Genomic DNA, 57,671 nt, shown 5'->3' with positions numbered 1-57,671 from the left:
GGTGGTGAACACGTGTGCGGGCCCGGTCGCAGGGTCGAGACGCACGTAGTTGTGCGCTCGCCACGTGTAGGTGCGGCCGGTCAGCTCGTCGGTCACCCTGATGTCCTCCTCCCATGCGCGGCCGATGGACGGCAGATCCAGGTGCACCGTCGCTTCGTGGGCGTGGTGCGGGTCGAGATTGACGACGGCGATGACGGCGTCGTCGGGGGCTCCGGGCCCGTCTCCGGGCCGGTGTTTGGAGAAGCAGATGAGCTCGGGCCGATCCACGTGGTGGAAACGCAGGTTGCGCAGCTCCCGGAGGGCCGGGTGCTCACGACGGAGCCGGTTGAGTGCGGTCAGCAGGGGCGCGATCGTCTCCCCGGAGGCCTCGGCGGCCGCCCAGTCCCGGGGCCGGTACTGGTATTTCTCCGAGTCGAGGTACTCCTCGCTGCCGGGGCGCACCGGGGTGTTCTCGCACAGCTCGAACCCCGAGTAGATGCCCCAGGTGGGGGATGCCAGCGCGGCGACGACGGCCCGGGCCTCGAAGGCGGGACGCCCTCCGTGCTGGAGGTAGGCGTGGAGGATGTCGGGTGTGTTGGTGAACAGGTTGGGGCGCAGGTGGTGGGCGCTCTCCCGGCTGAGCTCGGTGAGGTACTCGGTGAGCTCTTCCTTGCCGTTGCGCCAGGTGAAGTAGGTGTAGGACTGGTGGAAACCGACCTGGCCGAGGGTGCGCATCATCGCGGGCCGGGTGAAGGCCTCGGCCAGGAACAGCACGTCGGGGTCGGTTTCGGCCACGTCGGCGAGCAGGCGCTGCCAGAACACGACCGGTTTGGTGTGCGGGTTGTCGACGCGGAAGATGCGGACCCCGTGGGACATCCAGTGCCGCACCACTCGCAGGATCTCCGCGTACAGGCCCTCGAAGTCGTGGTCGAAGCACAGCGGATAGATGTCCTGGTACTTCTTGGGCGGGTTCTCCGCGTAGGCGATGGAACCGTCGGCGCGCTGGACGAACCATTCGGGGTGCTCTGTCACCCAGGGGTGGTCGGGAGAGCACTGCAACGCCAGGTCCAGGGCGATCTCCATGCCGTGTTCGCCTGCCTCGGCGACGAAGGCGTCGAAGTCGGCGAGGGTTCCCAGGTCGGGGTGGACGGCGTCGTGGCCGCCGGCCTCCGAGCCGATCGCCCACACCGATCCGGGGTCGCCGGGGCCCGCGGCGAGGCCGTTGTTGGGCCCCTTGCGGTTGCTGGTACCGACCGGGTGGACCGGCGGCAGGTAGACCACGTCGAAACCCATGTCAGCGATGGCGGGCAGGCGTTTGGCGGCGGTGGCGAAGGTGCCCGAGAGCTCTTGGCCGGGGACCGTGTCGACCTGGGCGCCCTCGGAGCGGGGGAAGAACTCGTACCAGGAGCCGAAGAGGGCGCGCTCGCGGTGCACGGCGACGTGCACCTTGCGTGAGCGCGTGAGGAGTTCGCGCAGGGGCGCGTGTTCCATCGCTGCGACGGCGTCCTCGTGGAGACCGGCGGCGAGGCGTTCCAGGGGCGGTCGGCCGGTGTCGCGCAGCTCCCGTGCCGCGCGCTGCAGAGCCGGGTCGCGTGGCACACGGCGTCCGGCGCGGGCGAGCAGACGGGCGCCCTCCTCCAGGACGAGCTCGGTGTCCTGGCCGAGAGGGACCTTGATCCCGGCGGTGTGCCGCCAGGTGAGGAAGGGGTCGTGCCAGGCCTCGACCGCGAAGGACCACCGGCCTTCACCGGGGAGGCTGATCTCGGCCTCGAACCGGTCGCTGCCGGGGTGGTGTTCGTGCATGCGGACGAGGGAGGTGCGCCGGCCTTCGGGAGAGTACAGTGCCACGCCTGCGGAGAGGGTGTCGTGGCCCTCGCGGATGATGGTGGCGCTCACGGTGAAGCGTTCTCCGGGAACTGCTTTCACCGCCCCCAGGTCATTGGAAGGGAACAGGTCGAGGATGGGCAGGCGTCCGATCACTGGCTACACCGCAATTGTCATGGTTCGGGCGATTTCTGGAAGCGCGATGGTTTCCGGGGAGCAGAAAATGTTCGACGGGATGTGAAGCGGGGTGGATTGGCGGGACGGGCCACATCTGTGCTGTCCGGATCACGGAGCTGCTGCCCACCGCTGCCCATCGTCGGCCCTTACCTGCTGTTCGTACTGTCATCGAGGCCGGGGTGCGTCCGTGACCTTGGTCACACTTTGTCTGTGCCCATGAACTTGGTATTTGTGAGGTTTCACCTGGGTAAACTTCACAAACAGGCCATGTGTGTCCGGTATTTTTGCGCGCTCGCCCGGTGATTTTCAGGTCGTGTGTAGGGGGAATTCGGAAAAATCATGCTCGTGTTGATGGTGATCCCCTCATGGGTAGGGATGAACGAATGCTGCGTTGGCGGTCGGGGGGTATTCCGGGCGCCCCATTATGTCGCTGTTCTTTCTTCTGGGGGTAACGCTCGGGATGAAGGTGATCTGGTCGTGGCTTTTGCGGGGTATTGGCAAAGATTTTCACTAACGCGCCCGAAATGACCGTTCTGTTCGCGCGGTGCTCCTGGAACTCTTGTGTTGGAGTGCCTGCTCCGCCCGGCATGCGGGGTGGGCCGCACACCTCGTAGGGGGCGACGTGGAGGAGTCGGGGGACAAGCGCACACTGCGCGAGAGAGTCGACACCGAGACGAACAGGAAGATCCTGCGGCTGGCCGGTCTCGGGGCCCTGGCCGGTGTGCTGAGCGCCGCGCTGCTCATGCCGTGGGTGGGCGGTCTCGGGCTGGCCGGACGCGACACCGCGGCGTCCTTCATGGACATACCGCACGACCTGAAGGTGCCCCGTCTCGCCGAGCACGTCGTACTCACCGACACCGACGGCGAACCCTTCGCCGAGGTCGCCCAACGCGAACGCGAGGTCGTCGATCTCGACGAGATCAGCCCGTGGGTACCGGCCGCGCTCATGGCCATCGAGGACGACCGCTTCTACGAACACAGCGGCCTCGACCTGCGCGGTCTCCTGCGGGCCGCACTGCGCACGGCCCAGGGCAACACCCAGGGCGGCTCGACCATCACGCAGCAGTACGTCAAGAACCTGCTGATGGAACAGGCCGAAACCGAGGAGGAACTGGAGCGCGCCAGCGGCCGCAACATCACCCGCAAGATCGTCGAGCTGCGCCAGGCCATCGAACTCGAGGAGCGCCTCACCAAGGACGAGATCATGCAGGGCTACCTCAACCTCGCCTACTTCGGCGCGGGTGCCCACGGCATCGAAGTGGCGGCCCAGCGCTACTTCTCCGTCCCCGCATCCGAACTCGACCCGGGCCAGGCCGCCACCATCGTCGGGATCGTGCGCAGCCCCTCCTACTACGATCCGCTGCAGAATCCCGAGCACTCCCAGGACCGCCGCGACGTCGTCCTCGACCGCATGGTCGACACCGGCTACATCGAAGCGGAAGAGGCCGACCAGTACCGCGGTGACCTGCGTCTCGACCACACACCCCGCGGGGGGAGCTGCGCGGAGAGCGAGTACCCGCACTACTGTCAGTACGTCATGGACTGGCTCCTGACCTCCGACGTACTCGGCGAGACCGAGGAGGAACGCACCGAACTCATCGGCAAGGGCGGCATGACCGTGGAGACCGGGCTCAACCGCCGTGCTCAGGAGGCCGCCCAGGAGGCCGTGGACCGCCACGTGCCGCCGGAGGACTCCACGAAGTTCGCCGCTCAGGCCGTCGTCCACCCCGGCACCGGCCAGATCCGGGCCCTGGCGCAGAACCTGCGCTACGGCTTCGAGGACGAGTCCGCCGGAACGACCTCCATCAACCTCGCCGTGGACCAGGACGAGGGCGGGTCCACCGGTTTCCAGGCCGGGTCGACGTTCAAGCCCTACACCCTCGCCGCGGCACTGGACCAGGGGCTGGGGTACGGGACCAGCTTCGACTCACCGAAGTCGGTCTCCGTGAGCGGACTCGTCAACTGCGACGGCGAGAAGATGTCCTCCTGGAGTGTCTCCAACGCCGGCGAGAGCGACGGGGGAGAGCACAACATGCTCAGTGGGACCAAGGGATCGGTGAACACCTACTTCGCACAACTGCAGCGCCGGGTCGGTCTGTGCGAGACCTCGCAGATGGCGAAGAGGCTCGGGGTGCACCGCGCCGACGGCCAGGACCTGGGGGTGTGGAGCTCCTTCACCCTCGGCGACCAGGAGGTCTCGCCGATGAGCGTGGCCAACTCCTACGCCGTCTTCGCCTCAGGAGGCAGTCTGTGCGAGCCCGTCCCGGCCCGGGAGATCACCATCGGCGAACCCGACAACGGCGGGGAGAGGATCCAGGTCGACAGCGAGTGCGAGCAGGTCATCGAGCCCGACGTCGCCGACGGCGTCAACCACCTGCTCCAGAAACCCTTCGAGGGAGGTACCGCCGACGGGCTGGACATCGGGGCTCCGGTGGCCGGCAAGACCGGGACCACCGACAACTCCGCCTACGCCTGGTTCGCCGGCTACACCCCGCACCTGTCCTCGGCCGTGGTCGTGGGCGACGTACGCGGCGGTGAGCAGTACCCGCTCCGGAACGTGACCATCGGCGGCCGCAGCTTCGGTGTGGTCTACGGCAGCACACTGCCCGGACCGATCTGGCAGGAGACCATGCGCGAGGCGGTGGAGGACACACCGCAGGACGGCTTCGGGAGCCCACCCAGCAAGTTCGGCGACCCTTCCTCGGAACCCTCAGGTTCGGACGAGGACGATGACGACGACGGAGGCAGCCCCGAAGGCGGCTGACCCACACCGGAACCGCAGGTGGAGGGGGTGCCCGGGCCCGGCCCGGACGCCCACTCCACCGCGTGCGGCCCGGACATGGGGGCGGGCACTCGCCGGATCCCGCCCTCATGGCCCATAATGGGAAGAACCGACAGGGGAGCGCGAGAGCGCTGAGAGTGCGGTCGAGGCGGCCGCAGACCCTTAGGGCCTGTCCGGCCGAGCCGAACAGGCCCTGCACTTGATCCGGATCATGCCGGCGAAGGAAGTCGTGGGAACCGTTCCCGAAGCACCGGGAACGCTCTCGGCCGTGGTAGCTGCGGCCACCCCTCGTCGCCATAGACGAGAGGAGACCGATCCGTATGGACACCGAAAGCCGTTCGCGGACACATCCGAGTGTGCTCACCGCGGCCCGGTCCTGGCGCACCGTGGACATCGTGGTGGGTGCCGTCATCGGCGCCGCCATGGGCGTGGTTTTCTGGCTCTGGGGCCTGGTCTGGTCGGCCACCGACCCGCTCTTCGCCCTCTTCCCGCCGGCCCAGGCCGTCTTCTACGGCGTCTGGCTGCTCGCGGGTGTGCTGGGCGGTTTTGTCATCCGTAAGCCCGGCGCCGCCGTACTGACCTCCCTGGCGGCCGCCGCCGTCTCGATGGTCCTGGGCACACAATGGGGCGTCATGGTGCTGCTCCAGGGCCTGGCGCAGGGCCTGCTGCCCGAATTGGTCTTCCTGGCCACGCGTTACCGCCGTTGGACCATGGGGGTCGCCGTCCTCGCCGGCGCTGTCGCAGGGCTCTCGCCCGCGGTACAGGACGCGGTGATGTACTACGTTGCCTGGCCGCTGTCCCACAACCTGATCTACGGCGCTCTCGTGGTGCTCAGCTCCGCGCTCATCGCCGGCACGGGCGCGCGCCTGCTGACCACGTCCCTGGCCCGGGCCGGGGCGCTGACCCCGTTCGCGTCGGCGAAGGACTGACCTTGGCCGACGTCCGCCTGTCCGGTTGGGGGTGGCGCCACGCGGGCCGGTCCGAGTACGCACTGAGAGGTGTGGACCTGCGTATCGACGCGGGTGAGCGGGTCCTGCTGCTGGGCGCGTCCGGCGCCGGAAAATCGACCCTGCTGCACGCCCTGGCCGGGCTCACCGGGCCCGACGGGGCCATCAGCGGTGAACAGGAAGGCACCCTGCTGGTCGAGGGCCGTCCGGCCGACCGCCGGCGTGGCACGGTGGGGCTGGTCAGCCAGGACCCGGACTCGCAGCTGGTCATGGCCCGGGCCGGGGACGACGTGGCCTTCGGCCCGGAGAACCTCGGCGTGGACCCCGACCGGATCTGGCCCCGGGTCGCCCGTGCCCTGAACGCGGTCGGATTCCCTTACGACCACCGGCGCTCCACCGGCGCGCTCTCCGGCGGGGAGAAACAACGCCTGGTCGTGGCCGGGGCGATGGCAATGCGGCCCCGGCTCCTGCTCCTGGACGAACCCACCGCCAACCTCGACCCCGAGGGCGCCGCCCTCGTCCGCGGTGTCCTGCAACGGTTGTCGGCCGAGACGGAGGCGACCCTGGTGCTGGTCGAGCACCGGGTCGCCGAGGTCGTCGACCTGGTCGACCGCGTCGTCGTGCTCGAACCCGGCGGAGGCGTCGTCGCGGATGGCCCGCCCGCGCGGATCTTCGACCGGCACGGCGCCGAACTGGCCGAGCGCGGAGTGTGGGTCCCGGGACGCGAACCGGAACCGTCCGTCGCTCCTGCCCCGGGCGGTGCCCCCGTTCTGGCGGCCGAGGGGGTGAGCGCGCGGACCCCCGGCGGTCTGGGTATGCGCGGCGACGGTCGCAGGACCGTCCTGGAGGACGTGCACCTGGAGGCCCGCTCCGGCACGGCCACCGCCCTGGTCGGAGCCAACGGTTCGGGCAAGTCCACCCTGCTGACCCTGCTGGCCGGGCTCGACCGTCCCCACCGCGGAGCCGTCGTGCCGCGCGGGCCCCTGGCAGAGGCCGACCGGCGTCCTCTGTACCGCTGGCCCGCACGCAGGCTGGCCCGGAACGTGGGTACTGTCTTCCAACACGCCGAGGACCAGTTCGTCACCGCCAGCGTGCGTGAGGAGCTCGCGCTCGGGCCGCGTGTCTCCGGGCTGCCGCCGGCACGGGTCGGGGCCGGCGTCGACGAGCTCCTGCAGCGCCTGCGCCTGGAGCACCTGGCCGACGTGCACCCCTACACACTCTCCGGAGGGGAGAAACGGCGGCTGTCGGTGGCCACCGCGCTCGGTTCCGGGCCCGCGAACGCCCCGTGCGTTCTGGCCCTGGACGAACCCACCTTCGGCCAGGACACCCGAACCTGGCGCGAACTGGTGGACCTGCTCGCTGCTCTGCGGGCCGGCGGCAGCGCGGTGCTCATGGCCACCCACGACCCCCTCCTGCAACACCGGTTCACCGACGTCCGGGTCCGGGTCGGCGGGGCAGGCGTGCACGTCGACGAGGGGCGGACCACATGAGTGCCGGTAGCGGCGACACCCTGACCATGGACGTGCCCGAGGACGCAGGCCTCCGCCACTGGCTGTCCCGGTTCAACCCCGCCGCCAAACTCCTGGCGGCGCTGATCCTCGCCCTCGGTCTGGTCCCCTCGGCCGACCCCGTCACCGGCGGGGTCGTGCTCGCGGGCACCGCTGCTCTGGTGCCCTTCAGCGGCACGGACCGGCGCACCCTGCTCGTACTCGGCCTGCCCTTCCTGCTCATGGGCGGTTCGACCCTGCTGGTCAACCTCCTCTACGGCGATCAGGGGGCCGAGGGCGCCCTCGGCGCGGCCGTGCGGGTCCTCGCCATCGCCCTGCCCGGACTGCTCGCCGCGGTCAGCAGTGACCCCACCGACCTCTCCGACGGGCTCGTGCAGCGTCTGAAGGTGCCCGAACGCCCCGCCATGGGGGTGCTGGCCGCCCTGCGCCTGGTGCCGCTGCTCGCTCACCAGTGGCGCACCATCACCCTCGCCCGGAGGGCCCGTGGCCTGGCGGCCAGGGGCAACCCCGTCCGGGCGGTCAGGTTGTTCTTCGGACGGCTGTTCTCCCTGCTCGTGCGTTCCGTCCGCACCGGGACCCTGCTCGCCACCGCCATGGACGCGCGCGCCTTCGGTACCGGACCGCGCTCCCGTGCGCGCCGCAGCCGGTGGGGGCGGAGGGACACCCTTCTCCTGGCCGCCGCGCCCGTACTGCTCCTGTGCGCCTACGGGGTCTCCTGCAGCACAGGCACCCTGGTACTGCTCTGGACCGGAACGGCTTGATATGCAGTTCCGACAAGGGACATCGACGTGGAGAAGGTGAAGAGCGTGGCCGAGTTCGTACGCGTGGAGACCGACCCCGACAACCCGGGGGTGGCCGTCATCCGGTTGGACCGCCCCAAGGTCAACGCCCTCAACGCCGCCCTGACGGCGGAGATCGCCGAGGCGGCCGCGCAGGTCTCCGGCGACGACGCGGTCCGGGCCGTGGTCGTCTACGGGGGTGAACGCGTCTTCGTCGCCGGTGCCGACATCAAGGAGATGGGCGACCGTACGGCGGTGCAGATGCGCGAATACTCCCGGGACCTGCAGGAGGCGCTCAACGCCGTGGAACGCATCCCCAAGCCGGTCGTGGCCGCCGTGACCGGGTACGCGCTCGGCGGCGGGCTGGAGCTGGCCCTGTCCGCCGACTTCCGGGTCGCCGGTACCAAGGCCAAGCTGGGTGTGCCCGAGATCCAACTCGGTGTCATCCCCGGTGCCGGGGGCACCCAGCGCTTGCCGCGCCTGATCGGTCCGGCCCGCGCCAAGGACCTGCTCTTCACCGGCCGGCACGTGCGTGCGGACGAGGCCCGTGAGATCGGTCTGGTCGACGAGGTCGTGGCCGACGAGGAGGTCTACGCCGCCGCCGTCGCCAAGGTCGCCCCGCTCGCCCAGGGGCCGGCCGTCGCACTGGCGGCCGCGAAGGAGTCCGTCGACCGCGGACTGGAGACCGAGCTGTCCACGGGTCTGGAGATCGAGAGGATGCAATTCGCCTCTCTCTTCGCCACCGAGGATCAGAAGACCGGGATGCGTAGTTTTGTCGAGGAGGGACCCGGAAAGGCGCGGTTCGAGGGCCGCTGACCGGGAACGGAACCCGTCCGGCCCCGATGCGGGGGCCGGCGCCGGTGGCCGCAAACGGTCATCGGCGCCGGTTCCCCCTTCCTCCGGTCCCGCAACCCCGCGCCCGCGCGGTACCGTCGGTGGGAACCGCCACACCGATTTTTCCGTCATACTCGTGGTGGTCGGCCCACGCGGACAGGCTGCCCGGACCCCCGAACCCCGGCGGCACACACACAACGAGTCATGCGGGCACACGACGGGCCACACGAAGCCAATGTTGACCCATCCCCCGGCCGATAAGCTGGACGCGGTGGTATGCGGTCTTTTGAGGGGATGAATTCTCGATGTCAATATCGGCAGGTTTCCCCACGGGCGAGGAGCTGCCGGAGCGCATCGGCCACTACACCATCCGCCGCCGTATCGGGCAGGGCGGTATGGGAGTGGTGTACCAGGCCGAGGATCCCCGGACCAACCAGTTCGTGGCGGTGAAGGTCCTCAAGCCCGAGGTGGCGGGGGACGAGATCGCGCGTGCCCGGCTGGCGCGCGAGGTCGAGACGATGCGGCGCGTGCAGAGCCCGAACGTGGCCGAGGTGATCGAGGCCGACACCCAGGCCGAGCTGCCGTGGGTGATCACCGAGTACATCCCCGGGCCGACCCTGGACTCGACCGTGACGGACCACGGTCCGCTGCGCGGGCGTGCGCTGACCCGTTTCGTGACCGGTATGGCCCGGGCGATCAAGGACATCCACGCCGTGGACGTGATCCACCGGGACCTCAAGCCCGGCAACGTCATCATCTCCAACGGCGAACCGATCGTCATCGACTTCGGTATCGCCCACGCGGTCGACGGCGCCAAGCTCACCCAGACCGGCACCTTCGTCGGTACGCCCAGTTACCTCTCGCCGGAGGTCATCGAGGGCACCGACCTCGGCCCGGCCACCGACGTGCACGCCTGGGGCGGCACTGTGGCCTTCGCATCGACGGGGCGTCCGCCCTACGGAGCCGGATCCTTCGAGGTCATCTTCTTCCGCATCCTCAACGGCGAGATCGACATGGACGGTATGCACGATGCGCTGCGTCCGATCGTCAACCGCGCCGTGGCACGGGAGATGGGGAACCGGCCCAGCGCTGCCGAGCTCGTCCTGGAGACCAGCCGGCTCAACCTCGACCTCCCCTGGACCGAGGACCCGGGCACCCCCACGGGGCTCACCGGTAACCACACCGTGCAGGGGCAGCAGCAGGAGCCGCCGGCCTCCGGTGGCGGGGGCGGTTCCGCCGCTGCCGCGGCAGGGGGCGCGGTGGCCGGGGGTGCGGCCGGCGCCTACCTGGCCAACCAGGCCGGTGGGAGCCAGGGCTGGGGGCCGCCGCACACCAGCAGCGGCGCCAACCCGACCCAGAGCGCCTGGGCCTCACCGTCGGCCCCGCAGACCTCGCACGCCGCCTCGGCGGGGTGGGGCAGCGGTGCCCAGCAGTCGCACCGTCCGACCACCGGACGGGGTGCAGAGCAGCCCACGGGTGAGCTGCACCAGGCTGCCTCGGGTGGACTGGACCCCGACGACGAGTCCACCGACGACCTCAACCAGGCCGCGTCCGGCGGGTGGGACCCCGACGACGAGTCCACCGACGACCTGCGCGGGGCCCAGGGCACCGAGCGCATCGCGCCGCAGGACCCCCGGGCGGACCCGCAGGGCACCATGCGTATCGATCCCTCACAGGCCGCGGAGCAGAGCGGTCCGCAGGGCACCATGCGTGTGGACCCGGGTCAGGTCCCGGGCGCGGAGGACCAGCAGGGCACGATGATGATGCCCGCGGACCGTTCGGAACAGGGGCCGCCTCCGGCGCCGCCGCAGGAACCCTCGAACGATGCGCCCCAGACCCAGTTCTTCAACTCGACGCTGCGTCCGGAGGACTTCCGCGACATCCTCACCCCGGTGGGGAACGGGCGTTCGCACCAGACGCAGGAGTTCGGCGAGGAGGACTACCAGGAGGGCAACAGCGGTCTGCTGGGCCGGTTCCGCAGGGGCAGCAACGACCGTCTCGGCGACTACTTCCGGGGTGGCGCCGACGAGGACGGGTCCGAGGAGTACTACGACGACGAGTACGAGGAGTACGAGGCCCGGCGGATGCACCCGTTGGTGCTCGTGCCGGTCATGTTCATGCTCGCGGGCGTGTCCCTGTGGTTCCCGTGGTTCGGTCTGCTGCTGGGCGTGCTGATCCTCGCCGGCCTGTCCGCCCTGGACGTGGTCAAGGCCGAGCACGCACGGCGCCTGCAGCGGCGCGGCCCCAGCAACTCCGACACGATGATGGTCGTGCTGAGTTTCCCGTGGGCGCTGGGCAGGATGATCGTGCGCACGGCCGGGTTCGGTGTGATCTATCTGCTCGGCGGCGTCCTCGTCGGCATGGTCTACTCGGCCTTCGTCGAGACCGGGGGCGAGGGCGCGAACTACACCGGCGGGTTCGCGATCTTCGTCATGGTGCTGCTCGGTTACATCATGCCCAGCGGCCGCGAGGCCCGGCACCAGGCGGTGTGGCTGGTGGAGCGGGTGCGCTTCCAGAACATCTACCTCTACATCGGGGTGATCGTGGGCATCTGCCTGCTCACGATGTTGATCCTGTCGGTGGGTCTGGGTTCGGCGCCCGACTGGGTGCCCTTCGGCGGTCCTTCGGACTGGTTCTCCTGATCCGCGCGCACGTAGGAGGCCCGGCCGGACGCACGGCGTCCGGCCGGGCCCTCGTGTGTGCTGTGCCACTTGCGGAGGGTTCGGCAGGTGGATGTACCGATGCGCCCGGGACAGCCCGGGCTAGGCTGATTCGTGGTGCCGTAAGGAGTGGTGTCCGGTTCGCGAGGGCCGTGCGGCCGAGCCGTCGCGGTCCTCTGGCATCCTGTGGACCCGCTCTGGTTAGGGTTTCCTAAGTATTACTGGGGGCCATGGCTTGGTCTCCTGGCTACTAGCCAGTAACATACGGCTGGAGCACACCGCGGGACCGGCATTGACGTGAATACCGGCCCCGCCGTCGGATGACCGAACGGCATTCGGCATTGTTGGCAGTACGGGGCGCGCCAGCGTCCGTCCGCCGGACGGCGGATCATGGGAGTGCAGGGAGGTCGGCCACCGGCCATGAATATTGTCGTATTGGTCAAGCAGGTCCCGGACACGGCGACCGAGCGGAAGCTGAACGAAGAGGACAACACGCTCGACCGCGCAGCGTCCGACGGTGTCATCAACGAGCTGGACGAGTACGCCGTCGAAGAGGCGCTCCAGCTCAAGGAGAAGCACGGCGGCGAGGTCACCGTCCTGACGATGGGTCCGGACAAGGCCAAGGACACCATCCGCAAGGCCCTGTCCATGGGCGCGGACAAGGCCGTCTGGGTCAAGGACGAAGCGCTGCACGGCTCCGACGCCCTGCAGACCGCCTACGCCCTCTCCAAGGCCCTGGGCAGCATCGAGTACGACGTCGTCGTCCTCGGCTCGGAGTCCACCGACGCCCGTACCGGTGTGCTCGGTGCCGCACTCGCCGAGTACCTCGGCGTCCCGCAGCTCACCCTCGCGGGCAAGGTCGACGTCGACGGCAGCGCCATCAAGGTGCAGCGCCAGACCGACTACGGCCACGACGTCGTCGAGGCGCAGCTGCCGGCCGTCGTCTCCGTCGTGGAGAAGATCAACGAGCCGCGCTACCCCTCCTTCAAGCTCATCATGCAGGCGAAGAAGAAGCCGATGGAGGAGAAGACCGCCGCGGACCTCGGCATCGAGGCCGAGAAGATCGGCCTGGCCAACGCCACCACCGAGACCGTGGACTTCGCCGCTGCGCCGCCGCGCGCCGCGGGCACGATCGTCAAGGACGAGGGCGACGGCGGCAGCAAGGCCGCCGACTTCCTCGCCGAGAAGAAGTTCGTGTAGGTCCGGCGAGAGACGCAAGGAAGGGTTCAAGGATTATGGCTGAGGTCCTCGTCCTCGTCGACCACGTCGACGGAGAGGTCAAGAAGGTCACGACCGAGCTGCTCACCGCTGCCCGCCGCATCGGCGAGCCCGCTGCGGTGTGGGTCGGTGACGGCGCGGAGAAGGGCAAGGCCGATCTGGCCGAGTTCGGTGCCGAAAAGGTCTACGTGGCTCCGGCGGAGCTGAACGACTACGTCGTCGCTCCCACCGCCGAGCTGCTCGCGAAGCTCGCCCAGGACAAGGGTGCCGCCGCGATCCTGGTCTCCGCCACCAACGGCAACAAGGAGATCGCCGGCCGCACCGCTGTGAAGCTGGGCTCCGGCGTGCTGACCGACGTCGTCGACGTCAGCGCCGAGCTCGTCGCCGAGCACAGCATCTTCGGTGGTGCCACCGTCACGCACGCCCGCGTCAAGTCCGGTGTCCCGGTCGTCGCGGTCCGCCCGAACTCGGTGGTCCCGGAGCCCGTCTCCGGCGCCGCGGCCGAGGAGTCCGTCTCCGTCGACATCTCCGACGCCGCCAAGGGCGCCAAGGTCGTCGAGCGTGTCGTCGTCGAGCAGGGCGAGCGCCCCGAGCTCACCGAGGCCGCGGTGGTCGTCTCCGGCGGCCGTGGTGTCGGTGAGGGCAAGTTCGGCGTCGTGGAGGGGCTGGCGGACAGCCTCGGTGCCGCCGTCGGTGCTTCCCGCGCCGTCGTCGACTCGGGCTGGTACCCGAACCAGTTCCAGGTCGGCCAGACCGGTAAGACGGTCAGCCCGAACCTGTACATCGCGCTCGGCATCTCCGGTGCGATCCAGCACCGCGCCGGCATGCAGACCGCGAAGAACATCATCGCGGTCAACAAGGACCCCGAGGCGCCGATCTTCGAGCTGGCCGACTTCGGTGTCGTGGGTGACCTGCACACGGTCGCCCCGCAGCTGACCGAGGAGATCAACAAGCGCAAGTGAGGCGCATCGCCCGCTTCCCGCAGTGACGCCCGGCCGGGTACGCCCCGGCCGGGCGTCGGTGTGTCGGGGCAGGTGTCCCGTTGTGGGAAAAAGAGGTAGGGGAAACGCGTTGCTCGCCCGGTGACGGGGAGAGCTGCCGGGTGCAGGGCGGGCTGAATACCGTTTTGCGGCGATTAAGGGCTGTTTGTCGTTTTCCTGGCGCCGAGGTCGGGCACGGTGCCCTTCGCGGACCCTCGTCCTCGGGAGGAACGTTGAGCGATGCACAGACACCGGAGCCCTACAGCGGTTTCGACACGATGGCCATCGGAGGGCGGTCCTGGACCGGTTCCTCCGACACCGAGCACCAGAACGTCAACCCCTACGACGACACCCCGCTCGGCCGGATCCGTTTCGCCGACGCCGAAGACGTCGAGAGCGCCTACCGGGCCGCGGCCGCTGCACAACCGGAGTGGGCCGCGACCCCGGCCACCGAACGCTCCGCCCTGTTCCTGCGGGCCCTGGACATCATGGACCGGCGCCGGGACGAGATCGTCGAATGGCTCGTCAGCGAGGTCGGGGCGATCCGCCAGCGTGCCGAATTCGAGTGGTCGCTGGTGCGAGCCGGCATGGTCGAGGTGATCAACTACCCCACACGGGTCTGCGGACGGATCCTGCCCGGCATCACCCCGGGCAAGGAGAACCGGGTCTACCGCGAACCCCTCGGGGTGGTCGGGACCATCACCCCGTGGAACTTCCCCATGCAGCTGTCCCACCGCTCCATCGCGCCCGCGATCGCCCTCGGCAACACGGTCGTGCTCAAGCCGGCCGAGGACTCACCGGTCACCGGAGGGCTGCTGCTCTCCCGTGTCTACGAGGAGGCCGGGCTCCCTCCCGGGGTGCTCAACGTCGTCATCGGCAAGGGCAGCCGGATCGGCGACGCGCTGGTCACCAGCCGCGTGCCCTCGCTGATCTCCTTCACCGGATCGACCTCCGTGGGCAGCCGCATCGCCGCGCAGTCGCCACTGAAGAACCACGCCCTGGAACTGGGCGGGAACGGTCCCCTGGTGGTCCTCGACGACGCCGACCTGGACCGCGCGGCCGACGCCGCCGTCTTCGGTTCCTTCTACCACCAGGGCCAGATCTGCATGGCAACGAACCGGATCGTGGCCCATACACGGGTGTACGACGAGATCGTCGACCGGGTACGCGAACGCGCCCGGGGGCTGCGGACCGGCGACCCCGCCGACAGCGGCACCCAGATCGGTCCGATCATCAACGACAGCCAGCTGCGCCACGTCCGGGACCTCATCGACCGCTCGGTGGGGGACGGGGCCGAGCTCCTGGTCTCCGGTGACCCCGCGGGGCCCGCGGGGCGGGCCCTGCCTCCGCACGTGCTGGTGGGCGACAACAGCGTCGCCACCGCGGCCGAGGAGGTCTTCGGCCCGGTCGCCACCGTCGTGCGGGCCGACAGCGGGGAGGAGGCCCTGCGCATCGCCAACGACACCGACTACGGGCTCTCCAGCGCGGTGTTCACCGAGGACGTGGAACGGGGCGTGCGTTTCGCCCGACGGGTGCGGGCCGGCATGACCCACGTCAACGACACCACCGTCAACGACGAACCCAACACGGCCTTCGGCGGTGAGAAGGACTCCGGGGTGGGCCGGTTCGGCGGTGTGTGGGCCATCGAGGAGTTCACCACCGACCACTGGGTCAGCGTCCAACACACCGCACGCACACTCCCCTTCGGGGAGGACGCATGACTGCCGCGGCGCAGGTGCGCGCGGGACGCCGCGTGGTGCGGGTGAAGCGCCCGGACAAACCGCTCTTCGGCGAGGGAGGGGCGACCAAGCTCGAGCTGGCCCGGTACTACACACGTGTGGCACCGATCATGCTCCCGCAGGTGCGCGGGCGTCCCGTGGCCCTGGAACGCCTGCCCGACGGCATCGACGGCGAACGGTTCTACGTCAAACACCCCTCCGCTCCGGACTGGGTGCGGCACGTGCGGACCAGCGGCGGAACCATGATCATGTGCCAGGACACCGCAGCGCTGGTCTGGTGCGCCGACCAGGCCGCCCTCACCCAGCACGTGTGGCTCTCACGCGAACCGAACCTGGGCCGGCCCGACCGGATGGTCCTGGACCTGGATCCGCCCGGCGGCGGTGCGGAGGCCTTCGAGGCCTGCCGCACCGCCGCGCACGAGGCCCGGGAAGTGCTGGAGGGCCTGGGGCTGGCCGCCTACGTCATGACCACGGGCTCGCGCGGGTTGCACGTCCACTCGCCGCTGCGTCCGGAGCTGGATGACCAGGAGGTGCGCGACATGGCGCGGGCCATCGCCGAGCGCATCGCCGCGCAGCGGCCCGACGGCCTCACCACCGAGGTGCGCAAGGACGCCCGGCACGGGCGGCTGTTCGTGGACTACCTGCGCAACGGACGCGAACAACTGGCCGTGGCGCCCTACGCGGTACGGGCGCGCCCCGGCGCTCCGGTCGCCGCCCCCGTCACGTGGGAGGAGCTGGACCGCCTGGAGTCCGCAGGGGACTTCACGATCGACCACGAACGCACCGACTGTCCCTTCCGGGGCATGGGTACCCACGCACGCTCGCCCCGCAAGGCCCTGCGCCGCCTCGGGTGAACGGCTCCGGCGGCAAGGACCCCCGGAACCGGGAGTGCGTGCTCAGGCGGAGCGTTTGCGCAACACCAGCAACAGGTTCCAGGTGATGACCTCCCGCAGGAACGGCACGTGCACGATCGGCTTCATCCACGCGGGCAGGTACCGCGGGCGGAGGTCGACCGGTTCCACGTCCGGGTGCGAGCGCGCCCACCGCAGCATCTCCCCGGCGGACGCGGCGTACATGGTCCGTCCGAAGTCGTTCTTCGGACGGTGTCCGTGTTTGCGCGTGAACCGTTCGGCCGCGTAGGAACCACCCAGGTAGTGCCAGGGCGAGGTCTCGTGCCCGCCCCACGGCGACAGCCACAGCGTGTACGACAGGTACACCAGGCCGCCGGGCCGGGTCACCCGCACCATCTCGTCGGCCATACGTGTGCGGTCGGGGACGTGCTCCAAGACGTTCGAGGACAGGCACACGTCCACCGACCCGTCGCGCATCGGCAGGTCCAGCGCGCTGCCCTGGACCCCGTGCACGTCGGCGGAACGCCCGTGCAGGCGCATCTCGAGCGCGTCGGCGTCCACGCACACGCAGAGTGCGCCCTCTCCGCGCAAGGCGTCGGCGAAGTACCCGGGACCGCCGCCCACGTCCACGACCGTACGGCCGTCCAACGGGGTGTAGGAACGCAGTTGGTCCACGGTGTCGCGGGCCAGCTTCCCGTAGAAGAACGCCGGGTCGGTCTGTTCCTTGCGGAAGGCCGAGAACAGCCCCACCGAGCGCCCCAGCGTCGCCCGGAACGGTACGAGTTCCCCGGAGCGGGTGCCGGCGGTCATGCCCGGTCCTCCGTTCCCACCACGACGTAGTGGCGCCGGTGCTCCCAGTGGTCGCCGCCCCAGTACCGGTCCGAGGCCGCGGTCCGCGAGAGCGGCAGCAGCTCGGTCAGACGGCTCGCGGGAAGCGTGTGCATGCGCATCGGTGCCGGGTACCGCAGGAGCACCTTCTGGGCCAGCGCCACCAGCGGCCAGGGCAGGAACCGGAAGACCAGACCCTTGAAGGTCGCCCGGACCCTCTCGGGCACACCCAGCACCAGCACGCCGCCGGGACGGGTCACACGCGCGAACTCGCGCACGTACCCCTCGGCAAGGTCCGGCGGCAGGTGCTGCAGGACCAGGTCGGTGTAGACCAGATCGAAACTGTCGTCCTCGAACCGGGACAGGTCCGGGCGCTCGTTCAGTTCGAAGGTGATGCGCCCTCCGGAACGGTCCAGGCGCCGCGCCTCCTCCAGCATCGGCTCCGAGATGTCCACACCCACGACCTCGTCGAAGTGTGCGGCCAGGGCGTTGGAGAGCCGTCCCGCGCCGCACCCGAAGTCCAGGACCCGCCCTCCGCCGGGGTACACACCCAGCTCGCGCATGCGCGAGACGGCGGGATCGATCTCCGCGCGACCGGAGGCGAGGAACTCGTCGTCGTCCCAGCCGCCGTCCCGTTTCCCGGGATCCACACACACCGCCCACAGCGGTTCGGTGGCTCCCAGGCGGGTCCAGTCGCGCCGGACCTGTTCGAGCCCCACGGGCATCACCCCCACGGTTGCACGACCCCAGCCGGACACGCAGAAATAGAGCGTGTTCCTGTTCTGCACGCGCGGTCAGTGTGGACCTGCGATAACGGTCGAGGAAGAAAGTGGAACATGTTGTATTCTGGCAGCCCTTTTCCGGGATGGCCAATGAGTGCTGGGAGAGAACTCCATGGAGCCCGACTCCGAGGGCAGGCAGGTACAGGGCACCCCGACCGGGGAGGGCGCCAACAGGGTACGCCGACCGGTCGAGGAACCCGACGGGGAGGGCCCCTCCTTCGAGGAAGCCCTGCGCGGCGTCGCTGCCGGATTCCGTCGGCTGCTCCGTGACCGTGTGTTCCTGGCGGGACTGGCGATCACGGCGCTAGCAGTGCTCCTACGCGCCTACGTGCTCACCCAGTCGAACTTCATCGAGGACGACTACCTCTTCTTCGCGGCCGCCGACGCCGGAGAGCTCGGCCCCGACTACCTCTTCGACCTGCACAAGGGCCACTTCATGCCGGGGGCGCTCTTCCTGGTCTACTTCCAGACCGCGTTCTGGCCCTACCACTGGTGGGTCAGCGCCGGTGTGATGCTCGCGGTGCAGGCCGCTGCTCACCTCGCCTTCCTGCGGATGCTGTGGGAACTCTTCGGCCGCCGCTGGGCCCTCCTGGTACCCCTGACGGTCTTCGCGTTCGCCCCGCTGACCGTGCCGGTACTGGGCTGGTGGTCCGCCGCGCTCAACGCGGTCCCCCTCCAACTCGCCCTCGCCCTGGCGCTGCTGTGGACCGTGCGCCACCTGCGCACGGGAGAACTCCGTGCCGCCTGGTTCGCCGTCGGCGCGGTCGTGTTCGGGATGCTCTTCACCGTCAAGGCCATGTTCCTGCCGGTGCTCGTCCTGGCCGTCGCGTTGACCTACCTCTACCCGGGCGGGCTGTCGGTGTCGCTGCGCCGGGCCTGGGAACTGCACCGCCCCTACTGGGCGACCATGGCCGGGCTCTTCGCCGCCTACACCGTGTTGTACCTGGGGCGCATGGCCTCCTCCGACAGCTCCGACGGGGCCGGGGTCCCCGAGGGCGAGTCCGCGTGGGGCATCGCACGCGGACTGGTCGCGGAGGTCTTTCCCGTGGGCGCCCTGGGAGGCCCGCTGGAATGGGGACCGATCACCCCCACCGGCGGGCTCATCGACCCGCGAGGTTGGGTGGTCCTGGCAGCATGGGCCGTGTTGGGCGCGATCGTGCTGGTCAGCGTATGGATGCGTCGGCGCGCGTGGCGAGCCTGGGCGCTGCTCCTGGGGTACGTGGTGATCGTGGACGTCCTGCCCACGATCATCGCCCGAGCCCGGTTCCAGGACGTGGTCGGTGCCGATCCGCGCTACGTCGCGGACGCTGCCCCGGTCTTCGCGCTGTGCCTGGCGCTGGCCTTCCTGCCCACCCGTGAGGAACGGGCCCGCGCCCAGGTGGGCTCGGCGGGGGACGGGCGTGTCGACCTGCGGCCCTACCGGACCGGTGTGGGCCGCCCCGCCCGCGTGGCGGCCGTCGCGGCGACCGTGGTGTACGCGGCCGCCGCGGTGGTGTCCACGCACACCTACGCACGCACCCTCCAGGGCGATTACCTCGGTTCCTACCTCGACTCGGTGCGCGCATCGTTGTCGGACGTGCCGGAGGAGGGCGGCCTGTACTCCACCCCGGTGCCCGAGGACATCGTCGTGGAGTGGAACGCCCAGTACCGGCTCAGCTCCTGGGTGCTCTCCCCGTTGGCCGACGCCGGGACCGCCGAACGCATGCGCCTACCGGAGCAGGCGGACACCGCCCACGTCTTCGACGGCGACGGCGATCTCGTGCACGCCGCCCCGGGGGAGGGCTCCGCGGTCTTCGTCCCCGAGGAGGGTGAGAAGTGCCTGGAAACCTGGGACGGCATCATGTCCTGGCCGGTGGAGGCCAACGGCGGATCCTCGCAGGTCGTCACGGTCGGCTACGAGGCCGAGGAGGAGACCGACGCGATCCTGTTCCTGGGCGACGACTTCCTGGAACTGGAACTGCCCGAGGCCGAGGAGGACGGTGTCTGGTTCGTGCCCTCGGGTGCGTCCGCGGAGCAGCTGGCCCTGCACACCGAGGAGGACACGGTGTGCGTGAACTGGGTGTCGGTGGGTGTGATGGGCCCGGCCGAGGAGGACGAGCGGTGGCTGCCGTCCGGTGACGAACGCTCCGACCCGGGCGAGGACGCCGACGACGGGGGCGCATAACCAGACGTGTTGTTCGGTGAAGGGGCCGGGGAACCTGGGATCTGGGGTGCGGGGGTGGTAGGTAGGGGCCGGTGGATCGGTGCAGGTGGGGCAGGGGCCATGGACTGGTGGCAGGTGGGTGGTGTTCGTCGGAGCGTCGAGCGTAGCCCGGCCGGGGCTTCCCGCAACCCGCTTCGGCGCCCCGCCACACCCTTTTCATCGCGATGAATGTGGCGGGTGTGTGGTGGGTTGGTGTCGGCGCCTCGGGGCGTGCGGTCCACCCCTTCCCCGGGCCGGCCCGCTCTCGCCGCCGAACACCCCACGGCCGCAGACCAACCGTCCGCCCGAAGAAATGGGGGCCCAACCGCCGACCCCCTCGGGCGCGGCATTGCGGTCACCGCTTGCGGCGTGGGCACGGTGGCTCGCTCCTGCGACAGCAACGGCCCCTACGGGGGCAACTACGGCCCCGCGCACTCCCGGCGGAGCACTGCAGCCGGGGGTGGCAGGCGTGTGCCCGCACCCGTACTGGAGAAACTCCGACACAGAGAGGCTGGGAACGGCACCCGTGCGGGTGCCGGAGACCGAAAACCACCGTTGTTAGTGCTCGTGTGGGCACCAGCACCCGCCTACGGTGCCCACACGGGCACTATCAACCGCCCGGCCCGGCACCGCCTGGGCCTCGAATCCGACACCGGCAACAAGAACCACAGCCGAAGCCGGTTCCGGCAGCAATACCCACGCGCCGAAACCCGCCCAGCCACCCGCACACCGGCCGCCCCCCGGACTCAATGCTCTGCTGGGGCAGGCGGGGCCTCGGGGGCCGCGCACACACCAGCCACCCCCGGCCTCAATGCGCCACCGGGAGCAGGCGGGGCCAGACCCGAAGGGCCGGTAGTTGCTCCCGCAAGGGCCCGTAGTTGCCTTTCGCATGAGCGAACCACCGCGCGCACGCCGCAAGCGGTGGTCACAATGCAGCCCCACAGGGGGAGGAAAGCGCCCACCGTTCCTTCTGCTGCCAGGGCGCCGGGGGTGGCGGGGTTCGTCGAGGTGGGTCGGGAAAGCCCGGCGCAAAGGGTCGGAGCGCACACCCCGAGGCGCCCCCACACCAACCCACCACACACCCGCCACCAACCCCGCAAAGAAACGTGTGCGGGGGTGGCACCGAGTGGGTTGCGCGCAGACCCGGCCGGGCTAAAATCCCGACCCCGACGAACCACCACCCCCGGCACAACAAGAAACCCCCGCCCCAACTCCGAACCACCCCCGGCACAACAAGAAACCCCCGCCCCAACCAACCCGAGCCCCTACCCATCGATGCTCCAGAAGACCAGTACACGGCGCCGTCGGGCATGTCGACCGCTTTTCCCGGTGGTTCCGTGCCACCATCGGGATGGTCCGATCGCCCCCTCTTACGAAGGAGCACGATGGGCACGGAGCAGATCGTCGAAGGCGAGTACGAGCCGAGTTCGTCCCAGTGGGTCCGTGAGCAGGTGGACCTGTACGAGCGGACCGGCGGACGTGAGGGCAACACCCTCATGGACACCGGGATGCCGGTCGTCATCCTGACCACGCGCGGCCGCAAGAGCGGTAAGGTCCGCAAGTCCGCGGTCATGCGGGTCGAGCACGACGGCGAGTACGCGGTCGTCGGATCCCTGGGCGGAGCGCCCGAGCACCCCTCGTGGGTGCACAACCTGCGCGCCGCCCCGGACGAGGTCGCCCTCCAGGACGGTCCCGAACCCTTCGCGGCCCGGGCCCGTGAGGTGGAGGGGGACGAGCGTGCCCGCTGGTGGGACCGGGCCGTGGAGGCCTACCCGCCCTACGCCGATTACCGTGAGAAGACCGACCGCCACATCCCGGTCTTCGTCCTCACCCCGGCCTGAGCCGGGGCCTCCGCCGGGTACGTCTCAGGGACGGCCGGCGGAGGCCTTCGTGCGCCGGGGGTCGAGGAAGAACTTCCGGGCCCACTTCCGGCTGGGTTCCTCCACCCACCGGAAGGTCGCCATGGCGAGCAGGACGGTCGCAATGGTCACCGGCACCATGTCGAGCCAGAACGACCCGGTGAAGATTTCCTGGTCGGTGAAGTCGCGCCACATGTACAGCACCAGGAACTGCCACAGGAACACCCCGTAGGAGATCTTGGCCAGGAACTGCCACAGAGGATGGCGCAGCAGTGACTCCAACCAGCGTCCCTCCCGCCAGGCCTCGGCGGTTCGCAGGGGGTACGGGCCGCTGGTGGGCCGAGGGGCCAGCGCCGCAGGGGCGATGACGGAGAACGCGAACCCGATCCCGGCCAGGGATCCGACCGTAGAGGTCCAGATGTCGCCGGAACCGATGAACCGGCCGCCCGCCGCGTCGGTCGCGGTGAGCGCGAAGAACCCGCCGGCGAGGATCCAGCACACCCCCGGGGAGGCGGCGACGGTGCGGCAGAAACGGCGCACGGGACCGTCGGGACCCGGTTCCCGCCAGGCCCACTCGGACAGCACCGCCAGTGACATCCCGGCGGCGAACAGGCCCATCGTGCGCGGGAGCCACACGTGCATGTATGCACGCTGTTCCGGATAGAACTGCGGGATCAGCGCGAGCAACGCCAGGACGCCCATGAGTGCCAACCCCGCGAGCAGGCGCCGCCCGCGTGCGTCCACCGAGCGGCCCCGGCGCGCCCACAGGGCCAGGAGCAGGGCGAAGACCGGTAGCAGCAGGTAGAAGCTGACCTCCACCGACAGGCTCCACATCTGCCCCAGGCCGTAGGGGCCGGTCCCCACCCATTCGGGGTCGGTGTTGAAGGTGAAGGTCAGGGTCAGGGCCTCCACCCAGTAGCGCACCGAGTCGAGGTGCTCGCGGGAGTAGAGCAGCAGCGCCGCCAGTGCGACGATCCAGTACGCGGGGAACACCCGGGTGACCCGCCGCCACAGGTAGGTACGGGCGCGGGGCCTCTCGGTCCCGTCCAGTGCGGCGCGGGCCCAGGGGCGGTACAGCAGTACGCCGGAGAGGGCGAAGAAGAGCGGGACCGCCAGGTCGAAGGCGGACAGCAGCCCGCCCAGAGGACCCGGGGCCAGGGAGTCGCCGGTCTCCGTGGCCACGTGGAAGACCAGGACCATGAGTGCGGCCGTGGCACGGATACCGTCGAGGGTTTCGTGCCGACCGCTGACCTGCGGCAGGGCGAGGCCGGGATCGCCGGTACTGTGCGCGCCGCCGTGCGGGGGCGCTGAGGGTGAGGGCGCCATGGGGCCTTCCGGGGACGGGTGGGAGACGGAGCACGGGCGTCACTGCGGCGCGGAAGCGGGGCCGTCGTCACTGAGGATCCACGTGTCAAGTAGAACCTGTTATAAAAATTAGGACACGCCAGGGTGACGCCGTTCACTACTGAGGAGTAGTCTACTGGAACTGAAGCCAGTTTCACGGGGCCGATTCCTCCCCGGGAGTCACCCCGCCCCTCGAAAACCCCAGCGAAGCCGTCCCAGAACCGGACTCTCACCACGCCCAGGAGGGCACATGCGCCGTACCGTCGCGGTCGTTCTCATCGCGTTGGGGGTCTTCTGTCTCGCTATGGCACCTCTCATGCGCACGTGGGTGGCCAGCTCCCTGATGAAGACCCCGCTGGACTACTACTCCGAACTGGTCAACACAGGGCAGGCAGACTACTTCAACATCGAGGACGTCGAACAGGTCGAGGACGCCGAGGTCGAGGCCCACACGACCGTGCGCGCCGACGTAGCTTCCAGCAGCGACGAGACCGTCGTCTGGGACCAGTTCACCTGGATCAAGGACAGCGAGACCGACTTCGGTATCTCCTCCACCAGCCGCCGCGCCGGCCACGACCGCGTAACCGGTGAGGGCGTCGACTGCTGCGATCCGATGGTCGACGACGAGTCCGTCACCCAGAACGGCCAGCTCTGGAAGTTCCCGTTCTTCACCGAGCAGCGGGACTACGAGTTCTACGAGACCACCATCCGGGAGACCCTCCCGATCGAGTTCGACGGCGTCGAGACCATCGACGGGGTGGAGGCCTACCGGTTCGTCCAGACCGTCGAGCCCACCGTCATCGACGAACAGACCGTCCCGCGCGAGGTCGCCGGCCTCGAAGGCGACGGCGACGTCACCGGTGACGTCGAGTACTCGGTCACCCGCACCTACTGGATCGAACCGAACTCCGGGGCCCCCATCAACCTCAGCGAGGACCAGAAGCGCGTCGTAGTGGTCGACGGCGAGGAGGTCCTGACGATGCTCGAGGGCGAGCTCAGCTACAACGACGAGACCATCGACAACGCCATCGCCAACACCGAGCAGGCACGGAAGTTCCTGCCGCTGCTCCACACCACGCTGCCCATCGGCGCCCTCATCGCGGGTGTGGGCCTCATCGGCGTGGCCGTCGTGCTCCTGGTGACCGGCCGCAACGGTGAACGACAGGAGTGACCCCCGCCCGTCGGCACCCGGGACCCCGGTGCCCGGGCGGGTCCCTTCCGCCACGACCGCGCGGGGCACGGTCCCCTCGGCGCTGCTGAGGGCCTGCCGTCCCCGCCAGTGGCCGAAGAACCTCCTGGTCCTGGCCGCGCCCGCCGCGGCGGGGACCCTCTCCGAACCCTCCGCGTGGTCCGTGTGCGGTGCCGTGGTCGCCCTGTTCTGTCTGGCGGCGAGCGGCACCTACTTGCTCAACGACGTACGCGACGTCGAGAGCGACCGCGCGCACGAACGCAAACACCGCCGTCCCATCGCTTCGGGCGCCCTGCCCCTGCCGTTGGCGCTCGTGTCCGGGGCGGCGATGACCGTCACGGCACCGTTGTCGTCCCTGCTCCTGGACGATCCCGTCCTCACCGCGATCGTCACCGGCTACGTGGCGCTCACGGCCGCCTACACGTTCCTGCTCAAGAACATCGTGCTCGTGGACCTGGTCTCCGTGGCCGGGTGCCACGTCCTCCGCGCCGCCGCCGGAGCCGCCGCCGTGGGCGTACCCATGTCCGGATGGTTCGTGCTCGTGGTCGCGATGGGCGCGCTGCTGCTGGTCAGCGGGAAACGCGAAGCCGAGCACCGCGGTTCCACACCGGTGCGGCGCACCCTCGGGGTGTACACCGCCTCGTTCCTGACCGGGCTGCGGATCGCCGTCTCGGCCGTGCTCGTGGTCACCTACTGCCTCTGGGCGCTCTCCCAGAGCCCCTGGCACGCGGCGAGTGCCGTGCCCCTGTTCGCCTGTACGCTTCGCTACAACATGCTCGTGGACCGCGGGGCCGGGGAGGAACCCGAGGAGATCGCTCTGCGCGACCGGCCCCTCCAGACCGCCCTCGTGGTCCTCATCGCCCTGGTGGGAATGGGGATCTACCCGTGACCGTGCTCCTGAGCGGATGGGGCCGCACCGCACCGTCCGCAGCCCGTGTGGTGCGCCCGCGCGACACCGGCCAGGTCGCCCGCGCACTGACCGCGGCCGGCCCCCGGGGCGCGCTGCCGCGCGGACTCGGGCGCTCCTACGGCGACGCCGCGCAGGACGCGGGCGGATCCGTCCTGGACTGCACCGGGCTCACCGGGCCCGTACGTCTGGACCCCGACCGGGGCGAGGCCACCGTGCCCGCGGGGACCCCGCTCGGACGGATCTCCGCAGAGCTGCTCCCGCGCGGACACGCCCTGCCGGTGGTGCCCGGCACCCGCCACGTCACCCTCGGGGGCGCGATCGCCGCCGACGTGCACGGCAAGAACCACCACGCCGACTCCTCCCTGGGCGCACACGTACGGTCGCTGACCCTGGTCACCCCGGACGGGACGGTGCGGCGACTGCGTCCCGACGAGGGCGACACCGAACTGTTCTGGGCCACCGTCGGCGGCATGGGGCTGACCGGGGTCGTCACCGAGGCCGCCTTCGCCACCCTGCCCGTGACCACCGCCCACGCCCGGGTGGACACCGACCGGACCCCGGACCTGGACGCCACCTTGGAGCTGCTGGCGCGCGACAGCGGCCACCGGTACTCCGTGGCCTGGGTGGACCTTCTTGGGTCAGGGCGTTCTATCGTCTCCCGCGCCGACCACGCCGGGGTGCAGGACCTGCCCGTGCGGTTGCGGCGTACACCGTTGTCCGGCGGCGGTCCGGGAAAGGTACTGACCGTTCCGGTGACGGCCCCGCGCGGGCTCTTCAACCGCTGGACCGTCGCCGCCTTCAACCACGCCTACTACCACAAGGCACCGCTGCGGCGGCGCGACCATGTGCAGCCCCTGGCCGGGTTCTTCCATCCCCTGGACGGACTGCGCGCCTGGAACCGCGCCTACGGGCCTGCGGGCGCGGTGCAGTACCAGTGCGTGATCCCGCTGGGGGAGGAGGACACCCTGCGCGCGGTGGCCGCGGACCTGGCGCGTGCACCCACGTTCCTGGGGGTGCTCAAACGGATGGGGCGGGCGACCCCCGCCCCGCTGTCCTTCCCCCGGCCCGGATGGACACTGGCCGTGGATCTGCCCGCCGACCTGCCCGGGCTGCGGAACCTCCTCGACCGGCTCGACGAGCGGGTCCTGGCGGCCGGCGGGCGCCTGTACCTGGCCAAGGACGCCCGGGCCCGCCCGGAGACCGTCCGCGCCATGTATCCCGGCCTGTCCGGCTGGCAGCGTACGTGTGCGCGCGTCGACCCGGACGGGGTCATGGTCTCCGACCTGGCCCGACGCCTCGACCTGAGAGCCCGACCCGAGAAGGATTGACCCATGCGTGATGCCGTCGGATCCGTGCGGTCCGTGCTGTTGTTGGGAGGACGCAGCGAGATCGGCCTGGCCGTCGTCGAACGCCTGGTCCACGAGGGCGCCCGCAAGGTAGTGCTCGCCGCCCGCGGCGGTGCCGAGGCGCCCCACTCCCTTGCCGCACTGGAACCGGAGGTGCACTCGCTGGACTTCGACGCCGCACTGCACGAGACCCACTGCGGCATCGTGGCGGCGGCCGCGGAGCTCGTCGGTGACCTGGACGTGGTCGTGGACGCCTTCGGTGTGCTCGGCGACCAGGCGGCCTACGAGGCCGACCCGGTCTCCGCCGCGCGGGACAGCGCCGTCAACTACACCGGGCACGTGTCCGTGGACCTGGCGGTGGCCGCACGCCTGCGCGAGCAGGGGCACGGGACGCTCGTGGTGCTGTCCTCGGTCGCCGGTGTGCGCACACGCCGGTTCAACTACGTCTACGGCTCGGCCAAGGCCGGACTCGACGGTTTTGCGCAGGGGCTGGCGGACGCCCTCCACGGCACCGGAGCCCGGGTCCTGGTGGTGCGCCCCGGTTATGTGCCGACACAGATGTCGCGCCACGTGGACCCCGCGCCTTTCCCAGCGACCCCCGGCCAGGTCGCCGCTGCAGTCGCCCGCGGCCTGCGGACCGGGGCCCACACGGTCTGGGCCCCGCCGGTCCTGTGGCCGTTGTTCACGGTACTCCGGGCGCTCCCGCGCCCCCTGTGGCGCCGGCTCAGCCGCTGACCCCGCTGTCCGCGGGGCGTCCGCGGGGCCGCGTGCCGTGCTCGGTCAGGCGGTAGAACGCCAAGGGCACCAGGCACGCGAGCATGATCGCTGCCGGCAGGAGGGTGCTGCCCAGAAGGATGCCTCGCAGCGCGGTGCCGCTCTGCTGCACCACTTCACCCGCGCCGGACTCCACGTACCCGCTCACCGCCAGGCAGAGGGAGAGCAGGCCCGTGCCCGCGGACTGCGCCATCGCCTCACCGGAGGTCCACAGCCCGGAGAGCACACCGCCCTGACGGCGGTCGTCCGCACCCGTGGCCATGCAGTCGGCCAGCATCGAACCGGGCAGCAGCATCGTCCCGGACAGCCCGACCCCGATGAGTACCGACGACACGACCGCGCCCGGAACACCCCACCAGGGCAGGCACATGAGCCCCAGGCCGCCGAGGACGAACACCAGGGCCGAGAGCGCCGCCGCGCCCCGCTTGTCCAAGCGGAGCGAGACCCGGCGCCAGACCGGGGCCGCGGCCATGAGCGGGACCAGCACACACACCATCAGGATGCTCGTGTACGCGGGTTCGCCCATCACGTTCGCCGTCACGTACGGCACCCCGGCCACCATCGTGCCGCTCGCCGTCGCCATGAGCAGGTTCGCCGGGAACAACACCCGGAAGTGCCGGTGCCCCAACGCCACACGCAACTGCGCGAACAGCCCCTCGCCCCGGTGCGGGTGGGACGGGCTCGGTGCCCGACGGGTCCCGGCGAAGGCGCCCAGCATCGACAACAGCACCACCGCGCCCATGGCCAGGCCCATGGCACGGTATCCCGTGATCTCGTCGGAGGGGACCCCCTGCAGCACCGGCGCCAGCGCGCCACCCAGCATCAGTGCCAGGCCCACGAACGCGGTCCGCCACGTGTTGAACGTGGAGCGCTCGTGGTAATCGGTGGTGATCTCGCCGGGCATCGCCGTATAGGGCACGGAGAACATCGAGGACGCCAACGCCGCCGCCAGGAACACCGCGCCCACGTAGAGGGCCGCCGCGTCCCCCTCCAAGGGCGGTCCCGCGAACATCGCCGCGAACAGCACCGGCATCGTCAGGGCGCCCGAGAGCATCCACGGGCGCCGCGGTCCCCAGCGTGAGCGCGTGCGGTCGGACCACACCCCGATGGAGGGGCTCACCAACAGGTCGACGAGTTTGGGCAGGAGAATCACCGCACCCGCCACTGCCGGCCCCACCGCGAGCGTGTCGGTCAAGTAGATGAGCAGCAGGAGGCCCGGAACTGTGTTGAACACACCGATCGCCACCGCACCGGTGCCGTACCAGGCGTGCACCGCTCGGGGCAGACCCGTCCGGGCAGAAAGAGGCCCCGCCCCACCCGGGACGGGGCCTGGAGCGGTCGCGGTCACGCGCGCACGTCCGGGTCGCTACCGGCCTCGATCGGCTGCTCCTGCTCCGCGGGGCCGGGATCGCCGCCGGCCCCGTACAGGTCCTGGTGGGCCACCGGGTCGACGTTGTGCGCCACGGGGCAGCTCGCCGGGAAGGTCCCGATCCGGGACGGATCGTAGCCGTTCGGGTAGCTGCGGATGTTGGGGTTGTCCGACGCCCAGAACGGCTCCTCGCGCGGCTTCATCCGCCGCACGACCTTCGCGCGCAGCTTCATCGCGATGTCGGCACCCTTGCGCCAGACCTTGGACGGCTTCTCGTAGCGGAAGGCCTCGATGAGCGAGTCGTCCAGGATCGCCATCGAGAACTTGCGTGCGGGGCCCGAGAGGCGCTCGGGGTAGAAGGACACCATCAGGTCGAGGGTGGCGTCGGAGACCGCGCGTCCGCCGTCGGTGTAGGCGAAGTGCTCCACCTCGTAGGTGTCGAGGAGCTCACGGAACCCCTCGTAGGTCTCGGGGATGTCCTTGATCCCCATGTACTTGCCGAGCTTGCGGTAGTAGTGCGTGATACCGGAGATCTCGTGCTCGGACAGGCTGCGCCAGCCGTACCCGTAGTCGTTGAGCCAGCGCACCGGCATGACCACGAAGGTGCTCAGCACGTACCGGTAGTCGTCGTTGCTGATGTCGTAGGACCGGTGCATCTGGTTCATGCGGCGCAGCGCGTCCCGACCTTTACCGGGCTCGAACCCGTGCCGGACCATGTCACCCAGGATCAGTGCGGTGTCGTCGTAGCGCTTCTGGGTGTTGCCGGTGAACTCGTCGGTCCTTCCCAGCAGCTCCCCGATGGACGGTACGGCGTAGGTGCGGTAGAGGGCGATGCCGAGGGCCCTGCCCATGTCCCAGGGGAACTCGTGGGCCTGCAGGATCTGCATGATCCGCACGCAGTCCTTCTCGGGGTCCAGGCGGTGGATCTCGTCGCGGAGGTCGAAGCGCTTCATGCGCGTCATTCAGGGGTTCCTCAGGGGTTCTTGTACGGGGGTCTCGGGGGACGGTCCGTCAGGAGCGCTGTGTGCTGCTCCGACCGGTGGACTCGGACGGGACCTGCGGTGGCAGGGCCTGGCCGGGCGCGGGCACCTGGGCACCGGTGGCGCCGATCTCTTGGGTGCGCATGCCGTGCGGGACCGGGCAACCCTGGGGGAAGGTACCGATCCGGGAGGGGTCGTACCCGTCGGGGTAGGTCCGGACGTTGGGGCTCATCCGGGCCCAGCGCGGCTCCTCGCGCGGCTTCATCCGCCGCACGGCCTTCGCGCGCAACTTCATCGCCCCGTCGGCCGTGGCACGCCAGGCCTTCGAGGGGCGGGGATAGTCGAAGGCCTCGATGAGCCGTTCCTCCAACAGTGCCTTGGTGAAGGGCCGCACCAGGGGACGCTGCCAGGCCGGGTAGAAGTTCACCATCAGGTCGAGGGTGGCGTCGGAGACCGCGCGTCCGCCGTCGGTGTAGGCGAAGTACTCGCGTTCGTAGTCCTCGAGGTACTGGTGGAAGGCCGCGTAGGTCTCGGGGATGTTCTTGATCCCCATGTGCCTGCCGAGCTTGCGGTAGTAGTTGGTGCTCGCCGCGATCTCGTGGTCGCTCAGGCGTCGCCAGCCGTACCCGTAGTCGTTGAGCCAGCGCACCGGCATGACCACGAAGGTGCTCAGCACGTACAGGTAGTCGGCGTTGCTGATGTCGTAGGCACGGTGCATCTGGTTCATGCGGCGCAGCGCGTCACGCCCGCGCCCAGGACCGAAACCGTGCTCCAGGATGTCGTTGAGGATCAGCGCCGTATCGTCGTACCGGTGTTGTGTCCGCTCGGTGAACTCCCGGGTGTCGGCCAGGAGCTGCCCGACGCTCGGCACGGCATAGGTGCGGTACAGAGCGATCCCCAGCGCCTGCTCGATGTCCCACGGGAATTCGTGGGCGCTCAGGATCCGTACGATCTGTTCGCAGTCGGCTTCGGCATCCAACTCGTGGATGCGGTCACGCCATTCGAACCGCTTCATGTGGACGAACTCCACTCGCCTTCGTGCGACCCGCCATGACGGGATCGCGGTCATCGGGTTGCTCGGGGACCCCGTCGTTGCGGGGGTACCTGTGGGCGTACTTTACCCGGAAGGCCCGCGTGTCCAAAGGATGAGGGCATTCCGGGCCCCGCGTACGGGGCCCGGAGGGTGTCGCCTCTCAGGCGGCCATCTGGTCGGCGACCCGGTTGACCAGGGTCAACAGCACCTCTTTGGAGGACTCGCGTCTGCGGGCATCGGCCAGGACCACCGGGATCGACGGATCGAGACTCAGCGCATCGCGCACCTCGTCGGTCTTGTACAGGTGGGCGCCCTCGAAGCAGTTGACCGCGACCACGAACGGCACACCGCGCCGCTCGAAGAAGTCCACCGAGGCGAAGCAGGTCTCCAGCCGCCGGGTGTCGGCGAGCACGACCGCGCCGAGCGCGCCCTCCGACAGTTCCTCCCACATGAACCAGAACCGTTCCTGGCCGGGGGTGCCGAACAGGTACAGCACGAGGGAATCGGTGATGGTGATGCGCCCGAAGTCCAGTGCGACCGTGGTGGTGGACTTGGTCTCCACCCCGGACAGGTCGTCGACCCCGTAGCTGGCCTCGGTCATCACCTCCTCGGTACTCAGCGGGGCGATCTCGCTGACCGATCCGACCAAAGTGGTCTTGCCGGCCCCGAAACCGCCCGCGACGAGGATCTTCAGTGCGGAGGGGACCGGGGCCTGCGTGTCAGAGTCTCTGGATGCCATCGAGAACCGCCTGGAGTACGTCCCGGCTGACCGGGCTCTTCGCTGTGTAAGGAGCGCGGGCCAGGGCCAGCCCGCGGTTGAGGAGATCGCTGAGCAGGACCTTGACGACCGCGACCGGGATCTCCAGGTGGGCGGACACCTCGGCCACCGACTGGGGGCGCCGGCACAGCTCCAGGATGCGCAGCTGTTCCGGTTCCAGCTCCATCTCGTCGACCTCGGCGCGCTTGGCCGCGATGACGACGCTGATCATGTCGAGCTTGACGGTGTCGGCGTGGTCGCGTCCCTGAGCGATCACGTACGGCCGGACCAGAGGACCGGCGTCGGGGCCGGACGGGGGCTCGGGAGGGGCTTGCTCCTCCGGTTGCGGGGCCGGACGGGGCCGACCGCCACCCGCCTCCCGTATGGGGAGGTGGTGCGGCCGGTCCTCATGACCGTAGTCGTCGTGTGCTTGCATGCTGTCCCCTATCGCGTGGCTTCCCCGGACGCGTTCTCGCTGCGGGGAGCGGCGTCGAGGTAGCGGCCGACCTGTTCGACCAGCACATTCATCTCGTAGGCGATCATGCCGACGTCGGAACTCTCCTCCGCGATGACCGCGAGGCAGGCTCCACGTCCGGCGCCGGTGACGAAGAGGTATGCGTTCTCCATCTCCACGACGGTCTGGAGGACCTCGCCCCCGCCGAAGTGGCGGCCTGTGCCCCGGGCCAGGCTCTGGAAGGCCGAGGCCACCGCGGACAGGTGCTCGGCGTCTTCCTTGATCAGCTCATTGGAGCGTCCGATCAGCAGTCCGTCGGCGGACAGGACGATGGCGTGCCGAGAGCCGACCGCACGGTCGAGCAGCTCGTCCAGAAGCCAGTTGATGTCCTTCTTGCCCGCGGCGTTTCCGTTTCCGGGCTCGACGCTCTCGGGGGTACTCGTCACGGTCACTCGTCCTTGTCGGTCTCGTGGGTCTGCTTGCCGTCGCGCCGTCCGCGGTCAGTGCCCTTCTGGAACGCGGACATGTTCTTGCGCAGGCGCGCCAGTCGTTCGGCACTGTTCATCTCACCGCCGGACGGACCTCCGGAGAGAGATTCCTCGGCGCCGGACGGAGCGGGGTCGGCGGCCAGCTGGGGGGCCAGGTTCTCCTGGGGGCGCCGCTTGGGCAGGGAGGGGCGTCCTTGGGCGTCGTCGTCGGGACCGGATCTCTCGTTCGAGTTCTCCCCTTCGACGGGTACAGCGGCGATCTTGGAGGTACGGGTGGGCAGCGGGGGCCGCGACGGGGCGGAGCCGTTCGCGGCGCCCGACTCCTGCGGGCCGGGCTGCTCAGGGGACTCGGCGAGAACGTCGGTGCCGGAGGGGGGAGCGCCGGTGGCGGACCCGCCGTTGCCGCCTTCGTCCTGCGGGGCCGGGGAGCCGGGCTCCTCGTTCTGCTCGTCGGAGTCGCCGGTCCGGGACGGCACCGAGGTCAGTACGGGCCTGGGCTGTTCGGTCTCCTGCTCCGCCGACTCGGCGGAACCGGAGGACTCGGCGGAACCCCTTCTGTCTCCGGTGGCCCGGCGGATCTCCCAGATGTCCTCGCTGGTGTCCGGGGAAGCGGGGAGCGAGGCGCGGTCACCGGAGATGAGCTCCTGGGGCAGCAGCACGATGGCCTGTACACCGCCGTAGGGCGATGCACGCAGATGCACCTTGATGCCGTGGCGGTGGGCCAGGCGCGAGACCACGAACAGGCCCAGGCGCATCTTCTCGTTGAGCCGCATGACGTCGAACTCGGGCGGCTCGGCCAGCAGGCTGTTGGCCGAGGCGAGCTCGCCGTCGGACATGCCCAGACCGCGGTCCTCGATCTCGACGGTGACGCCGTTGGGAACGTCTTCGCTGCTCAACCGCACGCTGGTGTGCGGGGGCGAGAACATGGTCGCGTTGTCGACGAGCTCGGCGACCAGGTGGATGACGTCGGCGACCGCGGGGCCGTTGAGGTTCACGCGGGCGAGGCGCTGGCGCTTGACCCGGGTGTAGTCGCCGGACTCGGAGATGGCACCGCGCAGCACGTCGATGAGCGGCATGGGACGGTGCCAGGTACGGCCGGGGGCCTCCCCGCCCAGGATCAACAGGTTCTCGGCGTTGCGGCGGGAACGGGTCGCCAGGTGGTCGAGCTTGAACAGCTGGGAGAGCTGGTCGGGGTCCTCCTGCTCGCGCTCCATCCTGTCCAGCAGGCGCAGCTGGCGGTGGACCAGGGTCTGGCTGCGGTGGGCGATGTTGAGGAAGACACGGTTGACGCCCTGGCGCAGCTCGGTCTGCTGCACGGCCTCGTCGACGGCGGCGCGCTGGGCGGTGTTGAAGGCCTCGGCGACGTCGCCGATCTCGTCGTCGGAACGTTCCAGCTCGGGCATCGAGGCCTTGGTGTCCACACGCTCGCCCCGGTGGAGCCTGGCCATGAGATCGGGCAGCTGTTCGCGTGCCAGGGTCTCGGAGTCGTCACGCAGCTTGAGGAGCTGGCCGGTGAGCTCTCGGGAGGAGCGGCGGGCCAGGAACGTCGCACCGGTGATGACGGCGGCCACGCCGAGGCTTCCGGCAATGGCGATGATGACCCAGGTGTTGGCGCCCGAGCGGGTCATGGCGGCGGCGTACTCGGCCTCGGCGGCGCCGATGGCGGTGAACTCCTCCAGGACCGGCTGGTAGGCCTCGCGCCACTCGTCGGCCTCCACGGGCATGGTCAGGTCGTCGACGGACTCGGGTTCGAGGGTGATCGGGTCGGTGACGGTGTCGCTCTCGACCCGGCGGTCGATGATCTCCTGCTCGTACTCCTTGAGGCGCTCCCACTCGGGGCTGTCGAGAACGGCCTCGTGCCGCTCGAGCTGCTCGTCGGACAGGTAGCGGGAGTTGGCCTCGATGAAGCCTTCGTAGGAGCCCACGAGACGGGTGAACTCGCGCTGGTCCTCGACGGTGAGTTCGCCGGTGTTGAGAGCGCGGGCGATCTGTGCGTCGGCCTTGGCGAGGGTGTCGACCATACGGAAGGTGTAGATGGCGCTGAAACCGGGGCTGACGGCGTCGCCGCTGTTGCCCTCACGGCCCTGGGAGTCGAAGCTGTCGGCGCCGTGCAGGATGAGCTCGTTGTAGTAGTCCAGGACCTCGGCGCGGCCGGCCTCACCGGAGTCGACAGCGCTCCGGATCTGGTCGATGTCGCTGTACATGTCGTGCAGCATCTCGATGTGCATGCCGCCCTCGCCGGGCGACATGTCGGCGAAGCCGATGAGGTCCTCGACGATGGTGCCCAGGGAGTCGTCGGTGGACGCGCGCGCCTCGGCGAGTTCCTGCGAGAGCTGCGCGTCCTCGGGGTTCTCGATGTAGGCGATGGTGGCCGAGCGTTCCCCCATGGCATCGACGAGGCCGACGGCCGAGGGGGTGACGAGGTCCTCGGTGGCGTTGGCGAGGATGAGCTGGAACCCGGCCCAGGTGCCGAGGACGCCGGTGAGGATCAGCCACAGCGCGAACAGTGCGCTGGTGGGGATCATGACCATCGCGCGGATGCGGGCGGTGATACTGCGCCCACGTCGCTTGGGTACTGCCTGCACGGTTCTCCTGTCGATCCGCGTCGAAGTTCATCGGGTGCGGTGTGTCGCCGGGTGCTGAGGGCACCTGGGGGACCCGCTCGGGGTGCGGGTTCGGGGACGATCCCTGGGGCGCGGCGGCCCGGCCTGGGGTGTGACGCGGGACTACCGTAGGGTAACCACTAACGCGGCTTATGGCGTTGGGAATCGTATCTCGCCCCGGAATCGGCGGGTGATGCGGGGGATGTCGGCAGTCTGCCATGACGGACGCGTATGTCCAGCCGAGGACGCATAACGTCTCGGAATACAACCGACTACACAATGCTACATTGGGGCAAAGGTCACATATGGTCGAGTAATGGTGTCCCAAGGCCTCTCAAGTGCGGGAAGCCCCTGTATCGCAAGGGATCCGACAGCCGATGCAGAACCTCCGAACGCCCCCGGAGGGAGATTTTCCCGATCGACCGCCGGTCCTCCTCCGGGCCCGCTAGCGTGGCCCATCGGAACACGCCCCGTCGGGGCGCCCAACGACGTCGGGTGGAGGCGGGCAAAGCATGGGTCGACCCTTCGACACCGGGGGACCGGCCGCCGTCGAGGCGGCCGTGGCGCTGGTACCGCTGCTGGTGGTGGCCGGGGCCGCGCTCTACTTGCGCGCACAGCACACACGTTACGGGCCGATGACCGGGCTACCGGGACAACTCACCCTCCTGGCGCTCTACTCGGGCACCGCGCTGGTCGCATACGCCGTCTGGCCGCTGCCCACCCACACCGACGGGCTCTGCGTCCGCACCGCCGAACCCGCAGCCCCGCCCGCCTCCGGACACGGCCTGACCGAACTCGCCCTGGTCGCCGCGGTCTTCCTGCCCGTGGGCCTGCTCGCCAGACACCGGTTCCGCCGCGGGCCGTTGACCACCCTGGCCCTGGGAACGGCACTCTCCCTGGCCGTGGGCGCCGTCCGCGGAACCGGACTCCTGGGTGTCTACCCCTGCGCCTACGCCGAGACCTCGTGGCTCCTGGTGGCCATGGGTGTGCTGGGCACACTCCTGGGCTGGCTCACCGCACGCCTGGCCCTGGGGACCGGACCCGGACGCCTGGCCCGGGGCTGGCCCGGCGCCGTGCCCGACAGCGCCGTCCCCGGGCTGGCCCGGCGGCTCCTGTCCGGTCTGGTGGACCTGGGACTGTGGTGGTTCGGTGCCGCCTCCGCCCTCGCCCTGGTCCGTCTGTGGACGGACTGGGAACCCTCGCCCGAGGCCGCCGGTACCGTGCTCCTGGCCGTCGCCGTCGTGGGCGCCGCAGTACTTCCGCAGCTGCGCCGCGACCGCACCACCCCCGGAGGGGCCGCCCTTCACCTGGGGCTGGCCGAAGCGCGTTCCACGCACTCGGCCGCACGGTGGCGGGTCCTGGTGCGCGCGCTCCTGCTGCCGCTGCCGGTCGCCATGGCCCTCGTGCTCGCGCCGCTCTGGCTCGCCCCGGTCCTCGTCGCGGTGCACACCAGTACCGCACTCCTGCGCCCCGACCGGGCCGGCCTCGCCGACCTGGCCACCGGGACCCGGGTCACCACCCGGGCGACCCTCACCGGGACGTTGCCCACCCGGCTCGTACGCCACCGTGAACCCGGGCCCGCACCCGCCGGGGCCGGGACCGGATCCGGGACCGCGCCGGGCCGCTGATCCGTGCCGGTGATCCGTACCGGAAGGCCCGCCCGCACCGGTTCAGGTCCAGGCCAGATACCCCAACAGCAGGCCCGCGGAGGTCAGGCACAGGCCCAGCGCGGCGAAGAGCCCCCGCACGTAGTGCGTCATCCAGGGACCCGACACGATCCGGGCCCGCTCGGGGGCATCGGGGTCGTAGGAGACGGTGACGATCTCGCCCGAACGCGAGGCCGCCCACCCGGTGTTCTCGTGCTCGGCGTGCACCTCCACCCCGTCCTCGGTCCGGAACTGCACGACCATACGCGCCGAGGTCGAGGTCTCGGTGTAGCCGATGACCCGGCCCTTGGCACGCACACCGTGGCGGAGCAACCGCAGCTCCACCCGGGTGTCCCGGGTGACGAACCACAACAGCACGAGACCGGCCAACACGGGGAACAAGGGATACAGCGCGGCCATGGAACGGATCCTCTCGGGGGGACGGCAGTGAGGGGGCGCGTCGGGCACGCACCGGCAGCCCCGGCCGGACCGTTCCCTACGCGGGACCGATCAGGCCGTCGGCCATGTGGGCCAGGGTGGTGTGGATGTCCTCGACGGGCCGCTCAGGTTGGAGATTACGCCAGTTCAACGCCACCGTCACAACCATGCCGAACAGAGCCGAGCCGGCCAGGTCCGTGTCCAGGTCCGGCCGCAGGCGGCCCCGCCCGGCCAATTGTTCCAACTGGCCGGTGATGACACCGATCGCCTCGGTACGCAGCTGGTGCACGGTCGCGTACCAGGAACGGTTGGTGCGCCAGGACTCGGCCATGAGCATCCGCGCCAGTTCCTCGTGCGTGCCGATGAAGACCACCCCCGCGCGCAGGACCCGGATCAACGAATCGCGCTCGTCCACGCCCTCCTCCGGCGGCGGGACCGCTTCGCGCAGGGTCTCGGCCAGACGCGTGACCCCCCACTCCAACAGCGCGGTGTAGAGCTCCTCCTTGCCGCCGAAGTTGTAGTAGACGGTGCCCTTGGCCACACCGGCCCGTTCGGCGATCTCGTCGACGGTGGTGACGTCGTATCCGTGCTCGGCGATCAACGACAACGCGGCGTCGAAGAGGCGCTGCCGGGTGGCCTCACGACGGCCGGAGGCGCGTCCGCGGCGCGGGGTGCTCGTACTCATCCTCGTCCGGGGCACGCCCCGGGAGGGAACGCGCCCGCTCCTTCCTGGTGACGGCACACGGGGTGCGGGACCGGGGACGGCCCGGGAGGGGTCGACCGTCCATTGTGCACCCTGCGGGCGTGGTCACGGGGAACACACCCGCAGGGCCGCCAGGGGCGGGGCTCTCTCAGAGTTCCAGCGCCGGGTGGAGCGACTTCATCGTCCGGGTGCGCTTGCGTTCGACCGTGATCCAGGTGAGCACCAACGGCACGAGCAGCCACAGCGACATCACCCCGACCGCCTGCCCGACCAGGAGCATCTCACCCCCGGCCAGCAGTTGCCGCACGGCCGTCACCGCCCAGTACAGCGGCAGATACGGCCCGACCTCCTGGAAGAACGCCGGGCTCGTCTCGATCGGATAGGTCCCCCCGGCCGAGGTCAGCTGCAGGACCAGCAGCACCAGCGCGACCACACGCCCGGCCGAACCGAACCTCACGTTCAGATACTGCACCGTGACCGTGAACGCCGCAGAGGTCAGCAGCAGGAACCCGAGCAGAGCGGGCCAGTTCGGTGCCGAGAGCCCCAGGCCCCCGCTGAGCACCGCCATCATGACCAGGACCTGGCCGGAGCCCAGCATCAGCGGCACGACCCGGCCTGCAAGCGCCACCCGCCAGGACGGGGCGGCCGACGACAGTGCTCGTGAGGACAGCGCCGGCAGCACCATGAACACCATCATCGCACCCACCCACAGCGACAGGGGCACGAAGAACGGGGCGAAACCGGTCCCGTAGTCGGGGGCCTCGTTGTCGATCTCGCTGTCCAACGAGACCGGTTCGCTCATCATCTCAGCCGCGTCGGCCCTGCCCTGGTCGGAGTAGGTCGGGATCTCCTCGGCCCCCTCGTCGAGTCCCTCGGCGAGTTCGTCCGCCCCTCCGGCCAGCTCTCCCAGGCCCTCGTGCAGGTCGGAGGCGCCGCCGCTGAGCGAGCCCAACCCCTCGTCGAGGTCGCTCGCGCCCGAAGAGGCCTCGACCAGGCCGTCGCGCAGGTCGCCCGCCCCCGTGGAGAGCTCGTCCAGGCCCTCGGCCAGTTCGTCGGCGCGTTCGCGCGCCGTGCCGGCCTTCTCCACCAGATCCGGCAGATCCTCGGCCAGGGCCGATGCGGTGGAGCTGACCGCCGCCGCTGTCTCGGCGGCGTCGTCGATGTCGGAACGGTGGTCCTCCACGAAACCCGCCAGCGACAGGGCGGTGTCGAGGCCGTCCTGCACGTCGAGGAGGATCTCGTGGGCCTCCGGGTACTCGTCGGCCAGTCCCGGGTTCTTCTCCAGGAACTCACCCAGGCGCCGGTCGAGCTCGGCCAGCTCCTCGGTCTCGGTCTCCTCCGGCAGCGCTTCCAGGGCGGTGGACAGCTCTGCGGAGCTCTCCGCCACTGCCTCGGCCCGTTCCTGGAGGGCAGGGAGGTCGTCCTCCGCGCGCGGCTGCCACTCGTCGGCGAACTCGTCGAGGCGCTCGACCTGGCCCCCGACCTCCTCGGAAGCGGCCTCGGTGCCCGTGGCCAGGGTGCGCGAGCCCTTCAGGAGCTCGGTCAGACCCTCGTCCAGCTCCCCGGCCCCCTCGTGGACCCGGCCCGCGCCCTCGGACAGCTCACCGGCGCCCTCCTCGGCGTCGCCGGCGCCGGTGGAGAGCTCTCCGGCCCCCTCGGCCGCCTCCTCGGTCCTGCCCTGGACGTCGTTGAACCCCATGAAGATCTCGTCGAAGTAGTCGCTGGTGGCCTCCTGTGCCGCCGCCCTGCGGACCGCTTCGAACGCACTGCCCGTGATCTGGCGTACGACGTAGCCGTTGGCGTCGTTGTAGTTGGCGACCAGCAGGGAACGGGTGGGGCCCTCGTGGTCGCGGGAGGGCGAGGTGAGGTCCTCGCTGAAGTTCGGGGGGATGGTGAGGGAGACGTAGTACTCGCCCTCCTGCACCCCCGAGGCCGCATCGTCGGCCTCCACCAGGTGCCAGTCGAGGTCGCCGCGGTCCAGGAGCTCGTCGGTCAGCTCGCCGCCGATGTCGACCTGTTCCCCGTCGACCACGACCGGCTCGTCCTCGTTGACCAGCGCCACCGGCATGTGCTCGGCACGGTCGAAGGGGTCCCAGAACGACCACAGGTACATCCCCGAGTAAAGCAGCGGGATGAGCACGAGCGCGACCAGCGCCGCCGCTGTGAGCGGGGACCGCAGGAACGACCACATCGTGAGCAGACCCAGTCGGGAAGCGGCGAACAACCGCACACGGGGTGCCTCACGCCTGCGTCCGGTCGGCACGGTCACCTCCCGGGAGTCCGCCCCGGCGCAGCAGGCTGCGCAGCCGCAGTCGTTCGATCCGGTCCGACCTCTCGGTCGCCCCCGTCCGATCGGGTTTCCCGGACTCCTCCGGCCGGTCCGGGCCGGTCCCGGGTTCCTGGTGGATCGGGACCGGACCCTGCAGGAGTGGTCCTCCCACCGCATCCAGCGCGCGGGTATCGGCGCAGGTGGCCACGACGGTGATCCCTTCCTCCGCGAGGCGGGCCAGGGTGCGCCACAGGTCGGCCTGGTGGCCGGAACCGAGACCGCTGTCGACCTCGTCCACCGCGAGCAGTCGCGGTTCGGCGATCAGTGCCAGTGCCAGCCCCAGCCGACGGCGCTCGAGTGTGGACAGGTTCTTGACCGAACCGGACCGGTCGATGCCGGGAACGTCGGCGGCCTCGACGGCCCGGTCGACCAGGCCGCGGCCTGCCGGACGGTTGCGCAGCATGAGCGCCTCGGTGAGGTGTTCGTGTACACGCAACCGTTCGTCCAGCGCGTTGATGTCGTCCATGAGCCCGAGCGAACTGATGCGTCGCACCTTGCGTGCCTGCTTCGGCAGCGTGAACCCGTCCACGTACAGGCTCCCGGCGCTGGGGCGCATTCGGCCGGTGAGGGACAGCAGCAGAGCGCTGCGTCCGCCGCCGGAGTCGGCCTGGAACACGGTCAGGGTGCCAGGCCGGGCGGTGAGGTCGACGCCGGTGTAGACGGGGCCCTCACGTGTGGTGAGCGTGAGGCCCTCCGCCCGGACGCGGGCCCCGGTGGCCCATCGCATGACTGTCCTCCTCTGTTTTGAACTGACTGGTCAGTGCAAAAACTGGCGGGTTCACGTTACTCCTGTGGTGGCGGTGCGATGCGCATCGGGGGACGTGTGCTCGAGCACAGCGCGAGGCAGGCGAGGGCGGAGGGCAGGGTGGCCGAACAGGTGGCCCTGCACATACCATGGTTCTACGTTTTACGTAAAACCGTGAAAGGCGGGAGTTGGCAGACATGGCGCGGGGACAGGAGGAAGGGCGTGCGGGAAGACGGCTGCGGTGGTGCCTGATCAGGGTCCACGGGTGGACCGTCCCCGTGCTGTTCGCGGTGATCGCCGTCGACATCGCTCTCGGCGGGCCCATGGGGGCCTGGTTCCTGCTCCTGTTCGCCGTCGCCGGTTCCTTCTACGCCGGCGTGCTGCTCTGGCTGCGCTCCGGGCGTGAGCACGCCGCACCCGAGCCGGTCGAGGTCGGTGCTCCGGTCACGGGGGAGTGGTTCGCGCTCAACGGCCCCGCCGACAAGGTCCCGAGCCACGGCGTGCGTTTCCTGGGCCAGGAGTACGCCATCGACCTGATCGCCGTATCCGGAGAACGCCCCGTGTCGGTGTGGTGGCCGCCCATGAGCCCCAACGCGGCCTTCCCCGCCTTCGGACGGCCCCTGCCCGCCGTCGCCGAGGCGGAGGTGGTGCACGTGGAGGACGGCGCACGCGACCACCTGAGCCGCGACACCTACCCGGCGCTGCTCCACCTCTTCGCCGAGGGACTGGTCCGCCAGGCCGCCGGAGCCCATCGGATCCTGGGCAACCACGTGGTCCTGGACCTCGGCGGTGGTGTGTACGCCCTCTACGCCCACCTGCGGCGGGGGTCCGCGCGGGTGCGCCCCGGCGACAGGGTCGCTCCCGGCCAGGTGCTGGGCGAGTGCGGCAACAGCGGCAACTCCAGCGAACCCCACCTGCACTTCCAGCTCATGGACGCCGCCGACCCCCGCCTGGCCGTCGGTGTGCCCTTCACCTGGCGCGGTGTCGGTGTCCCGGCCAACGGAACCGCCTTCTCCGTGCCCGGACACCAGTAGCTCCCCCGGTGCGGTTGGATGGGAGGAGACGGCCCCACACGCATTCGGAAGGCACAAGGTGACACAGCTCGCGGAGCTCGCTGCACGGGTCCTGGACGACCCCGAAGGCTGGCCCCAGGACCCCAAGGAGGCCATAGCGCTCCAGCGCCGCATGGCCGACCGGGTGCACGAGGAACCCCTGGACGTGGACGGCGTGCGCCTGGTCGCCGGGCTCGACGTCAGTTACGCCAAGGACGATCCCGCCCTCGCGGCCGCCGCCGTGGTCATGGACGCCCGGACCCTGGAGGTCGTCGAACGGGTCACCGTCACCGCCGAAGTGACCTTCCCCTACATCTCCGGGCTCTTCTCCTTCCGCGAGCTGCCCCCGGTGCTGAGCGCCCTGACCGAGCTCACCACCACCCCCGACGTGCTCGTCTGCGACGGGTTCGGCCTGGCCCACCCGCGCCGGTTCGGTGTCGCCAGCCACCTGGGCGTGCTCCTGGACCACCCCGTCGTCGGCTCCGCCAAGTCGGTGCTCCACGGTCGGCACAGCGTCCCCGGGGACGAACGGGGCTCCTGGACGCCCATGGTTTCGGGCCGGTCCGAGGTCGTCGAGGACTCCGCCCGCCTGGCCGACGAGGGCGCCGAGGTCATCGGCCGGGTCCTGCGCACCCGTGAGCGCGTCAAACCGGTCTACGTCTCCGTCGGGCACCGCGTCGACCTGGCCGGCGCGGCCGACCTCGTCCTGCGGCTCTCCCCGAAATACCGGGTGCCCGAACCGATCCGCCGGGCCGACCGGCTCTGCGGCGAGCGCCGCAAGGAGTACGAGCAGGAGCGGGCCCGGGACCGGTCGGCCGAATGACCCGGCCCCTCGAGCCTCGCCCGACCGGGCGCGGGAACCTTCGCCCGGGAACGACCGAGGGGGCCGACCCGGTGGATCGGCCCCCTCGGGAGAACACAGCGCACGCGTGTCACCAGCTGGTGTGCACCGGGCGTCCCTCGTTGTACCCGGCCGAGCTCTGCACGCCCACCACGGCCCGCTCGGTGAACTCCGCCAGCGTCGTGGCGCCCGCGTAGGTCATGGAGCTGCGTACCCCCGCCACGATCTGGTCGACCAGGTCCTCCACACTCGGGCGTTCCGGGTCCAGGTACATCCGGCCCGTGGAGATGCCCTCCTCGAACAGGGCCTTGCGCGCCCGGTCGAACGGGGAGTCGTCGGAGGTGCGCAGCCGTACCGCACGCGCCGAGGCCATCCCGAAGCTCTCCTTGTACTGGCGGCCCTCGGCGTCGCGCATGACATCACCCGGCGACTCGTAGGTGCCGGCGAACCACGAACCCACCATGACGTTGGAAGCGCCCGCGGCCAGAGCCAGGGCGACGTCACGCGGGTGGCGGACACCGCCGTCGGCCCACACGTGCCCGCCCAGTTCGCGGGCGGTCTCTGCGCACTCCAGGACAGCGGAGAACTGCGGGCGCCCCACAGCCGTCATCATGCGCGTGGTGCACATCGCGCCCGGGCCCACCCCGACCTTGACGATGTCGGCGCCGGCCTCGATGAGGTCCCGGGTGCCCTGCGGGGTGACGATGTTGCCCGCCACGATCGGTACACCCGGCGAGAGCGCCCGTACCTTGGCCACAGCGGCCGTCATCTTCTCCTGGTGCCCGTGCGCGGTGTCGATGACCAGGGTGTCCACGCCGGCCGCGAGCAGCTCGGCGGCCCTGCCCGCGACGTCGCCGTTGACCCCCACGGCCGCTGCCACACGCAGGTTGCCCCCGGCGTCCACCGCCGGGGTGTACAGGGTCGAACGCAGCGCGCCGGTGCGGGTGAGAACACCCTGCAGGGCGCCGTCGCCGTTGACCACGGGGGCGAGCCGGTGCCGGAAGTCGTGCAGGATCCCGAAGGCCTCGCGGGGCTCGGTGCCGGCCGGGACGGTGAGCAGCTCGGTGGACATCACGTCCCGGAGCTGGGAGAAGCGGTCCACACCCGCGCAGTCGGCCTCGGTGACCACACCGACGGGACGGCTGTCCTCGTCGATGACGATCACGGCGTTGTGCGCCCGCTTGGGCAACAGGTTGAGCGCCTCACCGACCGTGCTCGTCGGGTTCAGCGTGATGGCGGTGTCGTGGACCAGGTCGCGCTGTTTGGTCCACGCGATGACCTCGGAGACCACGTCGATCGGGATGTCCTGCGGGATGACGGTGATACCGCCGCGCCTGGCGACCGTCTCGGCCATCCTGCGGCCCGCGACCGCGGTCATGTTGGCGACCACCAGCGGGATCGTGGTGCCCGTTCCGTCGGTTGACGACAGGTCCACGCTCAGCCGGGAACCGACAGTGCTGCGGCCCGGGACCATGAACACGTCGCTGTAGGTCAGGTCGTGCTGCGGGACCTGGTCGTTGAGAAAACGCAATGCCTCATACCTTGGTCGAGACCGAAGGGGGTGGACCATCCGTCGTCTGGCACGAGCGGCCGCCTGTTGATCCCCCGCTTACCTGTCGATTATGCCGTGCGTGGATTAGGTCGGTCGATACCCCGTCTGCAATGATGACTCGCGTTCCCGCTCGTTGATGCCCCTCAGCCGCCCTGGAACCGGTGCCATGCCCCTTCGTGCCGCGGCGGTGGGGCGCTCTGGAGATCCCATCTATGACGCGTTTCACTCTGACGCAGGTCAAGGACGAGACCTACAAGGTGAAGGACGCCTGGTGGACGGTCTACCTCGTGGACCCGCTCGCCGGACGTCTGGTGGTGTGGACCGCCAACCGGACCGCCATCACCCCGAACCAGCTGACGGCCGGAGCGGGTGTGTTCGGCCTGTTGTCCGCACTCGCCTTTCTCGTGCCCGCGTTCGCGGCCGGCAGCGACTTGCCGTGGCTCCTCGCGGGTGCCCTGCTGTTCCACCTGAGTTTCGTCCTGGACTGCATGGACGGCAAGATCGCCAGGCTCAAGGGCACCGGTTCGCTGTTCGGCAGTTGGGTCGATTTCGTCTTCGACCGGATCCGTTTCTTCGGCTGCGTCATGGCCCTGCTGATCGGCCAGTGGCTGACCACAGGTGAGATCGCTTACCTGATCGTGGCGCCCGTGGTGGTCTTCTTCGATCTGCTGCGCTACCTCAACGGCCCGCAGGTCGCCAAGACCCGCCGCACCATGAACCAGAAGCTGGCCGAGGCCGAGGGCCGCCCCGACCCCGCTTGGCAGGACTCCGACGGGGACCCCGAGAACGCGGACACCGGGAACTCCGGGCCCGCCGGGAACGGCGACAGCGCACCGCCGGCCGGCCTCTACCCGCGCGTGCGCAATGCTCTTGCGCGGCACCGGGTGCGCCCGCACCTGTTCAGCGGGATCGAGTTCGAGATGTTCCTGTGCGTGGTCGCTCCGGCCACGGTCCTGGTGTCCTTGTTCACCCCGCTCAACAGCCTCGTCATCCCTGTAGCGGTGCTGTCGGTCCTGGCGCTGTCCTTCTTCGAGATCGTGCTCGTCCTGCGTTTGTGGAAGGACACCCGCCGCTTCGAGTCGCGTATGCGCTCCTTGGCCGTGTCCGACGACACGGCCTCCCGCGGCGGCAGTTGAGTCCGTGCCGGGCCCGGGGGCGGACCCCTGACAGACGAGTGCCGTGCCGGTTCCCCGAGGGGTCCCGGCACGGCACTTCCCGTGTCAGGGGGACGCCGCGGGGCGCCCCGGGCGGGTCAGGAGGAACCGGGGCGCTGTTCCGGCCCCTTGCCCTCGCCGGAGTCCGGCCCTGATCCCCGGTTCTCCCCGGACGCGGTGCCGGGAGCGGCCGGGACCTCCGAGGCGGGCGAGTCGTCCGATGGGCTCGATCCGGACATCGCGGCCGCGGGGGCGGGCTGCTGGTCGTTCCGCCGCAGGAACCACGTGGGCTGGGGCTCCACGGCCCACTTCATGGCCTTGCGCACCCAGGGGGAGCACAGCAGCAGCACCAGGGACACGGCGAGCGTGGTGGTCACTGCCAGGCCGATCGGTCCGGTGCCCTCGAAGAAGTCGTAGTACGGCGAGGTCTTGAGGACGAGCAGCACCACGGAGTGGCCCAGGTACACGAACAGCGTGTAGGCGCCGAGCTTGGTGAACCAGGTGCGCTTCTTGGGCGTGAGCGTCAGTACCGCGAAGGACATCGCCAGAGCGATCCCCATGAAGATCAGGCGGATCGCCATGCTCGGCAGCAGGGGGTCGATGTCGCGGTCGGTGAGGCTCTCACGCCAGAACAGCCACTCGCGGCTGACCTCTTCGTTGGCGATGAACAGGGCGAAGGCGAAGGTGGTGGCGAAGACGGCCACCGCGCCGACGCGCGCCCAGACGCGGTCGAGGAGGGCGAGGTGCTCCTTGCGCAGGGCCAGGCCCAACACGAAGAACGGCAGGAAGCTGAGCACACGGCCCAGGGAGAGCGTGGTGCCCAGGTCGGCGGTGGCGGCGAAGGCCGAGATGATCACCGCGATCGTCACGGGCCAGCGCAGCCGCTTCCAGACGGGCACGCTCAGGCGCCACAGGAAGAGGGCGACCAGGAACCACAGGGACCAGGTCGGCGTGAGCACCGACAAGGAGTCCGGCAGCCCTTCGTCGACCGCGTAGATGGTCTGGTGGATGGCCCAGAAGATGAGATAGGGGACGGCCAGGGTCAGGACCGCCTTCTCGACACGGTTGGGAGAGGCGTCGAAGTTCCTCGACAGGTACCCGCTGATCAGGATGAACGCGGGCATGTGGAAGAGGTAGATCCAGTAGTAGAGGACCTGGGTGGGCGGGTAGTCCCGAAGCGGTTCGATCGCGTGGCCGAACACGACCAGGGCGATGAGAACGAATTTGGCGTTGTCCAGGCGGGAATCGCGGTTCGGGACCTGGGCGGACTGCTCGGGTCGGTCAGCGGAGTCCGGGACGCGGCTCACGCCGTGCCCTGGATCAGGCTGCGGGGACACCGGGCTGGTCATGGATGAGGCCACAGAAGGACTCCGAGGTTCGGGATGTCTTGGGCAGGGACGTTCGCGGTGCGTCGGCTGCGTTACGGGGCCGGGTTCGTCGAGGGGCGAACGCTGTCGGTGCCGCGTGGTGCGCGAGGGGGACACCGGCCGATTCACGGGATCTGTCCACATCGTGTCCCGTTACCATACGGTGATGTGGCGAAGGCTTCCAGTGGGTAACCCGAATCGCTGGAAAGTTCCAGAAAAGTCACATGTCGATCAACCGCAGTGGTGTGGGGCGAGCGTGACCGGGCCGACGCGCGGCAATGGGTCGCTTTCCGTGTGCAGACCCTAACCCATCGGGGCGAGGGCTTGTACATTCCCGTGGTGGCCATGCCGATGTGGGCCGGAGCCCCGGCCCGGCTAAGCTGCGGAGGAGTACAGGAGCCCCCCGAACAGGCGACTGCCTCAGTCGAGAACGAAGAAGGCGGTGGAAACCGTGCCGCACGCGGTGGACCCCAACCGTGCAGCTCAGCACGGGAGTGTGGTCATGCGACTCCTCGACGAGATCTTCCCGCTCGTCGAGGGGTTCTACGTCGACCTCCACAAGAACCCTGAGCTCTCCCACGCCGAACACCGCACCGCCAGCGGGGTCGCCGAGTGGCTCGCCCGCACCGGGTACGAGGTGCACAAGGGCATCGGAGGGACCGGTGTCGTGGGCATCCTGCGCAACGGTCCCGGACCCACGGTCATGCTGCGTGCCGACATGGACGCACTCCCGCTGGAGGAGAAGACCGGACTGCCCTACGCCAGCACGGCTCGCACCGACGACACCGAGGGCACCGAGGTCCCCGTCATGCACGCCTGCGGACACGACGCCCACACCGCCTGCCTGGTGGGCGCCGCCGACCTGCTGTCGGAGACCCGCGACCAGTGGGCCGGCACCGTCATGGTCGTCGCCCAGCCGGGCGAGGAGACCCTCGACGGCGCCCAGGGCATGATCGACGACGGGCTCTACGACCGTTTCGGCCGTCCCGACGTGGTCCTGGGGCAGCACCTGGGACCCCAGCCCGCAGGGCTCATCTCGCACCGGGCCGGGATCATCCTCGGGGCCGCCAACTCCTACCGGGTCCGGATCTTCGGCGAGGGCGGACACGCCTCTCAGCCGCACACCACCGTCGATCCCGTGCTCATCGCCGCCAACGTGGTCTCCCGCTTGCAGGGCGTGGTCTCACGAGAGATCAGCCCCAGCGAGATGGCGGTACTCACCGTCGGCCGTGTCCAGGCCGGTACCAAGGCCAACATCGTCCCCGACGAGGCCTACCTGGAGATCAGCACACGGGCGCTCAACGACAACGTCGCCCTCCAGCTGGAGACGGCCGTCGAGCGCATCGTACGCGCCGAGGCCGCCGCCTCCGGCGCCGGACGCGAACCCGAGGTGGAGCGCTTCCAGAGCAGCGGGACCACCTTCAACGACCCCGCCAGCACCAACGAGGTCGCTTCCGCCCACCACGCCTACTTCGGCGACGAGTACGTCATCCACTTGCCCGATCCCTCGCCCGCCACCGAGGACTTCTGCGCCTTCGGGCTCCCGGGCGACATGCAGCCCATCCCGTACGTGTTCTGGTTCGTGGGCGCCACCCCGCACGACGTGTGGGAGTCCGCCCCCGGCAGCACGCCGTACGAGAAGATGGGCAACGTCCCGAGCAACCACTCGCCCTACTTCGCCCCCGCCCGCGAACCCACGCTGCGTGCCGGGCTCGCCGCGATCACCGTCGCTGCCCTGGCCTACCTCGGCCAGGAGAACCCCGACGCCGCTCCCGTGTCAGTGGAGGCCGAGGAGCCCTCGGGTGCCGCAGTGCCCGGGCCCGCGCCGGTCGACGCCCCGGCCCGGCCCGTCCCGCAGGACGCCCTGCCACCCGAACCCGAGCTCTCGCCCGACCTTCCGCCGATGCCCGAACCCGTCCAGGCCGAGCCCTTCCAGGCCGAGTCCGTGCCGGACGGGCCGCCGTTGGGCGAACCCGTACCCGAGGACGGATCCGCTCCGGAAGGCCCGCCCCCGGGCGGGCCCCCGACGGGTGAACCCGTTCCGGGCGGCCCGCCTTCCGGGGAACCGGTACTGGACGAGCCCGTGCCGCACGCGCCCGAGGAGTCCTACGAGAACCCGTTCCTGGCCGCGTCCTCCTCCTGGACCGATGTCCCCGACGAGCCCCCGGCCCCGGGGAGGACCACCGCCGATCCGCAGCACGCCGACTCCACGTACCCGGCCGACATGGACCGGTACCTGCAGGAGGGGGACGAGCTCGGTCAGGCCCCACCGCCGCAGGCCCCGCCGTCGGGCCCGGCCTACTCGGGTCCGTCGCCCGAGGGCAGCGCCCAGCAGGGCCCGCCGCCTCCGCCGGAGGGTGAAGGGGAGCGGCCCGACCACGACCGCCGGTTCTGAACGCACACGGGGGGCGCCCCGCCCGCTGGGGCTGGGGCGACCCCCACCTGCGCCGACGGCTGCGCCATCCGCGGGAGAACACTGCGCTCGCGGTGTGCGTGGCCGTCACCGGGCTGGCCGTTCTCGGTGCGGTCAGCCGTTTTCTGTCCGGTGCCCCCGACCAGCCGCTGCTGCTGCTCAGCATCCCGCTGCTGGTCTACTTCGTGCGCGGATACCTGCACGCCCTCCAGCGGGTCAACGGAGTGCGTATCACCGGAGAACAGTTCCCCGAGGCCCACCGGATGGTCCGGGAGGCAGCCGAGCACTTCGGCATGCCCCACGTCCCGGAGGCCTACGTCGTGCTCGGCAACGGTGTCGTCAACGCGTTCGCGTCCGGACACGGGCAGCGCCGCTACGTCGCGATCAACAGTGACCTGTTCGAGGTCGGCGGCCGACTGCGGGACCCCGACGCCCTGCGGTTCGTCATCGGCCACGAGGTCGGACACATCGCCGCCGGCCACACCTCCTTCTGGCGCCAGTTCGGCATCTCCGTGGCCAACGTGATCCCCGGCGTCGGCAGCACCCTGGGACGTGCCCAGGAGTACACCGCCGACAACCATGCCCACGCCTTCTGCCCCGAGGGCCGCCACATGCTCCAGGTCCTGGCCGCCGGCAAGTACCTCTACCCCGACGTGGACTTCGACGACATCGCCGCCCGTGCCCACACCGACACCGGGTTCTTCGTGCTACTGGTCAACCTCTTGTCCAGCCATCCGGTCAACACCTTCCGGTTCGCCGCGCTGGCCGACCCCGACAGGCCCGGACGGCTCCTGTGACCGGCTCCGGGACGACGCACGGCCGGCCCCGCTCCGTGTGATCCGTGGCACTGCCCACCCTGGTGTGTTCTTCGCAGCGCAGCTCAAGGGGTGTGGGCGCGAACATGTGGTCCGTACGGTTCGAAAAGCAGCGGATCGCCCCTACCATTGCCCCGTGCCATGGTCCGAGACTCTTCCTCAAGTCAGCCTCGCCGGGACCCTTCTGGCGGTCCTGCTGCTCTTCTTCGCGGCGATCGGGGAACCCCTGCTCGGGCGACGGGCCTACGCCTGGCTCTCCCGTAGCCGCTTCGACGACGAGCGTTCCCTGAAGCTGCTCCACGCCGTCACCATGGGCGTGCACGTCCTGTGGGGGCTGCTCGTGCTGCTCGTGGTCGTGCTCTCGCCCGGGCTCGCGGCCGACGATCTCGGACTGCGTGCGCCCCACGCGGTCGGCCCGGTCGTGGGCGGTGCGATCGGCGGTCTGGTGGCGCTCGCGCTGTTCTGGGTGTTGGTCAACGGCATGCCCAGCCGCGAACGGCTGCTGCCCGGGAAGCCGGACGAACGCCTGCCCGGGCCGAAGAAGCGCGGGACCCACAAGGGGCGCCGCGCCGCAGACCGTCCCATGACCCTGCCCGAACCCGGCCGCAGGGTCGAGGAGCTGCTCTATCCGCGTACCCGCGCTGAGCAGGCGACCGCCGCCGGCACCGCCGTCACGGGCGGGTTCTTCGCCGAACTGCTGTACCGGGGCCTGTTCATCACCCTCGTGGCGAGTATGGGACTGCCCCTGCTCGTGGCCGCGCTGCTGTCGATCCTGCTGTTCTCCCTCGCGCACGTCTATCAGGGGTGGTGGGGCACTGCCCACGGGGCCCTGACCGGGACCCTGTTCACTGTCCTGTACCTGGGGACCGGGAGCCTGTGGGTACCGATCGCCGTGCACGTGGGGCTCAACTTCCGCTCGATGGTCTTCCCGCCCGCATCGGCGGCGCCCGACGACGACCGGCACGACTACTACGACGATTACTACGACTACCCGGACACGGGGGAGACGGCCGACACCGGCGCCACCGGTGATCACACGTCGTGGGGGAGCGGAGCCGCTGAGGGCACCGGGAGCCCGGGCGAGCGGACGCCGTGGGGCGGAGGGTCCCTTCCGGGCGGGGGCGACCCGCGCGGCCGGGACCGGCTGAGTGCGGACGACCCCCAGGCGTACTGGGACATGCTCGACGATCCCCGGGACGACCGCCGAGCCCCCTGAGCCCGAGCCGCCCCGGCCCCGAGCCCCGGGGCCGGCACGGTGCGGCCTCCCGGCGCGCGTCAGCGCGACCGTCGGGCCGACGGGTGACGGTGGGGCCGGGAGGGTTCAGGGCACCTGGCTCTGGGCGAGTTCCATGACCGTCTCGAACTCCTTGCTCTGCTGCCGGCCCCGGTTGACCATGGCCACCGCGAGGCACGGTGCGAACGCACGCGCCCAGTCGAGCATCCGTTCCGCGTCCATGCCCGTGGCCTTGGAGAGCTCCTCGGCGCGCTGCCGGGCCTGGGCGGGGTCGGTGATCCGCCACATGAGCCAGTCCACCGTGTCGGATGCGCCGTCACCCGCGCACGCGCGTGGGTCGAGCGCCACGAGCCCGCGCGCGCCGCCGTCGATGACGTTGCCGGGATGCAGGTCGCCGTGCAGGGGCACCGTGCCGACGTCGTCGTGGGCGAGGTCGCGTGCTCGGTTGAACCCCTGGTGCAGGACCGCAGGTGGGACGATCCCGGCCGCCGGACCCTCGGCCCGTTCACGTCCCCACATGTCGAAGACGAATTGCACACGCGCCATGAGCGGCCGCAACTCCGCGAGATGCTCCGGTTCACCGTCCACGGAGTGCAGGCCCTGGATGAGCGCGCCGATCGTGGCCATCGGGGGCAGTACGCCCGAGGCGGACAGAGGCCGCCCCCGGATCCGCTCCATGAGGATCGCACCGCGGTCGTGGTCCAGCTCCCACACCTCGGGTACCCGGCCGCACTCGGCCCACATCCGCAGCATCTGTGCCTCGGCCTGGGCCAGCCCGTGGTCGGGCGAGAGCTTCAGGACACCTCGGCGGCCGTCGGCGAGCGTCACGTACACGACCACGGAGGTGCGCCCTCCCGGGACCGCCGAGTGCTGCAGGGTCAGGTCCCATTCCGTGGCGAGTGCTTCGAGCGTGGCGGGCAGTTCCTCCAGCCAGTCGCCGACGTGGGCCCCGAATCGCCGCTCGAACCGACGGCGTTGCTCCTCGCCGACCCACCGCTCTGTGACTTCGCTCATGTGTTCACCTCAGGTTCGCCCGCACCGCAGTCCGGCCGCGCTGCGCGGACGCGGGGTGTGAGCCCCGCCCGGGTCCAGGACGGGCCGCGACCGGGGTGTCCCGTTCACCGGGCTGTGCCGTCGTGCGGGAGATCCCCGCCGTTCACGGCCCTACCCACCCCGGCCCGGCGATAACAGTCTCCGTCGGGCTCAGACGAGGCGTCCCTTGGCGGTCCGGTGCTGGGCGAGCAGGGTGTCGACGACCAGCTCGGAGGGCCACAGTGGTGAGGTGATCGCGGTGGCGTCCAGGGAACGCAGCAGGTCGAAGTCGGACCCGTCGACCATGCGCCAGGCCGCGACGGCGACGTTGCCGTGCCCGCCGCGGCGCAGGCGGTCCACGGCGTCGGAGACCGAGGGCGCCCAGGTACGCAGATAACCGACCTGGACGGGGGTGTCGAGGCGCCGGCTGAGCATGCGCGCCACGTCCGTGACCACGGTGCGTTCATCGGTGCCGGTGGCGCCGTCGGCCGCCAGGACGACCCCGTCCTGGCGGCTCCACCCGGATTCGGTCAGGCGTGTGGCCATGTCCGAGACGATGGAGGGGACGGCGCCCAGGGGAGGGGTGTGGCAGGAGTCGCGCAGCTCCGACAGCCCGATACGGGAGAGCATGTGGGCGCTGGCGACGTCACCGCCCGCCACGAACGCCGGTACGACGACCTTGGGGCCTTGTACCCCGTGGACGGTGGCGGCCACCTCCGCTGGGGCGCCGAAGGCGGGGGTCACGGGAACCTCGCCCCGATCGGCGACGGCGCCGGCCAGGCCGTGGAGGGCTTCCCGGCGTTGGGCGTCGCGGGAGTCGTCGGCTACGAGGACCATCGTGGGGACCATGCACGGCTCCTTGGGATCGCTACGTCCTCTCTGCCGACGCGTACCGAGCGTAAACAGGCACGGTTTTTCCTGAGTTCCCCGTGTTGTCCGGAGGGAAGCGGCAGAGAGTGGTTGGTTTGGTTATCACCTTGGAAGGGCTCGGTGAACCATAACGATTTCCGAAGTGCAGGGGAGGGGTCGGTCGGCGATGGTGGTGATGCGCACTTCCCGGGCCTTCAGGGGAAAACGGTATTACCCCTCTCGCCTGTGCCAATGATACGCAGCCCCGGGCGAAAACCCACAAAATGAGTCCGAAAACTCATTACTCGCCGGTAGGGAGTTGCTCGTGTGGGTGGAGTGGCTTTTTTGATCCTCTCCAGAGAGATATCCACGAAGAATTCCCGTGCATTCGCATGGAGCAGGTGCACATGCTGAGAGCGCCCCACCGGCACGGAGGGTGGCCCGGGCGCTGAGCCGTGCCGCCCTCCCCGACGGCGGGGGAGGGGGCCTTGCCATATTCGTTCGCCCTGTGTCAAGGGTGTGAGCTCCCCTCCTCTGTTGCGGGCGCACACCACCTGACGTGGGGAGACAGGGTGCGAGTGCGGCGTGATCACTTGCCAACTCACCCGAGCGCGCTCAAACTTGGAGACGAGCGGACACCGTGCACCGGTCGGACACAACACGCCACCTTCGGCACCACGGGTCACACGGATCGCATCCGTTCCGCACGGCGAACCGTGCCCTTCCGTCCGCTCTTACCGGAACCCGCACGACCCACGACGAACCATTCAGACTGGAGTGAGTATGGCCGTCCACCCGCGGGTGCAGACGCTGGCCCAGACCTTCCTCTCCCACGCCGACCACGAGGCCCCCGGTCTCGTGTGCGGCCTGTACCTGACCGGTTCGGTCGCGCTCGGCGACTTCCGCCCCCACACCAGCGACGTCGACTTCGTGGTGGTCACCGACCGCCGCCCCGACCCCGACCAGGCCGACCGCCTGCGCCGTGCCCACATGCGTACGCGCAGCGAGATGCCCGGCCCCCAGTTCAACGGTGTCCACGTCACCTGGGACGACCTCACCCGCGACCCGGCCGCTTGCGGTCCCGTCGCCTCGGTGGTCGGGGGCCGGTTCCGGTCCCGCGCCCAGCAGGACGTCAACCCCGTGACCTGGCACGTCCTGGCCGAACGCGGTGTGACCGTGCGAGGGCCCCATCCCCTGGAACTCGACGTGTGGGACGAGCCGGAGAGTCTGCGCGCATGGTCGCTGGGCTCGCTCGACGAACAGTGGCGCCGTTGGAGGGAGAAGGCCGGGCGCCTGGTCACCCCGCGCGGCCTCGCCGTGCTGGGATCCCTCGCCCCCTCCTGGAGCGTGCTCAGCGTCAGCCGCCTGCACTTCACACTCAGGACCGGCGAGATCACGTCCAAGTCGGGGGCGGGAGCCTACGCCCTGCACGCCTTCCCGGAGAAATGGCAGCGCATCGTCAACGAATGCCTGCGCGTACGCCGTGCCTCCCAGGGGCCGTCCCTGTACGAGAGCGCCCTGGCCCGCCGCCGTGCCGCGCTGGACTACATCGAGATGGTCCTGGACGAGTCCCTGCGCGGAAAGCTCGCCACCTGAGCCGGTCCGGCCGGCGGGAGGAAACGGGACACGGGCCGCCCGTCCGCGGGGCCGCTTAACCTGTTCCTATGAGCATGTGCCCCATCGTCCGTTTCGGCGACCCCGTACTCACCAGTCCGACCGTCCCGGTCACTTCGTTCGACCGGCACACCGAGAAGCTGGTCCGCGACCTCCTCGACACCGTCGACGCCCCGGGGCGCGCCGGTGTGGCCGCCACCCAGATCGGTGTGGGGTTGAGCGCCTTCAGCTACGACGTCGACGGCCGTGTCGGTTACGTCATCAACCCGCGCATCGTGGAACTGTCCGACGAACTCCAGGACTGCGACGAGGGCTGCTTGTCCATTCCCAAGCTCTGGTACCACACCAAGCGTGCGCGCCGGGCGGTGGTCACCGGGGTCGACGTGCGCAACGAGCCCGTCACCGTGGAGGGCACCGACCTCATGGCCCAGTGCTTGCAGCACGAGACCGACCACCTCGACGGCATGCTCTACATCGACCGGTTGCCGAAGGAGGACCGGAAGCGGGCCCTGCGTGACATTCGCCGTTCCGACTGGTTCCTCTCCGGTTCCCAGGACAGCGAGGCGCAGCAGGGAAGCGCCCTGCCGAGCGCTTTCGGTGGCGCCTGAACAGGGAAACCTGTCCACGGCCCGTGGGTGGGACGGACGCGGCGGGCGCGGACGGTCGTCGGTAACAGGTATGTTCTAGACACATCCCCGCGCAGTCCACAAGCCCGGCGTTCGACACATCGGGCATGTAACGCCAAGATCTCGTATGGTCTTCTCAGACCTCCGGCTCCGCGGTTGCAACCCCCCTCCTGACCCTCCACGGCCGCGGGCGACCGGATGTGTCCAGACCATCCACGGAGCCGACATGACATCCTCTCCTCGAAGCCGCACCCTGCGCACCCAGCGGGCCCTCCTCACCCTCACCACCATCAGCGCCGCTCTCCTCCTCGGGCCGGTCGCGGGGGTCGCACACGCCGATCCCGACGACGTCGACATCGACGAACTCACCGAGCGCGCAGAGGAACTGGAGGAGTCCTACAACGGCGAACTCCTCCAGTTCAACGAGATCAAGGACCGTGTCGAGAAGGCCGAGGAGGACCTGGCAGAGGTCGAGGAGCGCCTCGAGGCCTCCCGCGGCACCGTCTCGGAGATCGCCCATGCCCGATACGTCGACGGTGCCGTCGACCCGGCGCTGCGTGTGGTCTTCGACAGCGACCCCGAGCAGATGTTCTCCGACGCGGCCAACGCCAACTACCTGGGCGAGTCACAGGCCGAGCAGATCTCCGACCTCATCGACACCCGCGACGAGGCCGAGGAGGTCACCGAGGAGCTCGACACCGAACTCCAGGACGCCGCCGAACTCGTCGAGGAGCTCGAGGAACAGAAGGACGACGTCGAGGAGCGCATCGCGGAGCTGGAGGCCGAGGAGGAGGCCCAGAACCCCGGCAACGGCGACGGCAGTGTCCCCGCCGACGCCCGGGGCCCCGGTTTCGCCGACGTCACCCCGACAATGGCCACGATCCGCGACGACATCATCGGCCAGTTCGGCGCGCCCTTCCCCGTGGGCTGCTACCGGCCCAGCGCCGACGACCACGGCGAGGGCCGTGCCTGCGACTTCATGATGAGCGCCAACGGTGCCATGCCCTCGGAGGGGAACCGGCAACTCGGTACGCAGATCGCCCAGTACGCGATCGACAACGCCGACCGGCTGGGCATCGACTACATCATCTGGGAACAGCAGATCTGGCACACCGGCAGCCGGCAGTGGCGCGGCATGGAGGACCGCGGCAACCTGACCCAGAACCACTTCGACCACGTGCACGTGTCATCACTGACCTAGTAGTACTTCGTTAACTTGTGTCGGGGTCGGGGCCTGAGGGCTGAAGGCTCTGGTCCTGAGGTGGGGAGGTGCGTTGGGGGTGGATGGACCGGTGCAGGTGGGCCGGGGCCGATGGTCGATGGACCGGTGACGGGTGGGTGGTGTTCGTCGGAGCGCCGAGCGTAGCCCGGCCGGGGCTTCCCGCAACCCGCTTCGGCGCCCCGCCACACCTGCTTCATCGCGCTGATGGTGGCGGGTGTGTGATGGGTTCTCGCGGCGCCTCGGGGTGTGCGGTCCGCCCCTTCCCCGGGCCGGCCCGCTCTCGCCGCCGAACACCCAACGGCCGCAGACCAACCATCCGCCCAAAAAGGGTGGGGGACCCAACCGCCAACCCCCAGTGGTGGGCCATTGCGGTCAACGCTTGCGGTGTGTGCACGGTGGCTCGCTCCTGCGGAGGCAACGGCCGGCCCCGGCCGCTCCCGGCGGCGTATGGAGGCCGGGGGCGGCAGGCGTGTGCGCAGCCACCCCAGGCCCCGCTTGCTCCCGGCAGGGCGTTGCAGCCGGGGCCCACCAGCGTGGGCACCCCTGCTTCGGAGAATCTCCCCCGCCGGTGGAGCTGGAGCACACCGGGGGAGCTGGAGCGGCCCCGTGCGGACCCCGGAGACCGAAAACCACCGTTGACAGTGCTCGTGTGGGCACCAGCACCCGCCTACGGTGCCCACACGGGCACTATCACCCGCCCGGCCCGGCACCGCCTGGGCCTCGAATCCGACCCCGGCAACAAGAACCACAGCCGAAGCCGGTTCCGGCAGCAATACCCACGCGCCGAAACCCGCCCAGCCACCCGCACACCGGCCGCCCCCGGACTCAATGCTCTGCTGGGGCAGGCGGGGCCTCGGGGGCCG

At 70.1% G+C, this 57,671-nt stretch carries 45 protein-coding genes (1 of these 45 running past the window's edge); 26 read left to right on the top strand and 19 right to left on the bottom strand.

Annotation, left to right across the window (positions count from 1 at the left end):
- On the bottom strand, positions 1-1,959 hold the 5' portion of the coding sequence (locus tag D456_RS0110785) for an alpha-1,4-glucan--maltose-1-phosphate maltosyltransferase (protein ID WP_017576191.1). The gene continues 12 nt to the left of window position 1, outside the view; the window shows 1,959 of its 1,971 coding nt (coding positions 1-1,959); it begins with the start codon at positions 1,957-1,959; its stop codon lies beyond the left edge, outside the window.
- Positions 1,960-2,602: 643 nt separating this feature from the next.
- On the opposite strand from D456_RS0110785, the gene D456_RS0110775 reads away from it, so the two are divergent.
- From D456_RS0110775 to ligD, 10 genes are all read left to right on the top strand, one after another.
- Positions 2,603-4,744, top strand: a complete 2,142-nt coding sequence (locus tag D456_RS0110775; protein ID WP_017576189.1) for a transglycosylase domain-containing protein — start codon at positions 2,603-2,605, stop codon at positions 4,742-4,744.
- Between the two features lie 338 nt (positions 4,745-5,082).
- On the top strand, positions 5,083-5,691 hold the full coding sequence (locus D456_RS0110770) for an ECF transporter S component (protein WP_017576188.1): 609 nt from the start codon (positions 5,083-5,085) through the stop codon (positions 5,689-5,691).
- Positions 5,692-5,693: 2 nt separating this feature from the next.
- A complete protein-coding gene (locus D456_RS0110765; protein WP_017576187.1) occupies positions 5,694-7,199 on the top strand; it encodes an ABC transporter ATP-binding protein in 1,506 nt (501 codons plus the stop codon).
- Positions 7,196-7,978 carry an energy-coupling factor transporter transmembrane component T family protein gene (locus D456_RS0110760; protein ID WP_017576186.1) on the top strand — a complete coding sequence of 261 codons (783 nt, stop codon included), beginning with the start codon at positions 7,196-7,198 and terminating at the stop codon, positions 7,976-7,978. The genes D456_RS0110765 and D456_RS0110760 overlap by 4 nt, the downstream gene beginning before the upstream one ends.
- A gap of 27 nt (positions 7,979-8,005) precedes the next feature.
- Positions 8,006-8,812 carry an enoyl-CoA hydratase/isomerase family protein gene (locus D456_RS0110755; RefSeq protein ID WP_017576185.1) on the top strand — a complete coding sequence of 269 codons (807 nt, stop codon included), beginning with the start codon at positions 8,006-8,008 and terminating at the stop codon, positions 8,810-8,812.
- Positions 8,813-9,135: 323 nt separating this feature from the next.
- Positions 9,136-11,472, top strand: a complete 2,337-nt coding sequence (locus D456_RS0110750; protein WP_040699076.1) for a serine/threonine protein kinase — start codon at positions 9,136-9,138, stop codon at positions 11,470-11,472.
- A gap of 438 nt (positions 11,473-11,910) precedes the next feature.
- Positions 11,911-12,690: an electron transfer flavoprotein subunit beta/FixA family protein gene (locus D456_RS0110745; protein WP_040699074.1), complete on the top strand. Its 780-nt coding sequence runs from the start codon at positions 11,911-11,913 to the stop codon at positions 12,688-12,690.
- 35 nt (positions 12,691-12,725) lie between these two features.
- Positions 12,726-13,670 (top strand): electron transfer flavoprotein subunit alpha/FixB family protein, encoded by a 945-nt coding sequence (locus D456_RS0110740; RefSeq protein ID WP_017576183.1) that lies wholly within the window; start codon positions 12,726-12,728, stop codon positions 13,668-13,670.
- Between the two features lie 251 nt (positions 13,671-13,921).
- Positions 13,922-15,409, top strand: a complete 1,488-nt coding sequence (locus tag D456_RS0110735; RefSeq protein WP_017576182.1) for an aldehyde dehydrogenase family protein — start codon at positions 13,922-13,924, stop codon at positions 15,407-15,409.
- Complete coding sequence (gene ligD / locus D456_RS0110730) at positions 15,406-16,281, top strand: non-homologous end-joining DNA ligase (RefSeq protein WP_017576181.1); 876 nt, start codon at positions 15,406-15,408, stop codon at positions 16,279-16,281. Before D456_RS0110735 ends, ligD begins: the two co-directional genes overlap by 4 nt.
- Positions 16,282-16,323: 42 nt before the next feature.
- On the opposite strand, the gene D456_RS0110725 is transcribed toward ligD, so the two are convergent.
- On the bottom strand, positions 16,324-17,088 hold the full coding sequence (locus D456_RS0110725) for a class I SAM-dependent methyltransferase (RefSeq protein ID WP_017576180.1): 765 nt from the start codon (positions 17,086-17,088) through the stop codon (positions 16,324-16,326).
- Positions 17,085-17,831, bottom strand: a complete 747-nt coding sequence (locus tag D456_RS0110720) for a class I SAM-dependent methyltransferase (RefSeq protein ID WP_193373826.1) — start codon at positions 17,829-17,831, stop codon at positions 17,085-17,087. Before D456_RS0110720 ends, D456_RS0110725 begins: the two co-directional genes overlap by 4 nt.
- 169 nt (positions 17,832-18,000) lie before the next feature.
- On the opposite strand from D456_RS0110720, the gene D456_RS0110715 reads away from it, so the two are divergent.
- Positions 18,001-20,052 (top strand): hypothetical protein, encoded by a 2,052-nt coding sequence (locus D456_RS0110715; RefSeq protein WP_017576178.1) that lies wholly within the window; start codon positions 18,001-18,003, stop codon positions 20,050-20,052.
- A 1,403-nt stretch (positions 20,053-21,455) separates the two neighbouring features.
- Positions 21,456-21,911: a nitroreductase family deazaflavin-dependent oxidoreductase gene (locus D456_RS0110710; protein ID WP_017576177.1), complete on the top strand. Its 456-nt coding sequence runs from the start codon at positions 21,456-21,458 to the stop codon at positions 21,909-21,911.
- A gap of 24 nt (positions 21,912-21,935) precedes the next feature.
- On the opposite strand, the gene D456_RS0110705 is transcribed toward D456_RS0110710, so the two are convergent.
- A complete protein-coding gene (locus tag D456_RS0110705; RefSeq protein WP_017576176.1) occupies positions 21,936-23,255 on the bottom strand; it encodes an acyltransferase family protein in 1,320 nt (439 codons plus the stop codon).
- 268 nt (positions 23,256-23,523) lie between these two features.
- On the opposite strand from D456_RS0110705, the gene D456_RS0110700 reads away from it, so the two are divergent.
- From D456_RS0110700 to D456_RS0110685, 4 genes are read left to right on the top strand one after another with little or no spacing between them, the layout of a single operon-like run.
- The gene (locus D456_RS0110700) at positions 23,524-24,444 is read left to right on the top strand and encodes a DUF3068 domain-containing protein (protein WP_017576175.1); all 921 of its coding nucleotides are present in this window, start codon (positions 23,524-23,526) and stop codon (positions 24,442-24,444) included.
- Between the two features lie 28 nt (positions 24,445-24,472).
- The gene (locus D456_RS0110695; RefSeq protein ID WP_017576174.1) at positions 24,473-25,351 is read left to right on the top strand and encodes a decaprenyl-phosphate phosphoribosyltransferase; all 879 of its coding nucleotides are present in this window, start codon (positions 24,473-24,475) and stop codon (positions 25,349-25,351) included.
- Entirely contained in the window at positions 25,348-26,700 is a 1,353-nt protein-coding gene (locus D456_RS0110690) for an FAD-binding oxidoreductase (RefSeq protein WP_017576173.1), read from the top strand. The genes D456_RS0110695 and D456_RS0110690 overlap by 4 nt, the downstream gene beginning before the upstream one ends.
- Before the next feature lie 3 nt (positions 26,701-26,703).
- A complete protein-coding gene (locus tag D456_RS0110685; RefSeq protein ID WP_017576172.1) occupies positions 26,704-27,453 on the top strand; it encodes an SDR family NAD(P)-dependent oxidoreductase in 750 nt (249 codons plus the stop codon).
- Here the strand turns inward: D456_RS0110685 and D456_RS0110680 are convergent.
- The 7 genes from D456_RS0110680 to D456_RS0110645 all read right to left on the bottom strand — a co-directional run bounded on the left by D456_RS0110680 (position 27,443) and on the right by D456_RS0110645 (position 35,158).
- On the bottom strand, positions 27,443-28,840 hold the full coding sequence (locus D456_RS0110680; protein ID WP_026115755.1) for an MFS transporter: 1,398 nt from the start codon (positions 28,838-28,840) through the stop codon (positions 27,443-27,445). The two genes, D456_RS0110685 and D456_RS0110680, sit on opposite strands and share 11 nt — an antisense overlap.
- Positions 28,837-29,814, bottom strand: coding sequence for an oxygenase MpaB family protein (locus D456_RS0110675; protein WP_040699091.1), 978 nt, complete (start codon positions 29,812-29,814; stop codon positions 28,837-28,839). The genes D456_RS0110680 and D456_RS0110675 overlap by 4 nt, the downstream gene beginning before the upstream one ends.
- 58 nt (positions 29,815-29,872) lie before the next feature.
- Complete coding sequence (locus tag D456_RS0110670) at positions 29,873-30,856, bottom strand: oxygenase MpaB family protein (RefSeq protein WP_040699088.1); 984 nt, start codon at positions 30,854-30,856, stop codon at positions 29,873-29,875.
- 178 nt (positions 30,857-31,034) lie between these two features.
- Positions 31,035-31,613, bottom strand: a complete 579-nt coding sequence (locus tag D456_RS0110665) for a GTP-binding protein (RefSeq protein WP_017576168.1) — start codon at positions 31,611-31,613, stop codon at positions 31,035-31,037.
- Positions 31,594-32,067 carry a DUF742 domain-containing protein gene (locus D456_RS23960; protein ID WP_017576167.1) on the bottom strand — a complete coding sequence of 158 codons (474 nt, stop codon included), beginning with the start codon at positions 32,065-32,067 and terminating at the stop codon, positions 31,594-31,596. The genes D456_RS0110665 and D456_RS23960 overlap by 20 nt, the downstream gene beginning before the upstream one ends.
- An 8-nt stretch (positions 32,068-32,075) precedes the next feature.
- A complete protein-coding gene (locus D456_RS0110650) occupies positions 32,076-32,531 on the bottom strand; it encodes a roadblock/LC7 domain-containing protein (RefSeq protein ID WP_026115754.1) in 456 nt (151 codons plus the stop codon).
- A gap of 2 nt (positions 32,532-32,533) precedes the next feature.
- Positions 32,534-35,158, bottom strand: a complete 2,625-nt coding sequence (locus D456_RS0110645) for a sensor histidine kinase (RefSeq protein ID WP_017576165.1) — start codon at positions 35,156-35,158, stop codon at positions 32,534-32,536.
- A gap of 530 nt (positions 35,159-35,688) precedes the next feature.
- On the opposite strand from D456_RS0110645, the gene D456_RS0110640 reads away from it, so the two are divergent.
- Positions 35,689-36,804, top strand: coding sequence for a hypothetical protein (locus D456_RS0110640; protein WP_017576164.1), 1,116 nt, complete (start codon positions 35,689-35,691; stop codon positions 36,802-36,804).
- Positions 36,805-36,846: 42 nt separating this feature from the next.
- On the opposite strand, the gene D456_RS0110635 is transcribed toward D456_RS0110640, so the two are convergent.
- The 4 genes from D456_RS0110635 to D456_RS0110620 form a co-directional block, all read right to left on the bottom strand.
- Positions 36,847-37,242, bottom strand: a complete 396-nt coding sequence (locus D456_RS0110635) for a DUF3592 domain-containing protein (protein ID WP_017576163.1) — start codon at positions 37,240-37,242, stop codon at positions 36,847-36,849.
- 76 nt (positions 37,243-37,318) lie between these two features.
- Entirely contained in the window at positions 37,319-37,945 is a 627-nt protein-coding gene (locus D456_RS0110630) for a TetR/AcrR family transcriptional regulator (RefSeq protein ID WP_017576162.1), read from the bottom strand.
- Positions 37,946-38,111: 166 nt separating this feature from the next.
- The gene (locus tag D456_RS0110625; protein WP_017576161.1) at positions 38,112-40,232 is read right to left on the bottom strand and encodes a YhgE/Pip family protein; all 2,121 of its coding nucleotides are present in this window, start codon (positions 40,230-40,232) and stop codon (positions 38,112-38,114) included.
- Entirely contained in the window at positions 40,204-41,019 is an 816-nt protein-coding gene (locus tag D456_RS0110620) for an ATP-binding cassette domain-containing protein (RefSeq protein WP_017576160.1), read from the bottom strand. Before D456_RS0110620 ends, D456_RS0110625 begins: the two co-directional genes overlap by 29 nt.
- Positions 41,020-41,234: 215 nt before the next feature.
- Between D456_RS0110620 and D456_RS0110615 the strand changes: the two genes are divergently transcribed.
- Positions 41,235-42,071, top strand: a complete 837-nt coding sequence (locus D456_RS0110615) for a M23 family metallopeptidase (protein WP_017576159.1) — start codon at positions 41,235-41,237, stop codon at positions 42,069-42,071.
- A gap of 58 nt (positions 42,072-42,129) precedes the next feature.
- Complete coding sequence (locus D456_RS0110610; protein ID WP_017576158.1) at positions 42,130-42,912, top strand: endonuclease V; 783 nt, start codon at positions 42,130-42,132, stop codon at positions 42,910-42,912.
- Between the two features lie 109 nt (positions 42,913-43,021).
- On the opposite strand, the gene D456_RS0110605 is transcribed toward D456_RS0110610, so the two are convergent.
- Positions 43,022-44,461 (bottom strand): GuaB1 family IMP dehydrogenase-related protein, encoded by a 1,440-nt coding sequence (locus D456_RS0110605; RefSeq protein ID WP_017576157.1) that lies wholly within the window; start codon positions 44,459-44,461, stop codon positions 43,022-43,024.
- 233 nt (positions 44,462-44,694) lie between these two features.
- Here D456_RS0110605 and D456_RS0110600 point away from each other — a divergent pair, with 233 nt between their 5' ends.
- Entirely contained in the window at positions 44,695-45,618 is a 924-nt protein-coding gene (locus tag D456_RS0110600) for a CDP-alcohol phosphatidyltransferase family protein (protein WP_017576156.1), read from the top strand.
- A gap of 116 nt (positions 45,619-45,734) precedes the next feature.
- Here D456_RS0110600 and D456_RS23955 read toward each other — a convergent pair whose 3' ends face one another.
- Positions 45,735-46,985, bottom strand: coding sequence for an acyltransferase family protein (locus D456_RS23955; protein WP_083904556.1), 1,251 nt, complete (start codon positions 46,983-46,985; stop codon positions 45,735-45,737).
- A gap of 460 nt (positions 46,986-47,445) precedes the next feature.
- On the opposite strand from D456_RS23955, the gene D456_RS0110590 reads away from it, so the two are divergent.
- From D456_RS0110590 to D456_RS0110580, 3 genes are all read left to right on the top strand, one after another.
- Positions 47,446-49,398 (top strand): amidohydrolase, encoded by a 1,953-nt coding sequence (locus D456_RS0110590; protein ID WP_017576154.1) that lies wholly within the window; start codon positions 47,446-47,448, stop codon positions 49,396-49,398.
- A gap of 47 nt (positions 49,399-49,445) precedes the next feature.
- Entirely contained in the window at positions 49,446-50,213 is a 768-nt protein-coding gene (locus D456_RS0110585) for a M48 family metallopeptidase (protein ID WP_026115753.1), read from the top strand.
- A 154-nt stretch (positions 50,214-50,367) separates the two neighbouring features.
- Complete coding sequence (locus D456_RS0110580; protein WP_017576152.1) at positions 50,368-51,447, top strand: CPBP family intramembrane glutamic endopeptidase; 1,080 nt, start codon at positions 50,368-50,370, stop codon at positions 51,445-51,447.
- A 105-nt stretch (positions 51,448-51,552) separates the two neighbouring features.
- Here D456_RS0110580 and D456_RS0110575 read toward each other — a convergent pair whose 3' ends face one another.
- The gene (locus tag D456_RS0110575) at positions 51,553-52,479 is read right to left on the bottom strand and encodes an aminoglycoside phosphotransferase family protein (RefSeq protein WP_017576151.1); all 927 of its coding nucleotides are present in this window, start codon (positions 52,477-52,479) and stop codon (positions 51,553-51,555) included.
- 189 nt (positions 52,480-52,668) lie between these two features.
- Positions 52,669-53,346: a sirohydrochlorin chelatase gene (locus D456_RS0110570; protein ID WP_017576150.1), complete on the bottom strand. Its 678-nt coding sequence runs from the start codon at positions 53,344-53,346 to the stop codon at positions 52,669-52,671.
- Between the two features lie 783 nt (positions 53,347-54,129).
- On the opposite strand from D456_RS0110570, the gene D456_RS0110565 reads away from it, so the two are divergent.
- The 3 genes from D456_RS0110565 (at position 54,130) to D456_RS0110555 (ending at position 56,787) form a co-directional block, all read left to right on the top strand.
- Positions 54,130-54,942 (top strand): nucleotidyltransferase domain-containing protein, encoded by an 813-nt coding sequence (locus D456_RS0110565; RefSeq protein ID WP_017576149.1) that lies wholly within the window; start codon positions 54,130-54,132, stop codon positions 54,940-54,942.
- 68 nt (positions 54,943-55,010) lie between these two features.
- Positions 55,011-55,568, top strand: a complete 558-nt coding sequence (gene def, locus D456_RS0110560; RefSeq protein WP_026115752.1) for a peptide deformylase — start codon at positions 55,011-55,013, stop codon at positions 55,566-55,568.
- A gap of 244 nt (positions 55,569-55,812) precedes the next feature.
- Entirely contained in the window at positions 55,813-56,787 is a 975-nt protein-coding gene (locus tag D456_RS0110555) for a coiled-coil domain-containing protein (RefSeq protein WP_017576147.1), read from the top strand.
- Positions 56,788-57,671: the final 884 nt, after the last annotated feature.

This window comes from Nocardiopsis kunsanensis DSM 44524 (genome assembly GCF_000340965.1).
GTDB classification, from domain to species: Bacteria; Actinomycetota; Actinomycetes; order Streptosporangiales; family Streptosporangiaceae; genus Nocardiopsis; species Nocardiopsis kunsanensis.
This window is presented reverse-complemented; position numbering and strand designations above follow the sequence as displayed.

Excerpts from the sequence above, each read along its gene's own strand:
- D456_RS0110565 (WP_017576149.1), top strand. The coding sequence starts at position 54,130 with ATGGCCGTCCACCCGCGGGTGCAGACGCTGGCCCAGACCTTCCTCTCC.
- D456_RS0110700 (WP_017576175.1), top strand. The coding sequence starts at position 23,524 with ATGCGCCGTACCGTCGCGGTCGTTCTCATCGCGTTGGGGGTCTTCTGT.
- def (WP_026115752.1), top strand. The coding sequence starts at position 55,011 with ATGAGCATGTGCCCCATCGTCCGTTTCGGCGACCCCGTACTCACCAGT.
- D456_RS0110640 (WP_017576164.1), top strand. The coding sequence starts at position 35,689 with ATGGGTCGACCCTTCGACACCGGGGGACCGGCCGCCGTCGAGGCGGCC.
- ligD (WP_017576181.1), top strand. The coding sequence starts at position 15,406 with ATGACTGCCGCGGCGCAGGTGCGCGCGGGACGCCGCGTGGTGCGGGTG.
- D456_RS0110570 (WP_017576150.1), bottom strand. The coding sequence starts at position 53,346 with ATGGTCCCCACGATGGTCCTCGTAGCCGACGACTCCCGCGACGCCCAA.
- D456_RS0110635 (WP_017576163.1), bottom strand. The coding sequence starts at position 37,242 with ATGGCCGCGCTGTATCCCTTGTTCCCCGTGTTGGCCGGTCTCGTGCTG.
- D456_RS0110715 (WP_017576178.1), top strand. The coding sequence starts at position 18,001 with ATGGAGCCCGACTCCGAGGGCAGGCAGGTACAGGGCACCCCGACCGGG.
- D456_RS0110770 (WP_017576188.1), top strand. The coding sequence starts at position 5,083 with ATGGACACCGAAAGCCGTTCGCGGACACATCCGAGTGTGCTCACCGCG.
- D456_RS0110615 (WP_017576159.1), top strand. The coding sequence starts at position 41,235 with ATGGCGCGGGGACAGGAGGAAGGGCGTGCGGGAAGACGGCTGCGGTGG.
- D456_RS0110675 (WP_040699091.1), bottom strand. The coding sequence starts at position 29,814 with ATGAAGCGCTTCGACCTCCGCGACGAGATCCACCGCCTGGACCCCGAG.
- D456_RS0110745 (WP_040699074.1), top strand. The coding sequence starts at position 11,911 with ATGAATATTGTCGTATTGGTCAAGCAGGTCCCGGACACGGCGACCGAG.
- D456_RS0110720 (WP_193373826.1), bottom strand. The coding sequence starts at position 17,831 with ATGCCCGTGGGGCTCGAACAGGTCCGGCGCGACTGGACCCGCCTGGGA.
- D456_RS0110710 (WP_017576177.1), top strand. The coding sequence starts at position 21,456 with ATGGGCACGGAGCAGATCGTCGAAGGCGAGTACGAGCCGAGTTCGTCC.
- D456_RS23955 (WP_083904556.1), bottom strand. The coding sequence starts at position 46,985 with ATGACCAGCCCGGTGTCCCCGCAGCCTGATCCAGGGCACGGCGTGAGC.
- D456_RS0110750 (WP_040699076.1), top strand. The coding sequence starts at position 9,136 with ATGTCAATATCGGCAGGTTTCCCCACGGGCGAGGAGCTGCCGGAGCGC.
- D456_RS0110670 (WP_040699088.1), bottom strand. The coding sequence starts at position 30,856 with ATGAAGCGGTTCGAATGGCGTGACCGCATCCACGAGTTGGATGCCGAA.
- D456_RS0110725 (WP_017576180.1), bottom strand. The coding sequence starts at position 17,088 with ATGACCGCCGGCACCCGCTCCGGGGAACTCGTACCGTTCCGGGCGACG.
- D456_RS0110555 (WP_017576147.1), top strand. The coding sequence starts at position 55,813 with ATGACATCCTCTCCTCGAAGCCGCACCCTGCGCACCCAGCGGGCCCTC.
- D456_RS0110600 (WP_017576156.1), top strand. The coding sequence starts at position 44,695 with ATGACGCGTTTCACTCTGACGCAGGTCAAGGACGAGACCTACAAGGTG.
- D456_RS0110685 (WP_017576172.1), top strand. The coding sequence starts at position 26,704 with ATGCGTGATGCCGTCGGATCCGTGCGGTCCGTGCTGTTGTTGGGAGGA.
- D456_RS0110740 (WP_017576183.1), top strand. The coding sequence starts at position 12,726 with ATGGCTGAGGTCCTCGTCCTCGTCGACCACGTCGACGGAGAGGTCAAG.
- D456_RS0110620 (WP_017576160.1), bottom strand. The coding sequence starts at position 41,019 with ATGCGATGGGCCACCGGGGCCCGCGTCCGGGCGGAGGGCCTCACGCTC.
- D456_RS0110665 (WP_017576168.1), bottom strand. The coding sequence starts at position 31,613 with ATGGCATCCAGAGACTCTGACACGCAGGCCCCGGTCCCCTCCGCACTG.
- D456_RS0110630 (WP_017576162.1), bottom strand. The coding sequence starts at position 37,945 with ATGAGTACGAGCACCCCGCGCCGCGGACGCGCCTCCGGCCGTCGTGAG.
- D456_RS0110705 (WP_017576176.1), bottom strand. The coding sequence starts at position 23,255 with ATGGCGCCCTCACCCTCAGCGCCCCCGCACGGCGGCGCGCACAGTACC.
- D456_RS0110575 (WP_017576151.1), bottom strand. The coding sequence starts at position 52,479 with ATGAGCGAAGTCACAGAGCGGTGGGTCGGCGAGGAGCAACGCCGTCGG.
- D456_RS23960 (WP_017576167.1), bottom strand. The coding sequence starts at position 32,067 with ATGCAAGCACACGACGACTACGGTCATGAGGACCGGCCGCACCACCTC.
- D456_RS0110760 (WP_017576186.1), top strand. The coding sequence starts at position 7,196 with ATGAGTGCCGGTAGCGGCGACACCCTGACCATGGACGTGCCCGAGGAC.